This is a genomic window from Paenibacillus sp. FSL R7-0340 (assembly GCF_038002205.1).
Taxonomy (GTDB): Bacteria; Bacillota; Bacilli; order Paenibacillales; family Paenibacillaceae; genus Paenibacillus; species Paenibacillus polymyxa_B.
In genome coordinates, this window is the sequence record NZ_JBBOBY010000002.1 from 465,001 (window position 1) to 522,671 (window position 57,671).

The 57,671-nt window shown below is 47.8% G+C and carries 55 protein-coding genes, 2 rRNA genes and 1 riboswitch (1 of these 58 running past the window's edge); of the genes, 44 read left to right on the plus strand and 13 right to left on the minus strand.

What is annotated here, in order from left to right; translation table 11 throughout:
* Positions 1 to 291: 291 nt before the first annotated feature.
* From MKX59_RS24970 to MKX59_RS24990, 5 genes are all read left to right on the plus strand, one after another.
* Positions 292 to 3,217: ribosomal RNA gene (locus MKX59_RS24970) — 23S ribosomal RNA — on the plus strand.
* 144 nt (positions 3,218 to 3,361) lie between these two features.
* Positions 3,362 to 3,478, plus strand: a 5S ribosomal RNA gene (gene rrf, locus MKX59_RS24975).
* 214 nt (positions 3,479 to 3,692) lie between these two features.
* Positions 3,693 to 4,685: a ketoacyl-ACP synthase III gene (locus MKX59_RS24980; RefSeq protein WP_076295802.1), complete on the plus strand. Its 993-nt coding sequence runs from the start codon at positions 3,693 to 3,695 to the stop codon at positions 4,683 to 4,685.
* 129 nt (positions 4,686 to 4,814) lie between these two features.
* Positions 4,815 to 6,950 (plus strand): DNA topoisomerase III, encoded by a 2,136-nt coding sequence (locus tag MKX59_RS24985; protein ID WP_340859255.1) that lies wholly within the window; start codon positions 4,815 to 4,817, stop codon positions 6,948 to 6,950.
* 98 nt (positions 6,951 to 7,048) lie between these two features.
* Positions 7,049 to 7,186 carry a hypothetical protein gene (locus tag MKX59_RS24990; RefSeq protein ID WP_023987042.1) on the plus strand — a complete coding sequence of 46 codons (138 nt, stop codon included), beginning with the start codon at positions 7,049 to 7,051 and terminating at the stop codon, positions 7,184 to 7,186.
* Between the two features lie 183 nt (positions 7,187 to 7,369).
* Here the strand turns inward: MKX59_RS24990 and MKX59_RS24995 are convergent, their stop codons facing one another.
* Positions 7,370 to 8,530, minus strand: a complete 1,161-nt coding sequence (locus MKX59_RS24995; protein WP_340859259.1) for a type II asparaginase — start codon at positions 8,528 to 8,530, stop codon at positions 7,370 to 7,372.
* A 351-nt stretch (positions 8,531 to 8,881) separates the two neighbouring features.
* Positions 8,882 to 9,010 carry a DUF4023 family protein gene (locus MKX59_RS25000; RefSeq protein WP_023987044.1) on the minus strand — a complete coding sequence of 43 codons (129 nt, stop codon included), beginning with the start codon at positions 9,008 to 9,010 and terminating at the stop codon, positions 8,882 to 8,884.
* Positions 9,011 to 9,202: 192 nt separating this feature from the next.
* On the opposite strand from MKX59_RS25000, the gene MKX59_RS25005 reads away from it, so the two are divergent.
* From MKX59_RS25005 to purF, 10 genes are all read left to right on the plus strand, one after another.
* On the plus strand, positions 9,203 to 9,466 hold the full coding sequence (locus tag MKX59_RS25005) for a DUF1294 domain-containing protein (RefSeq protein WP_025719814.1): 264 nt from the start codon (positions 9,203 to 9,205) through the stop codon (positions 9,464 to 9,466).
* 147 nt (positions 9,467 to 9,613) lie between these two features.
* Positions 9,614 to 10,048: a universal stress protein gene (locus tag MKX59_RS25010; protein WP_023987046.1), complete on the plus strand. Its 435-nt coding sequence runs from the start codon at positions 9,614 to 9,616 to the stop codon at positions 10,046 to 10,048.
* A gap of 350 nt (positions 10,049 to 10,398) precedes the next feature.
* Positions 10,399 to 10,500: riboswitch (purine riboswitch) on the plus strand.
* 148 nt (positions 10,501 to 10,648) lie between these two features.
* The gene (gene purE, locus MKX59_RS25015) at positions 10,649 to 11,134 is read left to right on the plus strand and encodes a 5-(carboxyamino)imidazole ribonucleotide mutase (protein ID WP_160789755.1); all 486 of its coding nucleotides are present in this window, start codon (positions 10,649 to 10,651) and stop codon (positions 11,132 to 11,134) included.
* On the plus strand, positions 11,131 to 12,306 hold the full coding sequence (gene purK / locus MKX59_RS25020; protein WP_340859264.1) for a 5-(carboxyamino)imidazole ribonucleotide synthase: 1,176 nt from the start codon (positions 11,131 to 11,133) through the stop codon (positions 12,304 to 12,306). The genes purE and purK overlap by 4 nt, the downstream gene beginning before the upstream one ends.
* Before the next feature lie 2 nt (positions 12,307 to 12,308).
* Entirely contained in the window at positions 12,309 to 13,607 is a 1,299-nt protein-coding gene (gene purB / locus MKX59_RS25025; RefSeq protein ID WP_316243314.1) for an adenylosuccinate lyase, read from the plus strand.
* A gap of 821 nt (positions 13,608 to 14,428) precedes the next feature.
* Positions 14,429 to 15,310: a phosphoribosylaminoimidazolesuccinocarboxamide synthase gene (locus tag MKX59_RS25030; RefSeq protein ID WP_025719826.1), complete on the plus strand. Its 882-nt coding sequence runs from the start codon at positions 14,429 to 14,431 to the stop codon at positions 15,308 to 15,310.
* Positions 15,311 to 15,368: 58 nt separating this feature from the next.
* The gene (gene purS / locus MKX59_RS25035) at positions 15,369 to 15,614 is read left to right on the plus strand and encodes a phosphoribosylformylglycinamidine synthase subunit PurS (protein WP_013308797.1); all 246 of its coding nucleotides are present in this window, start codon (positions 15,369 to 15,371) and stop codon (positions 15,612 to 15,614) included.
* 4 nt (positions 15,615 to 15,618) lie between these two features.
* Positions 15,619 to 16,308 carry a phosphoribosylformylglycinamidine synthase subunit PurQ gene (purQ, locus tag MKX59_RS25040; protein WP_023987050.1) on the plus strand — a complete coding sequence of 230 codons (690 nt, stop codon included), beginning with the start codon at positions 15,619 to 15,621 and terminating at the stop codon, positions 16,306 to 16,308.
* Positions 16,286 to 18,529, plus strand: a complete 2,244-nt coding sequence (gene purL, locus MKX59_RS25045; protein WP_023987051.1) for a phosphoribosylformylglycinamidine synthase subunit PurL — start codon at positions 16,286 to 16,288, stop codon at positions 18,527 to 18,529. The genes purQ and purL overlap by 23 nt, the downstream gene beginning before the upstream one ends.
* Positions 18,514 to 19,995 (plus strand): amidophosphoribosyltransferase, encoded by a 1,482-nt coding sequence (gene purF, locus MKX59_RS25050; RefSeq protein WP_023987052.1) that lies wholly within the window; start codon positions 18,514 to 18,516, stop codon positions 19,993 to 19,995. The genes purL and purF overlap by 16 nt, the downstream gene beginning before the upstream one ends.
* 407 nt (positions 19,996 to 20,402) lie before the next feature.
* Here purF and MKX59_RS25055 read toward each other — a convergent pair whose 3' ends face one another.
* Positions 20,403 to 20,588, minus strand: coding sequence for a hypothetical protein (locus tag MKX59_RS25055; RefSeq protein WP_143757184.1), 186 nt, complete (start codon positions 20,586 to 20,588; stop codon positions 20,403 to 20,405).
* A 138-nt stretch (positions 20,589 to 20,726) separates the two neighbouring features.
* On the opposite strand from MKX59_RS25055, the gene purM reads away from it, so the two are divergent.
* The 10 genes from purM (at position 20,727) to MKX59_RS25105 (ending at position 30,569) form a co-directional block, all read left to right on the plus strand.
* A complete protein-coding gene (purM, locus tag MKX59_RS25060) occupies positions 20,727 to 21,767 on the plus strand; it encodes a phosphoribosylformylglycinamidine cyclo-ligase (RefSeq protein WP_340859272.1) in 1,041 nt (346 codons plus the stop codon).
* Positions 21,767 to 22,381, plus strand: coding sequence for a phosphoribosylglycinamide formyltransferase (purN, locus tag MKX59_RS25065; RefSeq protein WP_023987054.1), 615 nt, complete (start codon positions 21,767 to 21,769; stop codon positions 22,379 to 22,381). The genes purM and purN overlap by 1 nt, the downstream gene beginning before the upstream one ends.
* A gap of 130 nt (positions 22,382 to 22,511) precedes the next feature.
* On the plus strand, positions 22,512 to 24,059 hold the full coding sequence (gene purH, locus MKX59_RS25070; RefSeq protein ID WP_013308804.1) for a bifunctional phosphoribosylaminoimidazolecarboxamide formyltransferase/IMP cyclohydrolase: 1,548 nt from the start codon (positions 22,512 to 22,514) through the stop codon (positions 24,057 to 24,059).
* Positions 24,060 to 24,129: 70 nt separating this feature from the next.
* Complete coding sequence (purD, locus tag MKX59_RS25075; protein WP_023987055.1) at positions 24,130 to 25,395, plus strand: phosphoribosylamine--glycine ligase; 1,266 nt, start codon at positions 24,130 to 24,132, stop codon at positions 25,393 to 25,395.
* A gap of 125 nt (positions 25,396 to 25,520) precedes the next feature.
* Positions 25,521 to 26,198 carry a TetR/AcrR family transcriptional regulator gene (locus tag MKX59_RS25080; protein ID WP_069080224.1) on the plus strand — a complete coding sequence of 226 codons (678 nt, stop codon included), beginning with the start codon at positions 25,521 to 25,523 and terminating at the stop codon, positions 26,196 to 26,198.
* A 99-nt stretch (positions 26,199 to 26,297) separates the two neighbouring features.
* Positions 26,298 to 27,155, plus strand: a complete 858-nt coding sequence (locus MKX59_RS25085; protein ID WP_023987057.1) for a substrate-binding periplasmic protein — start codon at positions 26,298 to 26,300, stop codon at positions 27,153 to 27,155.
* Positions 27,156 to 27,240: 85 nt separating this feature from the next.
* Entirely contained in the window at positions 27,241 to 27,888 is a 648-nt protein-coding gene (locus MKX59_RS25090) for an amino acid ABC transporter permease (protein WP_023987058.1), read from the plus strand.
* A gap of 14 nt (positions 27,889 to 27,902) precedes the next feature.
* Entirely contained in the window at positions 27,903 to 28,652 is a 750-nt protein-coding gene (locus MKX59_RS25095) for an amino acid ABC transporter ATP-binding protein (RefSeq protein WP_080751596.1), read from the plus strand.
* 54 nt (positions 28,653 to 28,706) lie between these two features.
* On the plus strand, positions 28,707 to 29,132 hold the full coding sequence (locus MKX59_RS25100; protein ID WP_023987060.1) for an OsmC family protein: 426 nt from the start codon (positions 28,707 to 28,709) through the stop codon (positions 29,130 to 29,132).
* 183 nt (positions 29,133 to 29,315) lie between these two features.
* On the plus strand, positions 29,316 to 30,569 hold the full coding sequence (locus tag MKX59_RS25105; RefSeq protein ID WP_023987061.1) for a serine hydrolase: 1,254 nt from the start codon (positions 29,316 to 29,318) through the stop codon (positions 30,567 to 30,569).
* A gap of 40 nt (positions 30,570 to 30,609) precedes the next feature.
* Here the strand turns inward: MKX59_RS25105 and MKX59_RS25110 are convergent, their stop codons facing one another.
* The 5 genes from MKX59_RS25110 to MKX59_RS25130 all read right to left on the minus strand — a co-directional run bounded on the left by MKX59_RS25110 (position 30,610) and on the right by MKX59_RS25130 (position 36,161).
* Positions 30,610 to 31,587, minus strand: a complete 978-nt coding sequence (locus tag MKX59_RS25110) for a FecCD family ABC transporter permease (protein ID WP_053324655.1) — start codon at positions 31,585 to 31,587, stop codon at positions 30,610 to 30,612.
* Positions 31,584 to 32,588, minus strand: coding sequence for a FecCD family ABC transporter permease (locus MKX59_RS25115; protein ID WP_339201458.1), 1,005 nt, complete (start codon positions 32,586 to 32,588; stop codon positions 31,584 to 31,586). Before MKX59_RS25115 ends, MKX59_RS25110 begins: the two co-directional genes overlap by 4 nt.
* Positions 32,585 to 33,565, minus strand: coding sequence for an ABC transporter substrate-binding protein (locus tag MKX59_RS25120; protein WP_076295793.1), 981 nt, complete (start codon positions 33,563 to 33,565; stop codon positions 32,585 to 32,587). The genes MKX59_RS25115 and MKX59_RS25120 overlap by 4 nt, the downstream gene beginning before the upstream one ends.
* A 201-nt stretch (positions 33,566 to 33,766) precedes the next feature.
* Positions 33,767 to 34,495, minus strand: coding sequence for a response regulator (locus tag MKX59_RS25125; protein ID WP_023987065.1), 729 nt, complete (start codon positions 34,493 to 34,495; stop codon positions 33,767 to 33,769).
* Positions 34,488 to 36,161, minus strand: coding sequence for an ATP-binding protein (locus tag MKX59_RS25130; protein ID WP_076295792.1), 1,674 nt, complete (start codon positions 36,159 to 36,161; stop codon positions 34,488 to 34,490). Before MKX59_RS25130 ends, MKX59_RS25125 begins: the two co-directional genes overlap by 8 nt.
* Positions 36,162 to 36,322: 161 nt before the next feature.
* Between MKX59_RS25130 and MKX59_RS25135 the strand changes: the two genes are divergently transcribed.
* Together MKX59_RS25135 and MKX59_RS25140 are read left to right on the plus strand one after the other, a co-directional pair.
* Positions 36,323 to 36,616 (plus strand): putative quinol monooxygenase, encoded by a 294-nt coding sequence (locus tag MKX59_RS25135; protein WP_013308817.1) that lies wholly within the window; start codon positions 36,323 to 36,325, stop codon positions 36,614 to 36,616.
* A gap of 44 nt (positions 36,617 to 36,660) precedes the next feature.
* Positions 36,661 to 37,485 (plus strand): aldo/keto reductase, encoded by an 825-nt coding sequence (locus MKX59_RS25140; RefSeq protein ID WP_023987067.1) that lies wholly within the window; start codon positions 36,661 to 36,663, stop codon positions 37,483 to 37,485.
* Positions 37,486 to 37,576: 91 nt separating this feature from the next.
* Here MKX59_RS25140 and MKX59_RS25145 read toward each other — a convergent pair whose 3' ends face one another.
* Together MKX59_RS25145 and MKX59_RS25150 are read right to left on the minus strand one after the other, a co-directional pair.
* Positions 37,577 to 38,230: an SdpI family protein gene (locus MKX59_RS25145; RefSeq protein WP_053324658.1), complete on the minus strand. Its 654-nt coding sequence runs from the start codon at positions 38,228 to 38,230 to the stop codon at positions 37,577 to 37,579.
* Positions 38,227 to 38,538, minus strand: coding sequence for an autorepressor SdpR family transcription factor (locus MKX59_RS25150; RefSeq protein WP_013308820.1), 312 nt, complete (start codon positions 38,536 to 38,538; stop codon positions 38,227 to 38,229). The genes MKX59_RS25145 and MKX59_RS25150 overlap by 4 nt, the downstream gene beginning before the upstream one ends.
* A 217-nt stretch (positions 38,539 to 38,755) precedes the next feature.
* Between MKX59_RS25150 and MKX59_RS25155 the strand changes: the two genes are divergently transcribed.
* The 10 genes from MKX59_RS25155 to MKX59_RS25200 all read left to right on the plus strand — a co-directional run bounded on the left by MKX59_RS25155 (position 38,756) and on the right by MKX59_RS25200 (position 49,228).
* Positions 38,756 to 39,367 (plus strand): alpha/beta hydrolase, encoded by a 612-nt coding sequence (locus MKX59_RS25155; protein WP_053324659.1) that lies wholly within the window; start codon positions 38,756 to 38,758, stop codon positions 39,365 to 39,367.
* A 73-nt stretch (positions 39,368 to 39,440) separates the two neighbouring features.
* Complete coding sequence (tlp, locus tag MKX59_RS25160; RefSeq protein ID WP_013308822.1) at positions 39,441 to 39,665, plus strand: small acid-soluble spore protein Tlp; 225 nt, start codon at positions 39,441 to 39,443, stop codon at positions 39,663 to 39,665.
* A 240-nt stretch (positions 39,666 to 39,905) separates the two neighbouring features.
* A complete protein-coding gene (locus MKX59_RS25165; RefSeq protein ID WP_023987070.1) occupies positions 39,906 to 41,198 on the plus strand; it encodes an ABC transporter substrate-binding protein in 1,293 nt (430 codons plus the stop codon).
* Positions 41,199 to 41,225: 27 nt separating this feature from the next.
* The gene (locus tag MKX59_RS25170; protein ID WP_023987071.1) at positions 41,226 to 42,188 is read left to right on the plus strand and encodes a carbohydrate ABC transporter permease; all 963 of its coding nucleotides are present in this window, start codon (positions 41,226 to 41,228) and stop codon (positions 42,186 to 42,188) included.
* A 3-nt stretch (positions 42,189 to 42,191) separates the two neighbouring features.
* The gene (locus MKX59_RS25175) at positions 42,192 to 43,031 is read left to right on the plus strand and encodes a carbohydrate ABC transporter permease (protein ID WP_023987072.1); all 840 of its coding nucleotides are present in this window, start codon (positions 42,192 to 42,194) and stop codon (positions 43,029 to 43,031) included.
* 334 nt (positions 43,032 to 43,365) lie between these two features.
* A complete protein-coding gene (ilvA, locus tag MKX59_RS25180; protein ID WP_069080226.1) occupies positions 43,366 to 44,652 on the plus strand; it encodes a threonine ammonia-lyase IlvA in 1,287 nt (428 codons plus the stop codon).
* 220 nt (positions 44,653 to 44,872) lie between these two features.
* Complete coding sequence (locus tag MKX59_RS25185; RefSeq protein ID WP_013308827.1) at positions 44,873 to 45,847, plus strand: glycoside hydrolase family 43 protein; 975 nt, start codon at positions 44,873 to 44,875, stop codon at positions 45,845 to 45,847.
* Positions 45,848 to 46,058: 211 nt separating this feature from the next.
* Positions 46,059 to 47,126, plus strand: a complete 1,068-nt coding sequence (locus tag MKX59_RS25190; protein WP_370671136.1) for a FecCD family ABC transporter permease — start codon at positions 46,059 to 46,061, stop codon at positions 47,124 to 47,126.
* Positions 47,126 to 48,151, plus strand: coding sequence for a FecCD family ABC transporter permease (locus MKX59_RS25195; protein WP_053324661.1), 1,026 nt, complete (start codon positions 47,126 to 47,128; stop codon positions 48,149 to 48,151). The genes MKX59_RS25190 and MKX59_RS25195 overlap by 1 nt, the downstream gene beginning before the upstream one ends.
* Positions 48,152 to 48,280: 129 nt before the next feature.
* The gene (locus MKX59_RS25200) at positions 48,281 to 49,228 is read left to right on the plus strand and encodes an ABC transporter substrate-binding protein (RefSeq protein ID WP_069080218.1); all 948 of its coding nucleotides are present in this window, start codon (positions 48,281 to 48,283) and stop codon (positions 49,226 to 49,228) included.
* A 161-nt stretch (positions 49,229 to 49,389) separates the two neighbouring features.
* Here the strand turns inward: MKX59_RS25200 and MKX59_RS25205 are convergent, their stop codons facing one another.
* Positions 49,390 to 49,821, minus strand: a complete 432-nt coding sequence (locus tag MKX59_RS25205) for a hypothetical protein (protein WP_013308831.1) — start codon at positions 49,819 to 49,821, stop codon at positions 49,390 to 49,392.
* A 197-nt stretch (positions 49,822 to 50,018) separates the two neighbouring features.
* Between MKX59_RS25205 and MKX59_RS25210 the strand changes: the two genes are divergently transcribed.
* From MKX59_RS25210 to MKX59_RS25220, 3 genes are all read left to right on the plus strand, one after another.
* Positions 50,019 to 50,318: a hypothetical protein gene (locus tag MKX59_RS25210; RefSeq protein ID WP_023987079.1), complete on the plus strand. Its 300-nt coding sequence runs from the start codon at positions 50,019 to 50,021 to the stop codon at positions 50,316 to 50,318.
* A gap of 271 nt (positions 50,319 to 50,589) precedes the next feature.
* Complete coding sequence (locus MKX59_RS25215) at positions 50,590 to 51,414, plus strand: alpha/beta hydrolase (RefSeq protein ID WP_340859290.1); 825 nt, start codon at positions 50,590 to 50,592, stop codon at positions 51,412 to 51,414.
* A gap of 92 nt (positions 51,415 to 51,506) precedes the next feature.
* The gene (locus MKX59_RS25220) at positions 51,507 to 52,298 is read left to right on the plus strand and encodes a dioxygenase family protein (RefSeq protein WP_340859292.1); all 792 of its coding nucleotides are present in this window, start codon (positions 51,507 to 51,509) and stop codon (positions 52,296 to 52,298) included.
* 73 nt (positions 52,299 to 52,371) lie between these two features.
* Here the strand turns inward: MKX59_RS25220 and MKX59_RS25225 are convergent, their stop codons facing one another.
* Together MKX59_RS25225 and MKX59_RS25230 are read right to left on the minus strand one after the other, a co-directional pair.
* Positions 52,372 to 53,295 (minus strand): hypothetical protein, encoded by a 924-nt coding sequence (locus tag MKX59_RS25225; RefSeq protein ID WP_071559278.1) that lies wholly within the window; start codon positions 53,293 to 53,295, stop codon positions 52,372 to 52,374.
* A 215-nt stretch (positions 53,296 to 53,510) separates the two neighbouring features.
* Positions 53,511 to 54,029, minus strand: coding sequence for a DoxX family membrane protein (locus MKX59_RS25230; RefSeq protein WP_053324664.1), 519 nt, complete (start codon positions 54,027 to 54,029; stop codon positions 53,511 to 53,513).
* Between the two features lie 248 nt (positions 54,030 to 54,277).
* On the opposite strand from MKX59_RS25230, the gene MKX59_RS25235 reads away from it, so the two are divergent.
* The 4 genes from MKX59_RS25235 to MKX59_RS25250 all read left to right on the plus strand — a co-directional run.
* Positions 54,278 to 55,372, plus strand: coding sequence for a DUF3048 domain-containing protein (locus MKX59_RS25235; RefSeq protein WP_340859294.1), 1,095 nt, complete (start codon positions 54,278 to 54,280; stop codon positions 55,370 to 55,372).
* Positions 55,373 to 55,560: 188 nt separating this feature from the next.
* Positions 55,561 to 56,175 carry a DUF47 domain-containing protein gene (locus tag MKX59_RS25240; RefSeq protein WP_007428879.1) on the plus strand — a complete coding sequence of 205 codons (615 nt, stop codon included), beginning with the start codon at positions 55,561 to 55,563 and terminating at the stop codon, positions 56,173 to 56,175.
* 14 nt (positions 56,176 to 56,189) lie between these two features.
* Entirely contained in the window at positions 56,190 to 57,179 is a 990-nt protein-coding gene (locus tag MKX59_RS25245; RefSeq protein ID WP_023987085.1) for an inorganic phosphate transporter, read from the plus strand.
* Between the two features lie 240 nt (positions 57,180 to 57,419).
* Positions 57,420 to 57,671: the 5' end (the start) of an amino acid ABC transporter substrate-binding protein/permease gene (locus MKX59_RS25250; protein WP_023987086.1), read on the plus strand. The gene runs 1,197 nt beyond the window's last position; only the first 252 of its 1,449 coding nucleotides appear in the window; it begins with the start codon at positions 57,420 to 57,422; its stop codon lies beyond the right edge, outside the window.

Genomic DNA, 57,671 nt, shown 5'->3' on the forward strand with positions numbered 1-57,671 from the left:
AATATCCTTAACTTACTCACTCGTTGCTCAGTTTTGAGAGCTCAAACTCTCAAGCTTCGACGAATGTTTCATTCACACATCCGTGTGGAACCGAAATATTCATCGGGTTTCGCTTCGAAGAAGCGAATTGCACCTTGAAAACTGGATACCGAAACGAAATTGCGTTTTAGAATATTCCTTTAAGCTGATCTTGTGTAAACAAGTGAAATAAAGGTAGCTGCCTTGAGTTTCATTCACACGTAGGTGTTGAACCGAAATTCAAAGCGAATCGTATTTACCATGTAAATACTAGGTTAAGCTACAAAGAGCACACGGAGGATGCCTAGGCGCCAGGAGCCGACGAAGGACGTGGCGAACAACGATAAAGCCTCGGGGAGCTGTAAGCAAGCTTTGATCCGGGGATGTCCGAATGGGGAAACCCGGCTGTCTTCATCGACAGTCACTTTCTGCTGAATACATAGGCAGAATAGAGGCAGACCAGGGGAACTGAAACATCTAAGTACCCTGAGGAAGAGAAAACAATAGTGATTCCGTCAGTAGCGGCGAGCGAACGCGGATTAGCCCAAACCAAGGAGCTTGCTCCTTGGGGTTGTGGGACGTCTCACATGGAGTTACAAAGGAACCGGTTAGATGAAGAGGTCTGGAAAGGCCCGCCAGAGAAGGTAAAAGCCCTGTAGTTCAAAACTTGTTCTCTCCGAGACGGATCCCGAGTAGTGCGGGGCACGTGAAACCCCGTATGAATCCGGCAGGACCATCTGCCAAGGCTAAATACTCCCTGGCGACCGATAGTGAAGCAGTACCGTGAGGGAAAGGTGAAAAGCACCCCGGAAGGGGAGTGAAATAGATCCTGAAACCGTGTGCTTACAAGAAGTCAGAGCCCGATCTATGGGTGATGGCGTGCCTTTTGTAGAATGAACCGGCGAGTTACGTTCCCGTGCAAGGTTAAGGTGAAGAGCTGAAGCCGCAGCGAAAGCGAGTCTGAATAGGGCGACTTGAGTACGTGGACGTAGACCCGAAACCGGGTGATCTACCCCTGTCCAGGGTGAAGGTGCGGTAACACGCACTGGAGGCCCGAACCCACGCATGTTGAAAAATGCGGGGATGAGGTGGGGGTAGCGGAGAAATTCCAATCGAACCCGGAGATAGCTGGTTCTCCCCGAAATAGCTTTAGGGCTAGCCTCGGAAAAAAGAATCGTGGAGGTAGAGCACTGATTGGGTGCGGGGCCCGCAAGGGTTACCAAGCTCAGTCAAACTCCGAATGCCATAGATTTAGTTCCGGGAGTCAGACAGTGAGTGCTAAGATCCATTGTCGAAAGGGAAACAGCCCAGACCATCAGCTAAGGTCCCCAAGTGTGTGTTAAGTGGGAAAGGATGTGGAGTTGCACAGACAACCAGGATGTTGGCTTAGAAGCAGCCACCATTGAAAGAGTGCGTAATAGCTCACTGGTCGAGTGACTCTGCGCCGAAAATGTAACGGGGCTAAACACACCACCGAAGCTATGGCTTGATGCTTGCATCAGGGGTAGGGGAGCGTTGAATGCGGGTTGAAGGTGTACCGTAAGGAGCGCTGGACTGCATTCAAGTGAGAATGCCGGTATGAGTAACGAAAAGATCTGTGAGAATCAGATCCGCCGAAAGCCTAAGGGTTCCTGAGGAAGGTTCGTCCGCTCAGGGTAAGTCGGGACCTAAGGCGAGGCCGATAGGCGTAGTCGAAGGACAACAGGTCGAAATTCCTGTACCACCGTAATCCGTTATGAGCGATGGGGTGACGCAGTAGGGTAGTGACGCGGACTGATGGATGTCCGTCTAAGCAGTGAGGCTGGTGTGTAGGCAAATCCGCACATCGTAAGGCTGGGCTGTGATGGGGAGCGAAAATTATAGTAGCGAAGGTCATGATCTCAGACTGCCAAGAAAAGCCTCTAGCCAGGAGAAGGTGCCCGTACCGCAAACCGACACAGGTAGGCGAGAAGAGAATTCTAAGGCGCGCGGAAGAACTCTCGTTAAGGAACTCGGCAAAATGACCCCGTAACTTCGGGAGAAGGGGTGCCTCGGTAGGGTGAATAGCCCGAGGGGGCCGCAGTGAAAAGGCCCAAGCGACTGTTTAGCAAAAACACAGGTCTGTGCGAAGCCGCAAGGCGAAGTATACGGGCTGACGCCTGCCCGGTGCTGGAAGGTTAAGGGGAGTGGTAAGCCTTCGGGCGAAGCTATGAACCGAAGCCCCAGTAAACGGCGGCCGTAACTATAACGGTCCTAAGGTAGCGAAATTCCTTGTCAGGTAAATTCTGACCCGCACGAATGGCGTAACGACTTGGGCGCTGTCTCAACGAGAGATCCGGTGAAATTTTAATACCTGTGAAGATGCAGGTTACCCGCGACAAGACGGAAAGACCCCATGGAGCTTTACTGCAGCTTGATATTGAATTTGGGTACGATCTGTACAGGATAGGTGGGAGCCGTTGAACTTTGAGCGCCAGCTTGAAGGGAGGCATCCTTGGGATACCACCCTGATCGTATCTAGGTTCTAACTTGGTACCGTGATCCGGTGCGAGGACAGTGTCAGGTGGGCAGTTTGACTGGGGCGGTCGCCTCCTAAAGAGTAACGGAGGCGCCCCAAGGTTCCCTCAGAATGGTTGGAAATCATTCGAAGAGTGCAAAGGCAGAAGGGAGCTTGACTGCGAGACCTACAAGTCGAGCAGGGACGAAAGTCGGGCTTAGTGATCCGGTGGTACCGCATGGAAGGGCCATCGCTCAACGGATAAAAGCTACCCTGGGGATAACAGGCTTATCTCCCCCAAGAGTCCACATCGACGGGGAGGTTTGGCACCTCGATGTCGGCTCATCGCATCCTGGGGCTGAAGTAGGTCCCAAGGGTTGGGCTGTTCGCCCATTAAAGCGGTACGCGAGCTGGGTTCAGAACGTCGTGAGACAGTTCGGTCCCTATCTGTCGTGGGCGTAGGAAATTTGAGAGGAGCTGTCCTTAGTACGAGAGGACCGGGATGGACGTACCGCTGGTGTACCAGTTGTTCCGCCAGGAGCACCGCTGGGTAGCTATGTACGGAAGGGATAAGCGCTGAAAGCATCTAAGCGTGAAGCCCCCCTCAAGATGAGATTTCCCAGTATGTAAGACCCCTTGAAGACGACGAGGTAGATAGGTTGGGGGTGGAAGTGCAGTAATGCATGGAGCTGACCAATACTAATCGGTCGAGGGCTTATCCTAAATAAAACGCAAATGAGTTTCGGATCCAGTTTTCAGGGTGTAATTTTTGTATTGTATAAGCTCAAGTAGCTTATATGAAACAAGCGAACACACAGCATTTGGCGATGCTGATTCCTGTTAAAGAATTTACGATGTAAATTCATGTTTGGTGGCGATAGCGGAGGGGTTCCACACGTACCCATCCCGAACACGACCGTTAAGCCCTCCAGCGCCAATGGTACTTGGACCGCAGGGTCCTGGGAGAGTAGGACGTCGCCAAGCAACAAACAAAAGAGACCATGATCTTCAGAAGATCATGGTCTCTTTTTTGCGTTAAAAGGCAGAGGGATTTTATTTAAAGTGAGTTTGTTATAAGTTCAACTGGATAAGTGGATATTAACTAGTAAATAAGAAGACGTTTTTAAAATAATTTAGTACCAGGTATTAGTATCTGGTGTTATAATGTGAATAAGGATTACAAAGGAGAGTGATCAAATTGTTGAATTCAAAAGCAAAGCTTACGGCCTTTGGCACTTATGTGCCTGAACGTATTTTGACAAACGCCGATTTGGAGAAGCTTGTGGACACTAGTGACGAGTGGATTGTACAAAGAACGGGTATGCGTGAAAGACGAATTGCGGCTGAAGATCAATATGTATCTGATTTATGTATACAAGCTATTACACGTATGATTAACCTATACGACGTAAATATAAACGATGTTGAGATGATCATTGTAGCGACTAGTACACCTGATTACTACTTTCCAAGCACGGCTTCACGTATTCAGGCTCATTTTGATATTCCGAATACGGGGTCAATGGATATTAGTGCAGCATGTGCAGGTTTTTCCTATGGACTTCATTTGGCAAATGGCCTTATTACGAGTGGTCTGCATCGTAAGGTGCTAGTAGTGGGAGCCGAAACGTTATCCAAAATTACAGATTATACGGATCGGACGACGTGTATACTTTTTGGAGACGGTGCAGGAGTTGCACTTGTTGAATATGACGAGGATGAAGGATCATTTTTAACTTCTGATATAGGTACTTATGGGCATGGGGGAGCACATCTTTACCGTGTGGGATTATCTGATCATTTGGATGGAGAGAAGCTGCAAGACCATGGATTTATTGCTCAAAATGGACGTGAGGTTTATAAATGGGCTGTTCGCTCTGTTCCAACGGGAATCGAACGATTATTGGATAAGGCAAATATGAAGAAGGAGGATCTTGACTGGTTTGTCCCTCATAGCGCTAATTTGAGAATGATCGAGTCCATATGTGAAAGAAGTACAGTACCTTTGGAAAAAACGCTGACCAGCGTAGAGTTGTATGGTAATACATCGGCGGCATCCATCCCGTTGGCTTTGCAGTGTGGTTTGGATGATGGACGTTTACGGTATGGACAACATGTGTTGTTATATGGATTTGGGGGAGGTCTCACCTATGCGGGTCTGCTATTAAAATGGAGTGTGCCTGATTTGTAAGTTATCCTAACCGATGTAGAAGCAATAGCAATAGTATGTACGATCATGTTAATAAGAGCCGTTGGCATTAGAATTTATCGTAAGATGGCAGGATGGTATAATTAACACTATGAGAGAAAGGAGCGTAACATGAAGGTATTGGTATTGGCAGAAAAACCGTCCGTGGCCAGAGAGATTGCACGTGTGATGGGTAGCCGCGAGAAGCATAAAAGTTATATAGAAGGACCCCAGTACGTGGTGACGTGGGCACTGGGACATTTGGTCGGCTTAGCAGAGCCGGAGGATTACGATTCTAAGTATGCGACCTGGAATTTGGAGGACCTGCCTATTCTTCCGAAGAGTTCAAAGTTAAAGGTGCTGCGCGAAAGTAACCATCAGTTCAAAGCTGTTCAGCAGCTCATGAAGCGGCAGGACATTGGAGAGCTTATCGTGGCAACAGATGCTGCTCGTGAAGGAGAATTGTTGGCACGCTGGATCATCCAAATGGCAAACTGGAAAAAGCCCTTCCGGCGCTTATGGATCTCCTCGCAGACGGACAAGGCGATTAAGGCAGGTTTCGCAAAGTTATTGCCTGGTCAGCAGTTTGATCGTTTATATGAATCGGCTCGCTGTAGAGCTGAGGCAGACTGGATGATTGGTCTCAATGTAACTCGCGCGTTGACTTGTCGTTATAACGCCCAACTTTCGGCTGGAAGAGTGCAGACGCCAACGCTGGGGATGATTATGGAGCGTGAGAAAGAAATTACTGAATTCCGTTCTCAGGAATATGATACTTTGACGGCGGATTTCGGCGATTTTCAGGCAACTTGGCGGGCAGAGAGCGGGGATTCACGCATGTTTGACCGCACTCAAGCAGAGGCTTTGCGCCGCAGGCTTGAGGGGGCCAAAGGCACAGTTGCGAGTGTTAAAAAGAGCGAAAAGAACGAGCCTCACCCGCTAGCGTATGATTTAACGGAGCTGCAAAGAGATGCTAATCAGCGCTATGGCTTTTCGGCTAAACAGACGTCTAATCTGCTTCAGCGTCTGTATGAGCAGCATAAGCTAGTGACGTATCCACGTACAGACAGCCGTTATCTGACATCCGATATGGTGGACACACTTAAGGAAAGGCTCAGTAGTGTAGCAGTAGGTCCGTATGCTTCCTTGGCACGTCCGCTATTGCGTAACAACCTACCAATCACAAAGCGAATTGTGGATGACAGTAAAGTCACGGATCATCATGCGATTATTCCTACTGAGCAGACATTATTGCTTAATCAATTGAGCCCAGAGGAACGTAAACTGTATGATCTGATTGCACGACGTTTTATCAGTCTATTCTATCCACCTGCACGTTATGATGCTGTAGCCGTATCAGTAACGGTGGAGCAGGAGACGTTTCAGGTAAAAGGCACAACGGTAAAAGATAGCGGATGGCGTGCTGTATATGACGCGAACCATTATGATTTGGATGATGAAGAAGCAGAGGATCGGGAAAACAATGGACAAGGCGTTATTTTACCTGAGCTGCAAAAAGGAGATTCAGTCCGGTTACAACGTTGTCTTGTACGAGCTGGGCGAACGATGCCGCCGAAGCGGTATACAGAAGCAGCCCTGCTCGCTCAGATGGAAAAGCATGGACTGGGTACTCCTGCTACCCGTGCCGATCTGATTGAGAAGCTTGTCAGCTCGGATACGATTGAGCGTCAGGGGAACGTGATGCATCCCACAGGGAAAGGTAAGCAACTGATTGAACTGGCGGCTCCACAGCTTAGAACGCCCGAACTGACGGCACGTTGGGAAGCGGAGCTGGAACGGATTGCTCGTGGTCAAGGACAACCGGAACCGTTTTTGAATTCTATTCGTGCTATGGCGAAAGAGTTGGTTTCCACTGTAAAAAATAGCAGTGCGGAGTACAAGCCCCACAACGTGACGAATAGTCATTGTCCTGATTGTGGTACAAAGCTGTTGGAGAAGAAGGGGAAGAAAGGAAAGTTCCTTGTATGTCCAAGTGCGGATTGCGGTTACCGTCGTTCAGGGGAAAAACGTTTGTCCAATCGACGTTGTCCGCAGTGTCATAAGAAAATGGAAATGAAAGAGGGCAAGGCAGGGCTATATGTAAGATGCCTGCCCTGCGGCATTACTGAGACGTTGGATAATGACAAGCAGCGGGTAAACAAACGGGAACAGCAAAAGCTAGTAAGACAATTTGAAAAGCAGGAATCTTTCGGCTCCAGTTTGGGTGATTTGCTAAAAGCAGCGATGGAACAAAAGCAGGGCAAATAACGGATGACCAAAAGTGCTGTAGTCAACATAATCAGCAGGTATACGTCGGTATAAAAACGATCACTCCTTGGCATGGTAATCCGAGGAGGTGAGTATTTATGCCCAAGCATAAGTCGCTTAAAATCAATAATCAGCAAAATAAATCAAGTATTCTGGAGGAAGAAATCGCTCCTCATCCAGAGAAGCAAGCGAAATATCCTCCAAGCTTGAATGGGATTCCCAAACAGCAGTCTTGATGCTACATGGGAGGAACAACGAATTACTGTTTAAGACCAAGAGGATTGGATATCAGATGAAATAGTTACTAATGCTAGAATTGTCTCGCAAAAAAAGAAGCAGCAGTTACGGTGGTTAACCGTAATCGCTGCTTCTTTTTCATAATAAAGATGATCTATTTATTTGATTTGGGATGACTGCTTTTAGTATTCATTAAAAAAGGATTGAATTTGGTTAACATCGTGAGTTTGGGTCAAAGCAAGCATGAGCAAAATCCGTGCTTTTTGCGGATTAAGCGAATCGGTCGACACAAAGTTCGATGCCGCGTCTTTTGTTGACGGGGACACAACTCCACTTCCCACGCGGCTGGAGCGGGCAATGATCACTCCTTTTTTACCTGCGGCCTCTGCGCCCTCTGAGGAGGTCTTGGACAAGGAACCATTACCGGAACCAGCTACGACAATACCCTTGGCACCAGCTGCTACGGCTGCATCATACAGATAGCGACCATTGTTTTGATACTCGTATAAAATATCTACTTGCGGCAGTTGAGTCAGGTTAGAGATGTCGAATACAGAAGAAGTCGTATGCTTGTGCGTGGATTTGTTGTAGTAGTACACTTGATCACCCACAACAGCTCCAAGGTATCCCTGCTCCACAGACTTGAACGTATCGACTGCTGTTGTGTTTGTTTTAGTAATATATCTTGCTGCACCGATACGGTCGTTCAGCAGGACGAGTACACCCTGACCTTTAGAGGCCGAAGCCCCGGCGACTTTCACTGCATTATACAGGTTGAAGGGACCATCGGCACTGATGGCAGTAGCTGGACGCATAGAGCCAACGACAACTACTGGCTTATCGCTTTTGATAACAAGATTGAGGAAATAAGCGGTTTCTTCTAATGTATCTGTGCCATGTGTAATGACAATGCCGTCTACATCGTCTCTGGCAAGCAGTTCATTGGTACGTTTGGCAAGTTTTAAGAGGATCTCATTATTAACGTCGGGGCTACCTACATTAACAACTTGCTCACCACTGACATTTGCAATACTTTTCATCTCAGGAACGGCATTGATCAGAGTTTCCACACCTAACGCTCCTGCTTTGTAGCCGGTCGTATCAGTATTGACGGAAGATGATCCTGCAATGGTCCCTCCCGTGGCAAGTATTTTAATATTGGGTAAATGATTGGTTTGAGGATTTTCGGATTGGTCCGACGTTGTAGTGGCAGAAGTAGGTGCAGTTGTGCTGGTTGTAGCTGCTGCCGCAGCATTGGCGGTAAATCCACCACTCCACAAGGTACTACCGAGAATAAAGCTAGCCAACAGGGGAATCATCGTCATTTTTTTCATGTTAGTCATATAAAGCTCCTCTCCAATCTTAAACCTCAAATATTAATGATAGATTAACTGACAAAAATTTTGTCGAATTACGTTAATATCACGAATTATAGGGTGTAAAATTGTTTTTAGTCAACACTTATGTTAGGAAATATGACTTTAGAACTTATTTATTATAAATGTAATCGATTTCAAAAAAAATATTTGCAAAACAAAACAACAAGCAGATATCTCATAATGAGTCTGCTTGCTGTTATTGTGGAAGCTAAACAACGGAGTTTACCTTGTACTCAATTCACATAAAAGGCTGCAAGGTTAAGTTGATATTTTACGTTAATTATGTGGTTCCACAGCTTAACACAGATTCCTTGATCAAGGATTGTTGGTATGCTGTTTTGTCGGCAAGCTGGCGCTGGGAGTTCCTTTTCCTCGTTTACGGTTGCGTTCTGCCTTTTTTGCATTTTCTCGCAGCTTTTCAACGTATTCATGGGTGCTTTCCATCGCAGTTCCTCCTTTAAGACGAAATAGATGCACTCGGGGATCGCCCTTATGCCACCTTACTATTTCCGCAAAAGCACTATCCAAGTCAGGGGAAGCGTTGTTTCTGTAAAAGGGGTGGGGTTATAATGAGGGGGGAGCGCTATATAAGGCCTAATCCTGAACTTGGTACGGTGTGCAAAAGGAGGAGAGACATTGCAGACAGGCTTGTTGGTATGGCTGCTGTTTATCAATGCAGTAGGCTATCTGGTAATGTCGGAAGATAAAAAGAGAGCACGTAAACATCGCGATCGTGTACCTGAACGGACGTTGTTTTTCCTGGCCCTGATCGGGGGAGCATTAGGCGTTCTAATTGCCATGTACCGTAAACGCCATAAAACACGGCATATGAGCTTCAGACTAGGTATTCCTGCGTTGCTATTCATGAACGCATTGCTGTATGGGTATTTTTTACGGTAAAGGGGAGGAGTTTAGGTTCTCATAGGGAAGTTTAATGATGAGTGAGAAGACTACTCCAGCCATCCAGTGATGACATGGCATGAACAACAACAGGAATACATATTTATGCTTTGAATCAACAAACTGAATGAGGAAGAGGTGCGTATTATGCTATTTTCAAAAATATTGCTTGCTTATGACGGTTCGGATGCATCCAACAAGGCTTTGTTGAAGGCGACTGAATTGGTCAAGGCATCACCGTCCTCGCAGCTTGAGGTGGTAACAGCATTTGATTTTCCACGGATTTTTATGGGCGAGGGTTTGGCTCCTATTCCAGCTTCGGTGAATAAAGAATATTATGATTTGGCCGAACAAACTACGGATGAAGTTAAAAAGCGGCTTGCTGAGCAAGGCGTAGATGCCAAGGTGGAGCTCATTCAAGGTTCGCCAGCCGAAGTCATTTTGGATTATGCCAATGAGAATGACTTCGATGTGATTGTGATTGGTAGCCGCGGTTTAGGTGGTATCCGTGAATTCGTATTGGGTAGCGTAAGCCACAATGTGGTGCAGCATGCGCGTATTCCTGTGCTGGTCGTAAAATAACTGAATAAAAAAGTAAAAGTCGGTTTACTGCCTGTATAGGGAGTGCCGACTTTTATTTTTGTCAGTGGAATGCAGTGCGCCCGCCGTTATCAGGATAGGTGAGAGATAGCTAAATGTAATACAATAGTCCTGACCTATGGGTATATAAGGGTGTTGATTTTGTTAAACACGAACATTCTATTGTATGATTATTCTAATGTTCGTTTTCAAGTTGACATAAGGTGTAGGGAATTGTTAAACTAGGAAGTGTATTGTCGATAAAAAATGAACTTAAGGTGCAATTTAATAAGGTACACATGTTTGAGCCGAAACTGACCACGATCATACTTGTAAAGAATATCGTTGGGTATGGAATAGGCACAATGCTAACTCGTATAATGCCGGGGATATGGCCCGGAAGTTTCTACCTGGAAACCTTAAATTTCCGGACTACGGGAGACATACGGCTGAAGCCGCATTGGATGCGGTGGAAGAGGCTTGCTTTTGGCATGCCTTTAAGAGGCTCTGTCGTTTGTTTTTTCGTAGTCCGGTGTCTTGAAAATAACGTTATTTTCGAGTGCCGGATTTTTGGCGCTTATTGATAAACAGGGAGTGAAGGACATGTCAGTGCAGGTCGCTGTCATTATGGGCAGCACATCAGACTGGGACACCATGCAGCATGCATGTGCTGTGCTGGACGAGCTTGAAATCGGATATGAGAAAAAAGTAGTTTCAGCCCATCGTACACCGGATTTAATGTTTCGTTTTGCAGAAGAGGCCGCCGGGCGTGGACTAAAGGTCATTATTGCTGGAGCGGGTGGGGCTGCGCATCTGCCAGGGATGGTGGCTGCGAAGACATCCTTGCCGGTCATTGGTGTGCCTGTTCAGTCGAAGGCTCTGAACGGTCTGGACTCCCTGCTCTCCATTGTGCAGATGCCGGGTGGTATTCCGGTTGCCACTGTGGCAATCGGTAAGGCAGGTGCTACGAATGCAGGGCTGCTGGCAACACAAATATTAGGCGCTTTTGACGAAAAGATAAGCCAGCGGGTTTTGGCGAGACGCGACCGTATCCGTGATGAGGTGCTGGAAGGCAGTGACTCGCTATGAATGGGGCATGTGAACCCACAGGCCGTATCAGACCTCCTGGTACAACGATTGGACTTTTGGGAGGCGGGCAATTAGGAAGAATGCTTGTACTGGCGGGAACCAGTCTAGGATATCGCTTTGTGACACTGGACCCTACACCGGATAGCCCATGTGGACAGGTGTCAGAACAAATCCGCGCTGCCTATGATGATGAGCATGCAGCCAGAGAGCTGGCTGCGCGGTGCGATGTGATCACGTATGAGTTTGAAAATGTGGACGCGGGTGTGGCTGCACTTTTGGAACAGGAATCCAGCGTTCCGCAAGGCAGCAGTCTTTTGTACACAACCCAGCATCGTCTGAGAGAGAAGCGTTCTATTGAAGCTGCTGGTGTCCCTGTCGCTCCGTATCGTGAAATCAGTAGTCCTGCGGATATGGTTCAAGCGGTAGCTGAACTGGGTGTACCGTGTGTGCTCAAGACAGCAGTCGGTGGTTATGATGGCAAGGGACAAGTGGTCATTCGCCAACCGGAGGAAGCCACGGCTGCCTACGAACAACTGGCAGGAGGCGGTGCAGAACTGGTATTGGAACAGTTCATCCGTTTTCGCTGCGAAATCTCGGTGATTGTAGCTCGCAGCACGAACGGTGAAGCCAAAGCCTTTCCACCTGCCGAAAACATTCACGTGAACAATATTTTGCACACGTCGATTGTGCCTGCGCGTGTGCCAGAACCTGTCCAGGAGGAAGCGCGAAAGTTAGCGCTGGCTGTGGCAGAGTCGCTGGGTGCGGTGGGACTGCTCGCTGTGGAGATGTTTGTCACCGAAGATGGACAATTGTACGTTAATGAGTTGGCACCACGACCGCATAACTCCGGCCATTACACGATGGAGGGATGCGCGACGTCGCAATTCGAGCAGCACATACGTGCGATTTGCGGTTTACCCTTGGGCAGCACGAAGCTGCTGACTTCCGTCGTGATGGTCAATGTGTTAGGTGAGCATTTGGAGGGCGTGGTTCGGCGGTTTGCGCAATCGGATGTTGAAGCTGAAAGATTGGATGTTGTACCCAAGCTGCATTTGTATGGAAAAAGTGAAGCCAAGCCAGGCCGAAAGATGGGACATATTAATCTATTGTGCCAGGATGCGGAACAAGCGCTGGAATGGATTGAACAAACCAATATTTGGGGGAATAAATAGTCATGATCGAACGCTATAGCAGACCGGAAATGAGAGCGATTTGGACGGAAGAAAATAAATTTAAAGCGTGGCTGGAAGTAGAGTTGTGTGCCTGTGAAGCTTGGGCGGAATTAGGAGTTATTCCCAAAGAGGATACTGTGGCTCTGCGTAAGAATGCAAGTTTTGATATTGAACGGATCTATGAAATTGAGCAGGAGACAAGACATGATGTCATTGCTTTTACCCGCACGGTGTCCGAAAGTCTTGGAGACGAGCGCAAATGGGTACATTATGGTTTGACTTCCACAGACGTAGTTGATACGGCACTGGGCTACCTGTTAAAGCAGGCGAATGAAATCCTGGAGCGCGATATCTTGAATTTTATTGAAATTTTGAAGGAAAAGGCATTGGCTTACAAGCATACACCGATGATGGGGCGAACACACGGAGTACATGCTGAGCCAACAACGTTTGGACTGAAGATGGGATTGTGGTACGAGGAAATGAAGCGCAATCTGGAACGTTTTCGTTTTGCGGCTGACCAAGTACAATACGGTAAAATGTCCGGTGCAGTGGGAACATATGCCAACATTGACCCGGCTGTAGAAGAATTTGTATGCCGCAAGCTGGGCACCAAGCCTGCACCGATTTCTACACAGACGCTACAGCGCGACCGTCATGCCGAATACATGGCAACATTGGCGTTGATCGCCACATCATTGGACAAATTTGCTACAGAAGTCCGTGCTCTGCAAAAGAGTGAGTTCCGCGAGGTGGAAGAAGCCTTTGCCAAGGGTCAAAAAGGATCTTCCGCGATGCCGCATAAACGCAATCCGATCGGAAGTGAAAACATCTCCGGTCTGGCACGCGTGATTCGTGGGCATATGGTATCGGCGTATGAGAACGTAACCCTGTGGCATGAACGCGACATTTCGCATTCTTCCGTAGAACGCATCATTCTGCCGGATGCAACGATGCTGTTGAACTACATGCTGAACCGTTTTGGTAATATCGTAAAAAATCTGACGGTCTTCTCTGAAAATATGAAGCGCAATATGGCCCGTACGTACGGCGTACCGTTCTCCGGTCGTATTATGACCAAGCTGATCGACAAAGGCTTTAGTCGTGAAAAAGCTTACGATACTGTGCAGCCGCGTGCTATGCAGGCGTGGGAAGAGCAACGCCAATTCCGCGAAATCGTCGAGACGACCCCGGAAATTACTGCCGTGCTCAGCGCAGACGAAATCGAGGACGCGTTCAACCCAGCCTGGCATCTGAAGAACGTGGATACGATCTTCAAAAAGCTGGGATTAGGGGAGTAGGAGGGAAGGTTGGTTGGCGCTTGGGAGGGTATAAAGAGCGTGGTGAGGCCGCTGCGCGAACGGATCATTCTTCCGATTGCTGTTGCCACTGGATTCCTGTGATTGTATAAGACCAGATATTGGTTGGAATCTAGAGGCAAAGGCAAGCGCTACGCTTCTCCAGAACGATTCCGTCCGCTCCGCTGCTTCCAGCACCAACCTTCATGAGGGAGCAGAACTAGGGGTGGTGCGGCACATAAGATGCCGCACCACCCCGAAGAACGATAGAAAAGCGTGTTCCACTGCTTTTCTATCGCAGGCAACGTTCTCGTGAGGGCTGCCGAATTTGCGTAGCAAACAGCCCGCGGTCCTCACGAGCACGCGCAGGCTCAAGAAGCGAAGCCTTGAGCCACCGTATCCGTGCGCATGCGTAGCATATGCGCACAACAGGCGAAGCCCAATGCTCGCTGCACGGCATGCCGAGCTACGGCCACGGGCAGAATGGTTTGGCGGTATGTAGACGCTGAACCACGATCGAGCTGTAAGCGGCATAAAACTTGTCGCTTAGAGTCGGAAGCGTTAATACATTGTTAATACGTAAAAACGTCGATCTGTACTAACGTAAAAGCGTTGCTGGATGAGGGCTTGTGCCAACAAGCCTTCATCCAGCGGAACGCGCTCACTCCACCGTAGCTCCAGTAACCCGCCATCCCCTGCTCACTAGCCAACCCTTGCGGGAGTCCCGAGGGTAGCAGCCCTGTGGGTCCTCCCTGAGGGGAGGATTTAGGAGGGGCAAGGTTGATTTAGGAGGGGTAATACTCTTTTGAAAGAGGTGTAATGAAATGTCATTGTCTACTGCCGAAGGTCTGATCCATGCGCCGCTCTTGTACAAAGGCAAGGTGCGTGAACTGTATGATCTCGGAGAGCATTTTCTGATTGTCGTGACGGACCGAATTTCGGCTTTTGATTATGTGTTAGAGCCGCCCGTGCCCGAAAAGGGGAACGTGCTGAATAAGCTCAGCGCTTTCTGGTTTGAGCAGACGAAAGACTTGTTGGAAAACCATGTCGTGCACACCGATGTGAACAAGCTCGGGCATGTGATCGACGAACAGAATAAAGAGTTGCTGAAGGACCGTATCATGGTCACGCTGAAGGCTGAACGCATCGACATTGAGTGTGTGGTGCGCGGATATATTACCGGAGGCGGCTGGCGTCAGTATGAGCAGAACGGTGAGGTGAACGGCATTCCATTGCCAGAGGGACTGCGTAAAAATGAGCGCTTTCCCAAGCCTTTATTTACACCGGCTGCAAAAAATGATGTTGGACACGACGAGGACATTTCTCTCCATCAGATGAAAGAGCTGGTCGGGGTTGAATTGACAGGCGAGCTTGAAGAAAAAAGCCTGGCGTTGTACGAATTTGCACGTGCTTTCTGTGAGAAGCGGGGGATTATTTTAGCCGATTGCAAGTTTGAGTTTGGTCTTGTTAACGGTAAGGTGATTTTGATTGACGAAATTTTCACTCCAGATTCATCCCGTTTTTGGGCTCAGGAAAAGTATGAGCTGGATGTTGAGATTGACAGCATGGACAAGGAGCCGGTACGAAGCTATTTGGCATCATCCGGTTGGGACAAGAATAGCAAGCCCGATCCGTTGCCTGCTGAGGTCGTAGAAGAAACAACTGCAAGATATACGGATATTTGGCGGCGTCTGACGGCACAGTAAATAGTAATCATAATTCAACCAAAAGGATTCACTCATTCGGAGGAGGAACTGAAGGAACATGATGAAAGCAACAGTCTATGTCACGATTAAGCAAAGCGTTTTGGACCCGCAGGGGGTTGCGGTGCAAGGCGCACTGCATTCTATGGGTTTCGGAGAAGTGGACAGCGTCAGAATTGGTAAGTATATGGAATTGAATCTGGATACAACAGACCGCGAGAGTGCTGAAAAGCGCATCATTGAGATGTGCGAAAAGCTGTTGGCCAACACGGTCATTGAAGACTACCGCTACGAACTGGAGGGCTGATTCCATGAAATTTGCAGTTCTGGTTTTTCCGGGCTCCAACTGTGATATTGACTGCTATAAGGCGGTAGAGGACACGGTCGGTGAACCTGTCGATTATGTTTGGCATACTGCGACGGATCTGTCGCCTTATGATTGTATTCTTGTTCCAGGAGGCTTCTCTTACGGGGATTACCTGCGTTGCGGCGCGATTTCCCGGTTTGCTCCGGTGATGAAGGAAGTAGCCAAAGCGGCTGCTGAGGGGAAATACATTTTAGGTATCTGTAACGGTTTTCAAATTCTGACTGAAGCTGGGCTGTTGCCAGGCGCTTTGCGCCGTAATCTGTCGATGAAATTCCGTTGCCATGATACGGTGTTGAAGGTTGCGAATAACCAAACACCTTTTACAAAAGATTACGCTGCTGGTGAAGAGATCGTCATTCCGATCGCCCACGGCGAAGGCAACTATTACTGTGATGATGAGACGCTGGCTCGCTTGCAGGCGAATAACCAGATCGTATTTACGTATAGAGATAATCCAAACGGTTCCGTGACGGATATCGCAGGGATTTGTAATGAACAAGGAAACGTGCTGGGCATGATGCCTCATCCGGAACGCGCGGTGGACGCATTGCTCGGAACGGATGACGGCAAACGTATGTTTACATCTATTTTGAATGCTTGGAGGGATCGACATGGCGCAGCAAGTGTCCGCTAAGGAACCGACGGCAGAGCAGGTTGCCGAACATAAACTGTATCAGCAGATGGGTGTATCGGACAGTGAATATGCGTTGATCTGTGAATTCATGGGACGTCAGCCGAATTATACGGAGATTGGCGTATTCAGTGTCATGTGGTCAGAGCATTGTGCTTACAAAAACTCTAAGCCGTTGCTGCGTCGTTTTCCAACGAGCGGTCCGCGAGTTCTGATGGGACCCGGCGAGGGCGCAGGCATTGTAGATATCGGTGACAACCAAGCGGTTGTATTTAAAATCGAAAGTCATAACCATCCGTCGGCTGTGGAGCCTTTTCAAGGGGCAGCGACTGGGGTAGGCGGTATCATCCGTGATATTTTCTCCATGGGTGCAAGACCTGTCGCGGTGTTGAACTCCCTGCGTTTTGGCAAACTGGAGAGCGACCGTGTGAAATATTTGTTCGAGCATGTGGTATCTGGTATTGCGGGATATGGGAACTGTATCGGTATTCCGACTGTAGGTGGCGAGGTTGTATTTGATGAAAGCTACGAAGGCAATCCGCTCGTTAATGCAATGTGTGTCGGACTGATTGACCATGATAAGATCCAGCGTGGTGTTGCTAAAGGGGTCGGTAACCCGGTGTTCTATGTGGGCCCGCCGACAGGTCGTGATGGGATTCACGGAGCGACATTCGCATCGGTTGAGTTGACAGAAGAATCTGAGGCGAACCGGACTGCGGTTCAAGTAGGCGATCCTTTTATGGAGAAGCTGGTTATGGAATCCTGTCTGGAACTGATCGACAGCGGTATTGTGCTGGGTATTCAGGATATGGGTGCCGCAGGACTTACCTGCTCCAGCGCGGAGATGGCGAGCAAGGCTGGCAACGGCCTGGAGCTGTATCTGGATCAGGTACCGCAGCGTGAAGAGGGTATGACACCTTATGAAATGATGCTGTCCGAATCACAGGAACGGATGCTGTTCGTAGTAGAGCCTAAGGATGAAGCACAGGCACTGGAAATTTTCGAGCGTTGGGGTGTTATTTGTGCCAAGGTCGGTAAAGTGACGGATGACGGTCGTTTGCGTTTGTTCCATCACAATGAAGTGGTCGGAGATATGCCAGTGACGGCGCTGGTTGACGAGTGTCCGATTTATGACAAGCCTTCCGAAGTCCCTGCTTATTATGAGCAAAATGCTGCTATTGACACACTTCGTTACGCTGAAGTGACGGATTTGAACGGTGCGTTGAAAAAGGTGCTGTCTTCACCAAGTGTAGCCAGTAAGAAATGGGTATACGAGCAGTATGACTACATGGTTCGCACGAGTACAGCCGTTCGTCCGGGATCGGATGCAGCTGTAGTGACTGTGCGCGGAACTCGTAAGGGACTCGCCATGACGACAGATTGTAACGGACGTTATGTATACCTTGATCCAGAGGTAGGTGGACGGATTGCAGTCAGCGAAGCAGCGCGTAACATTGTATGCTCCGGCGGCGAGCCGTTGGCGATTACGGATAACCTGAACTTCGGTAACCCTGAAAAGCCGGATATTTTCTGGCAAATGGAAAAAGCCGTGGACGGTATGGCAGAGGCTTGCCGTGTACTGGATACACCTGTTATCGGGGGCAATGTCAGCTTGTACAATGAAAATGCTAAAGGCTCCATCTATCCGACGCCTGTTGTCGGTATGGTAGGTCTGGTACATGATACAGATCACATTACGACACAAGGCTTCAAAGCCGAAGGTGATGTAATTTTCCTAGTGGGGGAAACGAAGGCCGAGCTGGGAGGCAGTGAGTTCCAAGCTGTCGTACACGGTGTATCCGAGGGACGCCCACCTGAGCTGGATTTGAACGTAGAGAAAAAACTGCTGACTGCGGTACTGGGAGCGATTCAGACCGGATTGGTACAATCTGCGCATGATTTGGCAGAGGGCGGATTGGCTGTAGCGCTTGCAGAATCCGGGATTAGCGGCGGATTGGGAGCACAGGTCAACGTAGAAACGAGCTTGCGTCCTGACCATGCGTTGTTTAGCGAAACTCAATCCCGTATTTTGTTATCTGCATCGCCGGATAAAGCGTCTGCTCTGGAAGCACATCTGCGTGGTTTGGAAGTGCCAGTTACCGTATTAGGAAAAGTTGAAGGATCACAATTGACAGTTGAGGTGAACGGACAACCCGCTTTGAACGAGGCAGTCGCCAGTTTGAAGCAAATCTGGGAGGATGTCATTCCATGTCTGATGAAATAACAGCACGGACGTTGTGGACTGGAGATTATTATAATGAAGGCTCTGGTAAAGAGGGGCTGTTTGATAAATTAAAAGAGGAATGCGGCGTGTTTGGAGTATATAGACACTCCGATGCCGCTTCCCTAGCATATTACGGATTGCATGCACTCCAGCATCGCGGGGAGGAAAGTGCGGGCATCTGTGTGAGCAGTGGCGACGAGTTCCATTATCATCGTGGAATGGGGCTTGTAAAAGAAGTATTCAATAAAGATTTGATGGCTTCGCTGACAGGCGATATTGCCATAGGACATGTGCGCTACTCGACAAGTGGAGACAGTAAGCTAACGAATGCACAGCCTTTGGTGTTTAAGTATCGTGATGGGGATCTAGCGGTAGCTACGAACGGGAATATCGTGAATGCTTTGCAAATCCGGCATGAGCTGGAGCAGGGCGGGTCTATTTTTCAAACGACCAGCGATACAGAAGTAGTGGCGCATTTGATCGCACGATCGTCCAAGGATTTGGTGGAGGCTGCCAAAGATGCATTGAAGCGTATTGTCGGCGGATTTGCTTTTCTCATTATGACCAACGATAAACTGCTGGTCGCTTCTGATCCCAATGGCTTGCGTCCGTTGACGATGGGCAGATTAGGTGATGCATATTTGTTTGCCTCCGAAACCTGTGCTTTGGAAACGATTGGAGCAGAGCTGTTGCGCGATATCGAGCCGGGTGAACTGTTGGTGTTGGACAAAAATGGTCTGCACGAAGACCGTTACAGTGAAGGCAAGCATCGTAAAGCACTGTGCGCGATGGAATATATTTATTTTGCCCGTCCTGACAGTGATTTGAATGGTTCTAATCTTCATGCTGCACGCAAAAGAATGGGGAGCCAGATGGCGCTGGAAGCTTTTGTCGATGCGGATCTGGTGACAGGAGTGCCGGATTCCAGTATTTCGGCTGCGATTGGTTATGCAGAGCAGACAGGTATTCCTTATGAGCTGGGTATGATTAAAAATAAATACACTGGACGTACCTTCATTCAGCCGAGTCAGGAGCTACGCGAGCAGGGTGTGAAAATGAAGCTGAGCGCTGTACGCCGTGTTGTTGAAGGTAAACGAGTCATTATGATCGACGATTCTATCGTACGGGGCACTACATCCCGTCGAATCGTGAATATGCTGCGGGATGCAGGGGCACTGGAGGTACATGTACGTATTACCTCACCGCCTTTCAAAAACCCGTGCTTCTATGGCATCGACACGCCGGATCGCCGGGAACTGATCGCTTCGTCCAAAACCGTCGAGGAAATTCGTGAGGAAATTAACGCCGATTCGCTCTACTTTATGAGCGCCGAGGGTTTGATTGCCGCTGTAGGAGGATATAACGAACAGGATTACAAAGGCGGCTTGTGCCTAGCCTGTTTCGATAATGATTACCCGACTCAGGTAGATTTCAAAGGTGAAGAAAAGTTCGGATGTAGTTGTTGAGAAAAGGGAACAAAAGAAGCACAGTGGTGCATGGCAGGAATGGGGATGTCGGTTTTGAGGGGGCCACTCCGCGTGTGGAAGGTTCTTCCGATCGCTGTTGCCGCTGGATTCCTGGATTGGAATAACCCATTACAGGGTTAGAATCCAGCGGCAAAGGCGAACGCTTTCGCTTCTCCAGAATCCTTCCACCCGCTCCGTTCCTCAGGTGTGCAGCATTTTGCAGCAGTGACTGTACCTCTTCTGTTCCCACGGGGAAGAGGATAGGTAAGGCAGTTAAAAACTCATGGCATAACTATTTCATGCCATGAGTTTTTAACGGAGCGGTGACTCACAAAAAGTCACCCTGCTCTTATAAGGTTGAGCCAGCGAAGCGAAGCTCAACAGCAGGCAAGGCGAAGCTGCCTGCCTCAATGGTCAAATAAGTAAGCCGCCCGTTGGCGCTGCTCACTTATTTGACCGGCACGTCCCCGCCTTTGCGAAGCAAACAGCCCGGGACGTGCCCCGCCGCCACTGCATAGGCGGCCTTGCACTAAAGCGTGTCCTTTGTATTCGCGGGTATAGCCCACGAATACAAAGGACAACACGCGACTCACAGCACGAACCAACCACCAAGCAGCACCCAACCTTACACATCTGACCGACTCTTGAGGGGTCCAGGGGGAGCAGCCCCATGGAATCCTCCCTGTTAGGGAGGACTTAGGAGGGTCAATCATTTGAAGGAGTGTTCATGAATGTCCGAAGCATACAAAAACGCAGGGGTAGATATCGCTGCCGGTAATGAAGCAGTAGAACGGATGAAAAAGCACGTTAAACGTACCTTCCGTCCCGAAGTGCTGACGGACTTGGGCGGATTCGGTGCGTTGTTCGGCCTGAATAAGGATAAGTACGATGAGCCTGTACTCGTTTCCGGTACCGATGGTGTCGGCACGAAGCTGAAGCTTGCTTTCGCAATGGATCGTCATGACACCATTGGTATTGACGCGGTTGCGATGTGTGTAAACGACATTATCGTCGGGGGCGCGGAGCCACTCTTTTTTCTGGATTACCTCGCTTGTGACAAGGTTGTACCCGAGAAAATTGAAGCTATAGTCGCTGGAATCGCAGAGGGTTGCCATCAATCGGGCTGTGCGCTGGTCGGCGGTGAAACCGCAGAAATGCCAGGGATGTACAGCGAGGGTGAATATGATATTGCCGGATTCACGGTAGGGATTGTAGATAAAAGCAAAATCATCAACGGTAGCTCGATTGCTCCCGGAGATACCGTTATTGGACTGGCTTCAAGTGGAGTTCACAGTAACGGCTTCTCACTGGTTCGCAAGCTGTTATTGGAACAGCAGGGCTATGATTTGCATGATGGAATCGAAGGCTTGAACGGCAAACTGGGCGATGTACTGCTGGAGCCGACGAAAATTTACGTGAAATCCGTTTTGGCATTGCTGGACAAGGTAAAAGTAAAAGGCATGGCGCATATCACAGGTGGCGGTTTTATTGAAAATATCCCTAGAGTGTTACCGGATCACGTCAATGTGGATATAGAATACGGCACTTGGCCGATTTTGCCAATCTTCCAGCTCATGCAGGAAAAAGGCGCAATCTCCAACAAAGACATGTTCACAACCTTTAATATGGGAATTGGAATGGTAATCGTTGTAGGCGAAGAGCATGCACAGACTGCACTGGAAGTTCTGAAGGAACAGGGCGAAGCTGCATATGTGATCGGAAAAGTAACGGAAGGCAGTTCTATCGTGACCTTTACGGGAGCCGAGGTGTAATGAACGAGTACCGGATTGCTGTTTTTGCATCAGGCGAGGGGACGAATTTTCAGTCATTGGTGGATGCGGCTGCACGAGAAGAACTGGGCGGCGCCTCGGTAGAATTGCTCATCTGTGACAAGCCTGCGGCTCCTGCCGTAGCTAGAGCACAGAAAGCTGGAATTGCGTGCCATACTTTTCGACCCAAGGAATATCTTTCTCGAGAAGACTATGAGCGTGAACTGGTGACTTTACTGGAGCAGAAATCGATTGATCTCATCGTGTTAGCTGGCTACATGCGTTTGCTATCCAGCGTCATGGTCGATGCCTACGCAGGAAAAATCATTAATATTCATCCGTCACTACTTCCGGCATTTCCAGGGAAAGATGCTGTTGGACAGGCATTGGCCTATGGGGTCAAGGTAAGTGGCGTCACCGTTCATTTTGTGGACGGGGGCATGGATACGGGTGCCATTATTGCCCAGCGTGTCGTGGAAGTTGACGACCATGATACAGCGGAATCCTTATCCGCAGCCATTCAATCCGTGGAACGTCAGCTATATCCAGAGGTAGTTGGCAAATTGGCCCAAGGCAAAATCCAATTAAATGGTCGCAAAGTGATTTCACTTCTCTAAGAATGATTGTAATTTGTCATATCATTGTCATATCAAGGATGCTGTACAGGCATTTTCCGATATTTCTCGGGAAATAAAATGATAAAAGAGAATTTTGCAAAATTCTGAAAGAGCTAAAGGAGGAGACAGGGTGAGTATTAAAAGAGCGCTCGTCAGCGTATCGGATAAGCGGGGGATCGTGGAATTTTGCCGCGAGTTGTCCAAATTGGGTGTGGAGATCGTTTCGACAGGGGGAACGAGCAGCTTGTTGTCGAAGGAGGGCATTCCCGTCATCGGCATTTCAGAGGTAACGGGTTTTCCTGAAATTATGGATGGACGTGTTAAAACACTCCACCCTGCGGTACACAGCGGCTTGCTGGCTGTTCGGGATAATGAAGAGCATCAGCGTCAGATGAAAGAACTTGGATTGGGTTATATAGATCTGGTCGTTGTGAATCTGTATCCTTTTGCGGAAACGATTGCCAAACCCGGTGTAACTTATGAGGACGCGATTGAAAATATCGACATCGGCGGTCCAACGATGCTGCGTTCTGCGGCAAAAAATCATGCTTTTGTCAGTGTGGTGGTCGATGCTGATGACTATAGCACAGTGCTGGAGGAAATCCGTAAGGATGGCGATACGGAACTGAATACCCGTAAGCGTCTGGCCGCAAAAGTTTTCCGTCATACGGCGTCATACGACGCTTTGATATCCGATTATTTGTCGAATGTGACAGGCGAGCCGTTGCCTGAGCGATACACCGTAACCTATGAAAAAATTCAGGATTTGCGTTATGGCGAAAATCCGCATCAGCAGGCGGCATTTTACCGTGAGCCATTGGCGGCAAAGGGTACACTGACAACAGCGAAACAACTTCACGGCAAAGAGCTGTCTTACAATAACATCAATGATGCTAATGCTGCTTTGCAAATCGTTAAAGAATTCAGCGAACCTACAGTAGTAGCAGTTAAGCATATGAATCCTTGCGGTGTGGGAATCGGCGGCAGTATTTATGAAGCGTACAGCAAGGCGTATGCAGCTGATCCAACCTCGATTTTTGGTGGCATCGTAGCGGCTAACCGGATTATTGATGGTGATACAGCGAATAAGCTGAGTGAGATCTTTTTGGAAATTGTACTGGCACCGGGATTTACGAAAGAAGCATTGGAGATTTTAACGAAAAAGAAAAATATTCGTTTGCTTGATCTGGGTGAGCTTTCCCGGTCTGAACAGGCAGAGAGCCGTTTCGTCGTGACTTCCATTGAAGGCGGCATGGTAGTTCAGCAAAATGACATTCACGCTGTAGACTCGGATGCACTTACAGTTGTAACGGAGCGGGCACCATCCGAGGAAGAACTGAAACAGCTTTTGTTTAGCTGGAAAGTGGTTAAGCATGTGAAATCCAACGCCATCGTACTGGCGGCAGATAATATGACCATTGGCGTAGGCGCAGGACAAATGAACCGTGTCGGTGCGGCCAAGATTGCTATCGAGCAGGCCGGTGACAAAGCAAAAGGTGCCGTACTGGCATCCGATGCATTTTTCCCGATGGGCGATACGTTGGAGCTGGCAGCTAAAGCAGGCATCACAGCAGTTATTCAGCCGGGCGGCTCCATCAAAGACGAAGAGTCCATCAAGGTTGCTAACGAATACGGCATTGCCATGGTCTTTACAGGCGTACGTCATTTCAAGCACTAACTTGTATGAGTTGAGGATGCAGCAGCATTTTCACCTGAACAATCTAATGGGAGCGGGAGGAAACACCTGAATGGATATTTTGGTTATCGGAGGGGGCGGCCGCGAACATGCAATTGTGTGGGCGCTGAAGAAGAGCCCCAAGGCCGGGCAAATCTATTGCGCACCAGGCAATGCTGGTATCGGACAGTTAGCGGAGTGCGTGCCGATTCCGGTGAGTGACTTTGACGCGCTGACAGAGCTGGCGGAATCCAAAAAGGTAGGACTTGTCGTGGTTGGTCCCGATGATCCGCTGGCAGATGGCATTGTGGATGCTTTTGAAGCGAAAGGCATTCCAGTATTCGGACCGCGTAAAAATGCAGCTGAAATTGAAGGCAGCAAAATCTTCATGAAGGATTTGCTCCATAAATATCATATTCCGACAGCAACCTATCGCAAGTTTTATACTTACGAGGAAGCACATGCATACTTGAAGGAGCAACCGATCCCAGTCGTCATCAAGGCAGACGGACTGGCGGCAGGAAAAGGGGTAACGGTCGCGTACTCGATGGAGGAAGCGGAAAAGGCTCTCTCTGACATTATGGTGGCCAAGGTGTTTGGTGAAGCCGGGGCACAAGTCGTGATCGAGGAGTTTCTGGCTGGTCAGGAAATGTCGATTCTCTCCTTTGTCGACGGTGAAACGGTTCGTCCGATGGCTGCGGCGCAAGACCACAAGCCAATTTTTGATGGTGACAAAGGGCCGAATACAGGTGGCATGGGTACGTATTCTCCGTTGCCTCACATAGCCAATTCCATTATTGAGGAAGCTATTGAGACGATTATTAAGCCGACGGCCAAGGCCATGGTTGCTGAAGGGCGTCCGTTCCGAGGTGTATTATTTGCTGGATTGATGATTTCGCCGGACGGCAAGCCAAAGACCATTGAGTTTAATGCACGTTTCGGTGATCCGGAAACTCAAGTGGTTCTGCCTCGTTTAAAATCCGATCTGCTCGATATATTTCTTGCTGCTGTAAATGGTACGCTGGATCAGGTGGAGATTGAGTGGAAGGATGAAGCGGCGGTGTGCGTGGTGCTGGCATCCGGAGGTTATCCTGCAGCTTACGCCAAAGGCGTACCTATCCACGGATTGGAACAGGTAGACGAAGCCATTGTGTTCCATGCTGGAACAGGCATCAACGAACAGGGTGAGTGGGTAACGAACGGCGGACGTGTATTAGGTGTGGTCGGCTTGGGACGTGATATTGCCGGAGCACGGAACAAAGCTTACGAACAGGCGGATCGTATTACCTTTGAAGGTAAACAAAACCGTACGGATATTGCGGCAAAAGCATTGCTGTAGCAGTAATATATAGGATAAAGAGGACCTCTGTGGAGGTTCTCTTTTTTCGTTTGACAAAAGTATACTTATCCTATAGGATTAAAAATACAAAACTGACTGACTGATCAATCGGGAGGAGGAAACCCATGCAGCCACGGAAGGCGAAGCAGTCCAAGACCGTCTCAAATGACCAACCTGCTGAGCACGCGGGAGAAGAAACAGACCGCAGAACACAGCTTCTTCACATTGCATTGAAGCGGTTCGCCGAGCAGGGTTACCATCAAACGAAGATTTCAGATATCGTGGTAGAGGCGGGAGTAGCCCAAGGCACGTTTTATTGGTATTTTAAAAGTAAAGAGGCACTGGCGCTGGAGATTATCGCTACTGGTCGTGAACAACTACTGTCAGCGATCGGACAGGGATATCGCCGTGACGCGGGAACGCTGGCTGATATGGTTAAGGCATCAGAGGCGCTGTTTGTTCGGTTATTTGATTTTGCATTGGAGAACCGCTATCTGATGGGTTTGCTGCTGATCGGCAGCGGTGTCGATGAACCGGTGCGCCAGAGTATCCGAGAGACAAGGGCCGCGATGGAGCAGGCATTCCGGCGCAATATGGAAAGAGCGATCGAGCTGAACATGTTGCCTGCTGAATTGGATGTCGAATTAAGGGCGGCACTACTCATGAGTATGATCGAAGGTGTCATTACACGCTGGCTATTCGGTTCAGAGGGAACACATGACCACATCACGCAGATAACTGCTAAAAGATTGGCAGCAGAGGCGGCTAATTTTGAGTTTTATGGACTATTAGGTCAAAGCTAGATGTGCAACATCGCATGAATGGGGCGTTGGCAACAAATAATATAGCCAAATCACATAGAAGAACTCAATCATTTACATCCAGACAGGAGAGAACGATACATGAAAACACGTAAAAAAGGGTTCTTGGTAACTACACTCATGGCTCTGGCATTGTTCAGCCTTGTGCTGAGCGCTTGCGGTACTAAGCCAGAAGCTTCTAATACTAGCAATGGAGCGGGTAGCAGTAATGTGGCAGCGAGTAACCAGCTCGAAGCAATCAAGAAGGCTGGTGTAATTAAGGTAGGCATGATGGGCACCTATCCGCCGTACAATTTTTTGAACGACAACAAGGAATTGGACGGATTTGATGTGGATATCGCCAAAGAATTGGCGAAGCGGATTGGAGTGAAACCGGAGTTCACGGCACAAGAATTCTCGGGACTGGTTCCAAGTTTGCAAAAGAAAAAATTCGATGCAGTGATTAGCCAGGTTACGATCACAGAGGATCGTAAGAAGGCCATTGACTTCACAGAGCCTTATATCACAAACAATGTAAACATTATCGTAAACAGCAAAACAAATGATATTACCAAGCTGGAGGACTTTAAAGGCAAAACCATTGGTGTCGGCTTGGGAACGAATGATGAATCTTATCTGCGGAATGAAGTACTACCGAAGGTAGGCGATTTTGAGATTAAAACGTATGATGATGTCATTACTTCCTTAAAGGATCTAAACTCTGGTCGTATTGACGCAACAATCAACAATCTGTATGCTCTCAAGCCGATTATCGATAAAAACGGGTTCCAAATTAAAGCCGTAGGCGAGCCGATTAAATCGGATCAAGCGGGTGTAGCCATTAACCAGAAAACTCCTGAGCTCAAAGAAGCCTTGAACAAGGCTTTGAACGAAATGAAGGAAGACGGCACTTACAAAACAATTTTCAAAAAATGGTTTGGCGAGGAGCCAAAAGAATAACGTAAGCCTGTTAGAGGCGTTTGGCTCCAGTCTTGGCTTTTATGCTGACATGGGGCCACTCGTCTGAAAGAAGGGAATATAACCGATGCTTGAATTAATGTGGGAGAACGTCCCTTTTTTATTAAAGGGTGCTTATTATACGCTTTATATCACGATTGTCTCTATGTTTTTTGGCCTAATCATTGGTTTGGTTGTTGCTGTGGCCCGGTTGAAGGGGAATCGACCCGCTCGATGGCTGGCGCGCATGTATGTATCGATCATTCGGGGGACGCCGGTTTTGGTGCAGATTGCGGTCATTTATTACGGACTGGATGATTATGGAATATCATTCGGATCGCTGACGGCTGCTTGTCTGGCACTCAGTATTAATACAGGGGCGTACTTATCGGAGACGTTCCGTGGAGCTATTTTAGCCGTACCCCAGGGACAGACCGAGGCAGCTTATGCGACGGGAATGTCGCCCGGTCAAACGATGTGGCGCATTATTCTTCCTCAGGCGGTACGCATTGCAATTGCACCGATGGGGAATACATTTGTAGGTATGCTTAAAGAAACGTCGCTGGTGTCGGTTATCGGGGTCAGTGAATTGATGCGACAGGCACAGCTTTTACAGGCACAGTATTTGCTCTACATGCCGTTTCTGCTCGAAATTGGCCTGATGTACTGGATTATGAGCATTGGATTCTCCGCTATACTGGAGCGGGTGGAAAAGCGTCTGGCTCGAGCTTATTAAGGTGGAGATGATAGATGATGATAACAACAAACGGATTAGGTAAACGATTCGGACAGGTAGAGGTTCTGAAAAGCATTGATTTTCAGGTTGCCGCTCGTGAAATCGTCGTATTACTCGGCCCGAGCGGCTCAGGTAAAAGTACCTTGCTGCGCTGCCTGAACGGTCTGGAAGAGCTGTCTTCCGGCAAGTTTGAGGTGAATGGGATTGAGGTAGATGCTACGGCTCCCGTTCGTGTCCGCCAAGCAGCCATTCGTGATATTCGCAAACAGACGGGGATGGTGTTTCAGCAATTCAATCTGTATCCGCACAAAACCGCAATCGGCAATGTCATTGAAGGACTGCTGACAGTAAAAAAAATGCCGCGCGACAAGGCTATGTCCATCGGACAACGGTTGTTGGAGCGGGTGGGGTTATCGGATAAGCAGGATGTACATCCTTCACGTCTGTCCGGTGGACAGCAGCAGCGGGTAGCCATTGCACGTGCGCTGGCGATGGACCCGGCGATTATGCTGTTCGACGAGCCGACATCGGCGCTTGATCCCGAGCTGGTAGGGGAGGTGCTGGGTGTTATGCGAGAGTTGGCTCAAGACGGAATGACGATGGTCGTCGTTACTCATGAGATGAAATTTGCTCGCGAGGTGGCAGACAAGGTTATATTTATGGCAGATGGTATCATTTTGGAGGAGGCAGCGCCACAGGAATTTTTTGACACTCCCCAGCATGAGAGAACACAGAAATTTTTACGCCAAATCAGCGAATTTTAAAGTAAGATCGAGGATAAATCATAGATTATTAAGATGGAAAGAAGGCCTTTGAACATGAAAGTATCTACAACTTGGCACGGCAAACGCGCGTTTACTTCGGAGGGACCATCCGGTTATTCTGTAGGGATGGATGCTACGGCGGCTTATGGCGGTGATGGTAAAGGGATGACTCCCATGGAACTGCTGTTGGCAGGTCTGGCAGGATGTATGGGGATCGATATCACAATGATTTTGGATCGTTTCTTGTCGGACATTACTCGTATTGATATTGACGCAGAAGGTACGCGCAAGGAAGAAATGCCGACAGGCTTTACAGCGATTGATCTGACATTCCACGTAGATGGAGATATTCCAGATTACCGCGTATGGAAAGCGATTCAGATGGGTAAGGAAAAATATTGTGCAGTATCCGACTCCTTAAAAGCGGAAATTCGGATGCACCTCATATTGAATGGAACCGAAGTACCCTATCCAGCATAAGTGTCGAAGGGTAATGAAAGAGAGTCAGCCTGTGTTATGTACAGGAGGCTCTCTTTTTTATGTTATTTGAAAATATGACACGTAATGAAACTTTTTGTACTGTGTTTTCGTTTAAAATAGAAATTGAAATATAAAAATGGGAAAATAAACCTGTGTATGAAGTGTATACAGGGGGAGGTTATAGTGAAACGAAAGCGCCTTATCATAGTAGCAACTATTTTGGCTACAGTGCTCATCGTTATGGGAGTGGCAACAGGATTACTAACTTTCATGCAGAATCAAGTGGCTAATCCCCCGAATACCGTCCGGCCCACAACTGCGATTGCAGCCGAGGTTGAGGGTGAAACAAAGGAACAGGATGCTGCCACGCGTTTACTTCATTTTGTGGAGGAGAATGCAGAAAAAGTTTCGATTACGATTCTGAGAGATGGAAAAAAGCTGGCAGGCCAAGAGGAAAACCGGATGATGCCTTTGGCGAGCACCGTCAAAACAATCATTGCGATCGAATATGCCAAGCAAGCGGCGGTGGATCAGATCAACCCGGATGACAGAGTGAAGCTGATTTCGCTGGAAAGGTTTTATTTGCCGGGTTTGGATGGTGGTGCTCATACGGCGTGGCTACAGAATATGGAGGCTAAAGGGCGGATACAGAATGAAACTGTATCTGTACGAGACGTCGCCAAGGGGATGATTCAATTTAGTTCCAACGCCAATGCGGAGTATTTAATGGACAAACTGGGGGTGGATGCGATCAATCGGACGAGAGCCAAAATGGGGCTGCAAAATCATGATCCCATTTATCCGTTTGTATCCTCCATTTTGATTCCTTACGAATGGATGAAGGAGAGACAAGGTGAGAATTGGAATAATACAAAGAATAAAATTTCTGCCAAAGAAGCCATTCAGGCGATGTCGGACACGGAGTTTCGCCGATATGCCCGCGTGATTCATAACAAGCTGCGCCGTGATGTGAGTGGTTCTTACAAGAAAAACGCAGATATTGAGACCTGGTATGATCAGGATTATGACCGTATTAATACGGATCGTTTTATAGCTTCAACGACGGCCGATTATGCCTCTTTAATGAGTAAGCTGAACCGCCGTCAAGGGTTCACAAAAGCTGAGCAAAAGTTATTGTCCGAGGTCATGGAGGAACCATTTATGGTTCTTCCTGAAAACCAGCAATTCCTGAAACATACTGGGCAAAAAGGAGGCTCCACGGCTTACGTTTTGACACTGGCAATGTATGCGACAGATAAGGAAGGGCATTCGACAGAGCTAGCTGTCTTTTTTAACGATTTGGACCCTAGCACAAATGCCAGCTTTCCTGAAATGATAAATGTTTTTAAAAAGAGGTTACTGCATGATGAATCGTTTAGAGAAGAAGTTAATCGGCGTATCGGTGTACAGGTAGCGCTGCTAAACGCTAGAGTATAGTACTGCGTTTAGCAGCGCTGCGCAACTTCTTATCCTAATCCTATCCGCTGCCTTTTTGTTTGCGTTCCCGCAGCAATAGATACAGAAAATATGGCGCGCCAATGACGGCTGTCACGATGCCAGCGGGAATTTCTAGCGGCGGCCTCAGCCCCCGTCCCAACGCATCGGCGAGGACGAGAATCAGGGCGCCGATCATCGCCGAGCCGGGCAATAGATAGCGGTGGCGATTCCCAAATAACCGCCGTGCCAGATGCGGTGCCAGCAGTCCGATAAAGCCGATGGAGCCGATGGCAGCAACACAGGAGGCAGCCAAGGCGACTGACACGGCTAGCAGTCCTGTACGCACGCGTTTCACGCTAAGTCCCAGCCCAGCAGAGCTTTCTTCATCTAGGCTCATAATGTCGAGCTTACGCTGTAGGGTATAGGCGAGAGGCAGCAACACGATTAACCACGGCAGTAGCCCATACACTTCGTCCCAGCCTTTTCCCCACAGACTTCCAGCTAGCCAAGTGAGCGTGTCGCTGGCTTCGAGTGGATACTTGACCAGTATATAATCGGTCGCAGCCTGAAAAATAGCGCCCACCGCCAGTCCGGTCAAGGCTAGCATATTGGGACGCATGCCTCCCTTCATCGAAAGCTGTACGAGCAACAGTGCAGCTAGTCCGGCACCGACAAAGGCCGCTACAGGCAACAGCGCCACTGGGGATGAGGGTAGCAGTACGATGACGAGAACCGCCGCAAAGCCGGCCCCCTTGGATACACCTACCACATCTGGCGAGGCTAGCGGGTTGCGGATCATGCCTTGTAGCAGAACACCGGCTACTGCCAGCCCAGCTCCGGCCATGATGGCCAGCAGACCACGTGGCAGCCGATAGTGGTGAACGATGAACCAGGAAGAGGCATTCTGGTCAGTCAGAGCTGTGATCAGCTCAGAGGGCGTAATGTAGGTGCTGCCCACGCCTATAGCTATAAAAGCAACACCCAGCATGAGCGCGAGTAAAATCCACAGTTTTTTCATCGTGAAGCCCTCCCGTTCTTATGCGCCAGATATAAAAAGAAGGGCGCACCCACCAGCGCCGTTACAATACCAACGGGCGACTCATAAGGAAATGCAATGAATCGTCCAAGCACGTCTGCATATGTCAGCAGCAGAGCTCCGCAGATTGCAGACAGGGGAATGACCCGCTTGTAATTGTCACCTGTAAACATCTTGATGATATTCGGCACCATCAGGCCCACAAAGCCGATGGACCCGGCTACCGCTATGGCAGAGCCTGCCAGCATAATCACTGAGGCCGAGGCCAGTAGACGGACAAGACGTACGTTTTGTCCCAATCCTTGTGCGACTTCCGTCCCGAGGCTCAGCACAGATAGCGAGGGGGCCAGCGCCAGCGCAAGGATCATACCCACGGCGAACCATGGCAGCACCAGACGCGTGTCGGCCCAAGTGGAACCATCGATGGCTCCGGCGAGCCAATACAGCACATCGGATATTTGCTCGTTGAACACGAGCAGTCCCTGGGTGATGGAGGCCAGCAACAGATGCACGGCCATCCCGGCAAGGGCCAGCTTAACCGGCGTCATGCCCGCCGTTCCGGCCAGCGCATATACGAAGGAGCCGCCTGCGATGGCCCCGGCAAAAGCAAAATAAATGCTGCCGGACGATCCGATATTCGGCAGCAGCACGACGGACAGCACGACAGCCAGCGAAGCGCCTGAGCTGACCCCGAATACCTGCGGCGAGGCCAGCGGGTTGCGTGTGATGGCCTGCATCAGGGCTCCAGCCCCGGCGAGCCCCGCCCCGACGATTAGGCCAATAACGGCACGCGGTAGGCGTACCGTCAAGACAATGAGCTGATCCTTGGACGGATGCTCGGTGAACAGCGCAGTCAGCATGGTGGGGATGTCCATCCTGACTGGGCCAATCGCCACGCTGAGCAGCAATCCAGCCAGCAACGCAGCGATAAGTGCAAAGAAGACCGGCTTATTCAGCCGGTCGCGTGAGACTTGTCCGATCAACGGGAGCCGTCTCCTTTACTTTGCGCGGGATACAGAAGCGAAATGGCTTGCTCCAGTATTTTCTCGGCTGAGCCGAGTCCACGGTACCGGGTCCATAGTGCCCGGTTCACTTCGTAAACTTCCCCTTTTTTGACGGCCGTAATGTTTTGCCAAAGCGGGTTTTGCTTCCATTCCGCAATCAGCTTCTCATCGGCTTCCACCAAAAAGATCACATCAGGATCCGCTTGTGCAATCTGTTCCAGCGTCAGCTTGACGGTAGGCTCGCTTGTATTTTGAAGGGCATTGTGAATACCCGCTTGCTCCAGCAGTTGTCCATCAAAGGATGAAGCACCGTGAGCCGATAGTGAATCAGAGCGGAATACCCCTAGCAATACGCTACGTGACTCGCCAGCTTTGATGCCTTCTTTTAACTTTTCCATGGTAGCTTTATGCGCAGTGAGAATTTGCTTCCCTTTTTCCTTCTCGCCCAACGCATCGGCGATGACACCGAAGGATGCCAGGTTTTGTTCATAGGAGGAATTGCGGCTCTTTAGAACAATGGTCGGAGCAATCTCGCTTAGTTCTTTGTATATGCTTTTATGACGATTCAGATCGGCAATAATCAAATCCGGCTTCAGGGAGCTGATCGTTTCCAGGTTTGGCTGTTTGCGCGTGCCTACTGGTGTGAAGTTGATTTTCTTACCGAGCAGCCCATCAATATCATCGTCATTTTCCTGAGCTATGCCGACAGGAGTAACGCCCAGTTGGGTTGTGGCATCGACAAAAGAGAATTCCAGGGTTACGATTCTTTTGGGTGTACCTGTAACCTTGGTTTCTCCCATCTCATGTTTAATCATTCGAGTGTCGCCTGTTGCTTGAGGTGCTACTGCGCTGTTATCTTGTGACTGGCGTCCACATCCCGCCATAATGACCGTCAGTAGTGCCAGGATCGCTGCAAGCAGCATGCCTGTGCGCAGTGGTTGTTTCGGTGTTGCCATACGTTATCCCCCGTTCCAGTATGATTATCAGAGAAACTGATAATCATTATCAATCAACTAACTGTTGATCATTCTAGCAATCGGGAAGGAGGACGTAAATAATGTGGTCATTTAAACCGTTTTGATCGATTAAGTGAATTAAATTCAATAAAATTATGAATAGGAAGAGGGGGAAGTAACAGGACATCAGAGTTGGGCGGTTTATGCATCCCTCCGCTGTCGCCGATAGATACGCTCCGGTCTGCCGACGGTTCCGTACACCTGATCGTGGTGCGCGTCGCCACTTTCCACTAAATACTCCAGATACCTTCTGGCTGTAGAACGGCTCATACCCAGCTCAATTCCCACTGTACCTGTAGTCACCTCACCCCGTCGATTCAGGAGATCTAGCACTTTGTCGCAAGTTACTTTATCGATGCCTTTGGCCCATAATTCTCCGACTCCGTTCCCCGCCATCCGACCGGTGCCCGCGCTTTGAAGCAAACTGTCAATTTCAGATTGTTCGACTGTGGATTGTTCCTCTTGCCATGTTGTGATTTGTCGCCGAAACCGGGCATATTCCTCCAAGGTCGCACGCAATCTCTCGAATATAAGCGGCTTTACGATAAAATCAAACACGCCTGCTCGAACGGCTTGTACCACTGTTTCAGCTTCTTTGGCGGCAGTCAGCATAATAACATCTGTACCCGGATAGTGTTGCTTGATGAACGATAGCAGGGTTAGACCATCTGTGTCGGGAAAATAAACATCCAGCACGACTAGAGGAGGACGGAGCACGTCCAGTTGAAGTTTTGCCTCAAATTCGTTCGTGGCGATTGCACATACGGTGAACCCGTCTACCTTTTCAATAAATCGACGGTTAATCTCCGCAATTCGCGGATCGTCTTCAATAATAAGAACCTCAATGTCCGATAAAACCCGCTCATTCATGGGCATAACCTCCTTTTGCATCATTATTCATATCTGTCCTATGTAAGGGAATGTATACCTCAAAAATACTTCCACCACCAGGCCGTTCATACACTTCAATAGAGCCGCCCATTCGTTCAGTGTACTCCAGCACGAGAGCAAGGCCATATCCATGTCCTGCTTCTGCTTTGGTCGAAGCTCCCCTGACAAACAGCTTTTCTTGGATATCGTCCGAAATTCCCGATCCGTTATCCGCAACTTCGACGATGATGGCTTCAGTCGTTTCTTCAAGCCGGAACCAGACCTGTCCGTCAGAGATGGAGGACATCGCAACAGCTTCCATGGCATTGTCCAGCAGGTTTCCGGCTATGGAAGCGAGAAAGGACCACTCCAACGTAGGAGACTGGGTTGAGAATGCTCCTTTAATATCAAAATGGAGTAAAACCCCTTTTTCCAGCGCCTGTTTCTTCTTACCGATCAGTAGGCTGGCGATGATTGAATCGGTTAGGAGAGCTGTGCCAATCGGCCTGTGTACACGATATTCCTCTGATTCCTGGGTGATAAAGTCCACCGCTTCGTCATAACACTCCAACTGAATCAGGCCGGATATGAGATACAGCCGATTGGCGTATTCGTGTGTTTGTGATCGAAGTACTTCCGCGTAATCTTTGACCTCTGTCAACTGTTGTGTCATGTGGAGCAGTTCGGTCTTGTCACGCAGACTGGCAACCGTGCCCATGATGCGACCGGAACGATCCTGGATCGGCACACGGCTGACGACTACAATTCGCTGCTGGACCTCAATTTCCTTATTCCATATGTCCTGTCCCTGATCTGGCCCCATCGTTGAATGCTCTACTGTGTAATCGGCAACAAGCATATCAACCAGTACATCTGGAACACCTGTCAAGTGACGAAGGTCGCATCCGTAGATAGAGGTTTCCGCGGGGAGTCCGATCAAGCGAGCTGCCTGTGGATTGGCAAGTGTGATTTGTCCGTTACTATTAACCGCGATAATTCCTTCGCCGATGGACTCAATAATGGCTTGCTTTTCCTGGTACAACCGTCCGATCTCCACTGGCTCCAGTCCATGCAGTGCGCGTCGAACCCGTTGCGCTATAACCAGGCTTCCCAATATGCCGATCATCAGCGCGCCCACCATAAACCAGAGCCATGCATATGTGTATGTACGAATATTTTGCTGCACATCTGTCATTAAAAAACCTACAGAGACGAGCCCGATGGCCTTACCTTGCGTATCATAAACGGCTGTTTTGGCGCGTATTGACGGTCCGAGAGAACCCGTCGATTCAGTGATAAAGGACTGCCCTTGCAGTACCTTATCATTCATGGGGTCTATCATAGGCGTGCCGATGCGCTCCGGGTTTACATGCCACTGTCGAATGAGATGACGATCAGCAATAGTAATAAAATCAGCGCCGCTGCTGGCTTGGACAGGCTTTATGACCTCGTTGATACGCGAACGCAATTGCGTCGTCTCAGTCTGCTCCAGAGCGTCTCTGACCTGCGCATCTACGGCGAGGGTATTGGCGACGGTGAGCGCCCTTTCTCCGATTTCATCATATAGAGCGGAGGTGATCATATATCGAAAGGATAATCCCAACAGCCCGGTAACTACCAGTACTAAAAGAGATATAAATACCATTAGTTTTGTCTGAAAACGCACATGCCTTCACCGCCGTTAAACAAAATATAGGAGGAACGGATCAGCTGATCTTCTCCCCCATACGATCTATTTTACTGTATTACAGAAACGCCCGCACTTTTATTCTGTCGAAAGAATGGTCTATAATAGAAATAGTTACATAATACGAGGAGGAACATAATATGATTATTATTCATGCCGATATGAAAGTTTTACCTGAAAAAAGAGAGACTTTTCTGCAACAAACCCAAGGGCTGATCAGCGCATCCCAAGCTGAAGAAGGCAATGTACGTTACACGTTAATGCAGGATCTGAATGATCCCAACGCATTTACGATGGTTGAAGAGTGGAAAGATGCTGCTGCTGTAGATTTCCATAATAATTCTGCCCATTTCCAGGCATTTGTTGCCGCGGCTAAAGAATTGTTGGCTGCTCCACTTCAAGTGAATGCTTTTCAGGATGCAACTAAACTGTAATCATCCCGTTGAATAATTCATAATCAGGAACAGGAGGAATAGACATGGGGAACATTGCGGATACAACTGTACTGAATAACGGAGTTCAGATGCCTTGGCTCGGTTTCGGTACTTACAAGGCGGAAGGCAATGAGGTCTACGAAGCGGTCAAAACAGCTATTGAGGTCGGTTACCGTCACATTGATACAGCGGCGATCTACGGCAACGAGGAACTGGTTGGACAAGCCATTCGTGATAGTGGAGCGGCTAGAGAAAACCTGTTTGTAACTACCAAGCTATGGAATCAGGATCAAGGCTACGATTCAACACTGCGTGCCTTTGAGGAAAGCCGTAAGCGGCTGGGTCTGGATATCATTGATCTGTATCTCATTCATTGGCCTGGCAAGGATAAGTACAAGGAAACCTGGAAGGCATTCGAACGACTGTATGAAGAAGGAAGCGTACGCGCTATCGGAGTTAGTAACTTCCAAGTTCACCATCTCGAAGACCTCCTCAAAGACAGCAACATGGTTCCTGTCATCAACCAAGTGGAGCTTCACCCTCGTCTGACTCAACAAGAGCTGCATCAATACTGCCGGGAGCACCAGATTCAGCTTGAATCGTGGAGTCCGCTGATGAAGGGGAAATTAACCGAGCAAGCGGACATCGTTGAGATTGCTGCCAAATACGGTAAAACCTCTTCGCAGGTTATTTTGCGTTGGCATCTGGATCGGGGGATTGTGACGATTCCCAAATCTGTAACCGCGCATCGTATTCGCGAAAATGCTGATTTATTCGACTTTGAATTGACGGCTGAGGATATTGAACGAATCAATGGTCTTCATCTTGATGAGCGTGTAGGCACGCATCCCGATAAGCTGCTGTTCTAATATTAAGATTAAATGTACAAAGAACCTCCTAATTCTACGTTTACGTGGATTGGGAGGTTCCTTTTTTAGGTTCAGGTTTGGCTTTGTCTGCTTACTGGTTTAGCTTACGATACAACAAGAGAGAATAGAGTATGGGAGAGATGACGGATATGATCAGCATGGATAGAAAAATGACCGTTCCCGCCACTCCATCGACCCATGCCGCCACCAAACCCGAAGCACCACCGAGCATCATCATAGGTCCACCGAAACGGTGCGTTTTACGCCATACCTCGGGGTTAGACAGAGTCCACGGAGTGCGGATACCGAAGGTATAGTTCGGCTGCACCTGAGTCATATAATTACCCATCACCAGCAGCAGCAGGCCTATTACCCCCAAAATTATAGTATTCATTTGCAGTCGTATGTTCAGGTTATACAGCAGCATCCCCCATCCAGCTACAGCCAGAACCAAAGAAATACCTGCACGCGTAACTTCATAGGCTTTTGAAAATTTCTCATAATTAGCTCTGTTGGGGTCCATGTAGCGTGCCAATCGAATGACCAGCGGTACTAGACCCAACAGCACGAGCATGATAATAGAACCACTTTTGCTCATATACCCGTCTGCTGTATTGTCAAAGCCAAAATGCGAGGCTAGAACATTGGGAAGTCGGTCGTACAGCAATATAGCTCCTATCGCAGGTGATAAGGCAATCAAAGTCGTCAAAACATCTGTAAAGCTCCAATGTATTCGAAATTTCATTCAGATCCCTCCGTATCCTTGATATGATTCACATTTTTCTGGGCAGGGGTATCGGAGTGGGCGATGCTGAACATCCAACCGATGACATCCGCCACAACCGTTGTATGCAGGGTGTAGATAATGTTTTGCCCCTGTCGTTCATCCAGCACCAGCCCAGCCTGCTTCAGGATATTGAGATGGTGGGAGATGCTGGGCTTACTAATTTGAAAATGTTCAGCCACTTCACCTGCGCTCATACTTTTCTCCTTTAAAAGCTGTAAGATTGTACGCCGGGTCGGATCAGCCAAAGCTTTGAAGGCATCGTTCAAAATACATTTCCTCCTTTAGATATTTAGATAATATTCTAAATATCTAACATCATAGTAAAATAGAGCTATACTGCATGTCAATGGAACAAGACATCATTTTAGAAAAAAGATGTAGATCAGGCTAATTAGGTTTGTAAAAGGCAGCGAAGTTGGCTATAATTAATTTATACTAAAAATAAGAATCTTAATTTAAAGAAAAAATGAGGAGGAAATATAAATGAAACACGTATTTCGTAAAGGAAATCATCCGCAAGCCCCGGTTATTTTGCTGTTGCATGGTACAGGCGGGAACGAACAAGACCTGATACCTTTGGCCGAGATGGTAGCACCGGGAGCTTCTGTGTTAGGCGTGAGAGGAAATGTGCTGGAAAATGGGATGCCACGTTTCTTTCGCCGTTTGGCAGAAGGAGTGTTCGACATTGAGGATCTCGTATTTCGCACCAAAGAACTGAGCGAATTTGTGGACACAGCTGCAGAGCAATACGATTTTGATCGTAATAACGTGGTGGCTCTTGGCTATTCCAATGGTGCAAACATAGCCGCCAGCATGCTCTTTCACGATGCAAAAGCGTTACGTGGAGCTATTTTGCACCATGCAATGGTGCCGTTGCGTGGCCTGGATTTGCCAGCTTTGAATGGTATCCCTGTATTTTTGTCTTCCGGTGAGAATGATCCCATTGTTCCGATTTCGGAATCTCAGGAGCTGCAAGCATTATTGGAAGGGGCCGGAGCGCAGGTGGAAGCATATTGGGAACGCAATGGTCATCAATTGACTCGGACTGAAGCCGAAGCCGCAGGAAAGTGGTTTGGGGAGCATTTTAATGCATAAAATGATCCGATAGCGATCAAGCTACGGATTAGCGCTCTACTGAGCGACCCCATAATTAGGAGGCGACAAACGAATGGCAAAACCAGATAATCGAGCCGATAATGTTGAACATTTGCAACAAAGTATTCAGAACACACAGCAGAACCTGCATGAAGCTGAAGGATATCTAAACGAATTTTCCTCTGAAATCAGCAACGAGGAGCGTAAGCAGATCGAAGAAAAAAATAATCGTCGTAAAGAAAGTATTAGATCATTTCGGGAAGAAGTGAAGGACGAAGCAGCCCATTCCCAAGAGTAGTTAAAATAGCGAGGCCCAACTTCGAGTTTCAATTCGAGTGGGGCCTCTTTTTTATGCAAAAATCATCATAGCCTCATTCAATTCATTTTCCCCCTATAATGCAAAGGAGACGCTAATCTGCGTTGAAAATAAATATTTTATAAATAATGTTGTTGTAAACTAATTTGTGTTGATGTTAAATAATAAAAGAAAGCGCAATCATTTACGAATTAGGATTTCATCATGCGAAGGGGGAAGGATATGCTGCTGCGAAGAAAACGCATGGCTTTGATGCTTATGGCGGTGGTTTTGATGGCTGGACTGCTGCAAGGCTGTTCTTTCAAGACCGATGAAAAGGATGGGCCGGGAACAGAACTTGTATTATGGACGTTCAATGAACTGCATGAGAAGTTTTTTCTGCAAATGGCTGACCAATGGAACCAACAGCACCCTGATGAATTGATTAATTTGAAAGCGAATACATTTCCTTATGATAACCATCACAGTAAGCTGTCGATTGCGCTGCAATCGGGGGTGGGAGCGCCGGATATCGCGGATATCGAGGTGAACAAGATCGGTAATTTCCTCAAAGGCATACCGCAGCTGGTCCCGCTCAATCCGGTGATTGACCCCGAGATCAATAACATTGTGCCTTCCAGAGTACAGATTTACGGCAAAGACGGTAAATATTACGGCATTGACTTCCACGTTGGGGCCGAAGTGATGTACTACAATAAAGAGATTATGGACCAGGCGGGGGTAAACCCGGATTCCATCGTCACCTGGGCAGACTATGCTGCTGCAGGCAAGCAAGTACTGGCGAAAACAGGCAAGCCCATGGCGACCTTAGAAACGAATGACCTATGGAGCTATTGGCCGATGATCTCCCAGCAAAATTCAGATTTTCTGGATGACAAGGGCGAGTTGACGTTGGATAACGAAACCAATATTAAAACACTCGAGTTTCTTCAACAGATGATAAAAGACAAAATCGCTATTCCCGCACCGGGCGGCGGGCATCACATGGAGGAATACTACGGATTTATGAACAAAGGTGGGGCCGCTTCGGTATGGATGCCGATGTGGTATATGGGACGTTTTACGGATTACATGCCTGACCTAAAAGGTAAAATTATCATCAGACCCATGCCAGCGTGGGAAAAAGGTGGTTTTCGCTCAGCGGGTATGGGTGGAACCGGAACAGTAGTCACGAACCAATCAGAGCACCAGGATCTGGCGATGCGCTTTCTGGCCTTTGCCAAGCTATCCAAGCAAGGGAATGTGGAGATCTGGAAGCAGCTTGGTTTTGATCCCATCCGTAGTGAAGTGTGGACCATGCCGGAAGCCAAAGCCAAGAATAAATTTACGGAGTATTTCGGAACGAATATTTTTGACACGCTCATCGAAGTCAAAGATGAAATCAATGCGGTGCATATCGGTCCGAAAACGCCTGATATCGCCAGTGCTGTGCGCAATAAAATACTTTATCGGACACTACAGAATGGCGAAGATCCAGCCACGGTGCTACATGAGCTGGCAGATGAACTGAGATAGACCCCAACAGGAAAGGGAGTGAGATTCATGGCAACGCCCGTTCATACGAACGCTAATGTACCGACAGGTCAGCCGCCACAGCCTCAGCGTCCGACCAGAAGCCGATGGAGTCGCTTTATTCATTCCAGCCGTACGGCACCGTATGTGTTTGTCCTTCCATTTTTACTGTCCTTTGCGCTATTTTTTGCCTATCCGGTCATATCGACGGTCATTATGAGCTTTCAGGAAGTCCTGCCAGGGATAACAACTTATGTTGGACTGGAAAATTATAAGGACTTAATCAATCCTACGTTTGGAAAGGCGATATTGAATAGCGTCCTGTACACGCTCCTTACCCTGGTCGTGCTGATTCCTCTGCCGCTGGTATTGGCGGTATTGCTGAATTCGCCTAAAATGCCGGGCAGAGGGTTGTTTCGCTCCGTGATGTTTATCCCTGCACTAACCTCAGTGGTGGTAGCAGGAACGATCTTCCGCCTCATGTTCGGGGAATTGGATGGTTCGCTGATGAACTCCCTGTTGGGGGTATTCGGTCTGGAGCCTTACAAATGGCTAATGAACGCGAACACCGGCTTTTTAGCGTTGATCGTGCTGGCCTTGTGGAGATGGTTAGGCGTGAACATGCTGTATTACATGTCGGGACTCCAGAACATTCCTCCCGAGTTGTATGAGGCTGCGCAGATTGATGGAGCCAGTCGTTTCGATTCATTTTGGCGGATTACGATTCCTATGCTGAAACCGGTGACGATCTACGTATTTACGATTAGCATTTATGCGGGGTTATCCATGTTCACGGAGAGCTACATGCTGTGGAACGGAAATAACTCCCCGAACGATATTGGTTTAACGATTGTTGGCTATCTCTATCGCCAAGGTCTGGAGCAGAACAGTATGGGCTTTGGAGCTGCGGTAGGCATTGTATTGCTTGTATTTACACTCGTGCTGAACCTGATCCAGCTCAAATTTTTCGGCATGTTCCGGAAGGAGGATTAAGCGATGGCTCAGAAACAAAAAGGCTCGTTATCCGCATTGCTCGTTGTCCTGTTCATTCTGTTTGCCGGGTTTGCCCTGTTTCCGCTATTTGCCGTGACGCTTGCCTCGTTCAAGCCATCGACGGAGCTGCTGCGCTACGGCTTGAATCTTAAGCTGGAGTGGGGCATCATGTCCTTGAAAAACTATGCGTTCATCTTTCAGGGGACGACGGATTATTTTCAATGGTACTGGAACAGTATTGTTATTACCGTCTTGTTTACGGTGTTATGTCTGATATTGTCCGCGATGGTAGGCTACGGTCTGGAGATGTACCGTTTTAGATTGAAAAATGTGATTTTCACACTGGTGCTGGTCGTGATGATGATCCCGGTAGAAATTATCATGCTGCCGCTCTACAAGCTAATGATTGGCATGAAGCTGATTAATACAGTATGGGGCGTAATTCTACCCTTCGTCGTCGCGCCGATCCCGATCTTTTTCTTCCGTCAATATTTGAGTGGTGTTCCCAAGGACTTCATGGATGCTGCGCGGGTTGACGGCTGTTCAGAATATGGCATTTTCGTACGGATTATGATGCCTCTGATGGCGCCAGCATTTGCGGCAATGGCTATTTTGCAGGCGATGAACAGTTGGAATAACTTCCTGTGGCCGATGATTGTATTGCGTACCAATGACATGCTGACACTACCGATTGGTTTGTCCAGTCTGCTGACGCCGTATGGCAACAATTATGATGTGCTGATCGCGGGATCCGTTTTGGCTATTTTACCGATTCTCGTCGTGTTCCTGTTCTTCCAGCGTTATTTTATTGAAGGAATGACGGCAGGTGGAGTAAAAGGGTAATCGGAAAGGTATTAAATAGAGCAATGGAATACAAGAAATGTGCAACGTCAGAAAAGGCTGATCGGGCATTGTCCCGGTCTGCCTTTTTTTAGATTCGATTGATTTTCATTCTCATTTTCATGACTATCATCTGCACAAGCTATGGGTAAACGTGGTATGATATTTGAAAGATTTCAAATACAGTACTTTGCATAATTCGATTCCTAACGCTCAATAGTACAATATATAGACGAACTAAACCGTTTCGATCTGTATATTGCTGATTTGAAATCGCTCTTGGGATTTATGCAAAATGCTCAAATACAGAAATATTCAGGCGGAGCGTGGAGAACCTATGGAACCAACAGAAACCCAGAAAACTGACCCGACCATGGCGTCAACCGTTGGCATGGAGGATATTGTACGGGCGCATCATATGCTGCGTGAGGTGATTGTACGTACACCTTTACAGAGGGATGCCGTCCTATCGGCCAAATATAACTGTAATGTGTATCTGAAAAGAGAGGATCTCCAAGTCGTGCGGTCCTTTAAAATCCGTGGAGCTTACAACATGATCCGTAGCTTGACCCCTGAGCAAATGGAAAAAGGAATCGTGTGTGCGAGTGCAGGGAATCATGCGCAAGGTGTGGCTTTTTCATGTAATGCTCTTGGTATCCACGGTAAAATATTTATGCCGAGTACAACGCCCAATCAGAAGGTCAAGCAGGTTCGTCGCTTTGGCGGTAACAGTGTAGAGGTCATTCTGACCGGAGACACGTTTGATGATGCCTATGACGAGGCCATGAAGGTGTGCAGCGAGCAGGCAATGACCTTCATCCATCCGTTCGATCAGCCGAAAATTATTGCGGGCAATGGTACGATTGCGATGGAAGTGATGGAGAGCCTAGATACACCTATGGACTATGTGTTCGTAACGATTGGCGGCGGCGGTTTGGCGGCAGGCGTAGGTACGTATGTTAAAACCGTGAGTCCGTCCACCAAGGTAATTGGCGTGGAACCCCTCGGCGCGGCGTCGATGACGGAAGCGATGCGTGTGCACAAGGTGGTTACACTGGATCAAATAGACAAATTTGTTGACGGAGCTGCAGTGAAGCGTGTGGGTCAGCTGACATACGATATTTGTAAGCATACCTTGGACGATATTGTGAAGGTACCGGAAGGCAAAGCATGTACCGCGATTCTGGAGCTGTATAATGAAAATGCGATTGTTGTGGAGCCTGCGGGCTCACTGCCTGTTGCAGCACTTGATCTGTATCGCGAGCAGATTCAAGGCAAAACGGTTGTCTGTATCGTCAGCGGTGGTAACAACGATATAGATCGTATGCAGGAGATTAAGGAACGGTCCCTCATTTACGAAGGACTGAAGCATTATTTTATGGTGAATTTCCCGCAAAGAGCTGGGGCACTGCGTGAGTTTCTACAGGATGTGCTTGGACCAGACGACGATATTACTAGGTTTGAATATACGAAAAAGAATGATAAGGAAAATGGACCAGCTCTGGTCGGCATTGAGCTGTTCCACAAGGAAGACTATCTTCCTTTAATTGAACGAATGAACCGCAAGGGGCTTAAATACACGGAACTGAACAAAAACGAAAATCTATTTAATATGTTAATTTGAAAAGGAGCCTATGGGCTCCTTTTTTGTATCAGAATTTTGCAAAATCCTCGTATGTATATTGTTATGCGTAGTTTACGAATTTCTTTTTATTTGAAATAAAGCGTTTACAAAACTGAATGTGATAGGTTAATATATGGGTAACTTCATAAGTATAAACACTAATGTAATAGGTGTGTCACCTGAATTTTATTATAAGATACTCATTCGGAGGTGCGAAAGAATGTTGAAGGCATGGAAAAAATCAGTACAGAGTAAATTGACCCGAACGGCGTTTGCTGCCGTAACCTCGGCTGCTTTAATGCTGTCAGTGATGCCATCTGCATCCGCAGAGCATTGGGCGTTAACTGGCGATGTGGCAGTGCATGATCCGTCCATTACGAAGGAAGGCAACGCATGGTATATTTTCTCCACAGGGCAGGGGATACAGGTTCAAAGATCGGACGACGGACGCAATTTTTACAGATTGCCGCAAATATTTCTGTCGCCGCCATCATGGTGGAAAACGTATGTACCTAAGCAAAAGACTAACGATGTATGGGCACCGGATGCTCAAAAGTACAATGGACGGGTATGGCTGTACTATTCCATTTCTACTTTTGGTGCCCGGACCTCGGCTATCGGACTAGCTTCCGCAACGAGCATTGGCGCGGGGAGCTGGAGAGATGATGGACTAGTGCTGCGTACGACGGATGCTAACGATTATAATGCTATTGACCCGAATCTCGTCATTGACGCTTCCGGTAACCCGTGGCTTTCCTTTGGTTCATGGAATTCAGGCTTGAAAGTGACTCGACTGGATAAAAATACGATGAAGCCTACGGGCCAGATCTATTCTATCGCCAAGCGTACGGCTGGTGGTTTGGAAGCGCCACATGTTACATACCGCGACGGCTATTATTATCTGTTTGCTTCCATTGATAACTGCTGCAAAGGCGTAGACAGTAATTATAAGATTATTTACGGTCGCTCTACTAGTATTACCGGACCGTATGTGGACAAGAGCGGCAAAAGCCTGATGGATGGCGGTGGAACGATACTGGATGCAGGGAATGACCGTTGGAAGGGACCGGGTGGACAATCTGTCTATAACAACAGTGTGATTGCACGTCATGCCTATGATGCCACTGATGGTGGAAATCCAAAGCTTCTGATTAGTGATTTGAAATGGGATTCGGCAGGCTGGCCTACGTACTAAAGAGAGGACCGTTTGGAGTCATTTGTGCAGTAAAATCATATAGATATATTCAAAAACTGTTCCTCCTAAGGGGAACAGTTTTTGGCTTGCAATGTCATAGAAACATGCTATTATGTATCAAGTTGATAATAATTATCATTATCGTTATAAGAGACGTGATGATTTTCAGGTATGGAGGGAGTGACCTCACCAAATGCAGTCCAAAGACAGCATGGACAAACATACAGCTCTGACAGAGAGGGCAGTTCCTGAAGTAGACATAACAGCACGTCCAGTGCTTCGAGCGGGTAGGGTTCGGCAGGCGTTGTTGTTCACAGCTTCGGCTGTATTGTTGGCTTTGGCCATATTCGCCGCCATTTCTCTCGGAGCCAAGGATTTGACCGTAAGCACCGTGTGGTCGGCAGTATTTCACTATGATCGTTCGCTAATGACCCATCAGATCATTCACGAGCTGAGATTACCGCGTGTACTCGGTGCAGCTGTTATTGGAGCTGCGCTGGCGGTGGCAGGCTCTCTGATTCAGGGTATTACACGAAACCCGCTGGGAGATACAGGTGTGCTGGGCATTAACGCAGGAGCGATGTTTGTAGTTGCAGTGAGTTTTGCCTTTTTCCCCAATCTACCTTATGGGACGTTAATAGTATTGTCGTTCCTGGGGGCGCTGATGAGTACCTTACTAGTATTTGGTCTGGGAGCATCTGCACCGGGAGGATTGACACCTATGAGATTGACGGTGTCTGGAGCTGTGACGGCTGCCTTGTTAGGTTCCATGACTTCGGGGATTGCGATTTATTTTGATCTAAGTCAGGATTTAGCCTTCTGGTATGCGGGTGGCGTAGCCGGGATTAAATGGTCGCAGCTTGAGATTCTTGCACCGATTTTGCTTATTGTGATCGCCTGGTCTATGGGGCTGGCACGTTCCATTTCGCTGATTTCGATGGGCGATGAGGTGGCGTTAAACCTTGGGTTGAATCTCAGGCGTATCCGGCTTTTGGGTCTGCTGACTGTAGTGGTACTGGCCGGCCTATCTGTATCGGCTGCCGGAGCCATCGGCTTTGTAGGTTTGGTTATCCCACATATCGCTCGCAAGCTAATCGGTGTGGATTATCGCCAGATCGTGCCGTTGTCTGCGTTATTGGGAGCCGTATTACTGGTGCTGGCAGATTTGGGAGCGAGAATGGCAAATCCGCCAGAGGAGCTAGCTATTGGGATTATGGTGTCTTTTATCGGAGTACCCTTTTTCCTCTTTCTCGCCCGTAAGGAAAGGAGGGATTTATAGTGAGTCGCTCTTTAGGGATTGGGGACACAAGAACGAAAAAGGCTTGGCTCGTTTGTTTGGTATTGGCGGGGATCAGCTTTGCTGTCCTTGTTTTGGGTTTGAATACCGGAACGATTCGTATTCCACCGCTACGTGTGCTGGATACGTTGTTTGGCGGTGGCAACGGACGTGATCATATCGTTCTGTTCGAATATCGTCTGCCACGTATTGCTGTAACGGTGCTAGCTGGAGCGGGACTAGGCGCAGCCGGGGCGGTCATGCAAGGCTTGTCACGGAACGCACTTGCTGATCCGGGAGTGCTCGGTCTTCATGCGGGGGCTGCGTTGGGACTGGTGATGTTCGTTAGCTTTTTTCGCGACCTGGACGGATCGGCCGCCGTTCTGATCCCCTTGTTTACCTTTGCAGGAGGTGTCATTGCGGCGGTGCTAATTGTTTTGTTGTCCTATAACCGCAGCAGAGGAATCGTGCCGGTGCGTCTGATTTTGTCCGGCATCGGTGTAGCCTCGGGTCTTAGCGCCATAACGCTGTATTGGTCGTTGCGGCTGGATGAGGATACGTACGCATTTACTGCACGTTGGTTGGCTGGCAGCGTTTGGGGCCGGGATTGGATACACGCAGCGGCTTTGTTGCCTTGGATAGTCATTGTATTACCCTACGTTCTGTCGCAGACGCGCAGTCTGAACAATCTGTCGTTGGGCGACGAGACCGCAGCTGGAATCGGCACAAATGTGAAGCGCCAGCGTCTATTACTGCTGGGCGCAGCCGTGGCTCTATCCAGTGCCAGCGTATCCATGGCTGGAGGCATCGGTTTTATTGGGCTGATTGCGCCTCATCTGGCTCGCCGTCTGGTTGGGCCGATGTACCAGCATTTGCTGCCAGTAGCCTGTTTGGTCGGGGTCGTTATTCTGGTCACCGCAGACACGATTGGGCGTTCGGTGTTTCAGCCGAATGCGATTCCCGCAGGTGTGGTGGTTGCTGTGGTAGGAGCTCCATACTTTTTATTCCTGTTGTCCCGAACAAAATGACAGAAGGAATAGGTACATATGAAATCATATGATGCAAATGATGCAACCCGTTGAAATTAATAACTAAGCAGAAGCCTTCTATATTGATCATTATAATGTAGAGTTTCTGTAGCATAGGAGAGAGTAAACATGAGAAAGCACAAATTTGAGGGTTCAGATTTTAAACGTTCATGGGTAGTCACAACTCTTGTTGTATGCATGATCATGCTGTCCGCTTGCGGACAAGCAGCCGACAAACAGGCTACCGATACGAAAGCGGCTGGCAGTGCGCAGACAACCATTAGTGCGGATTCGCGCATTGCTTCGATGTCTATTCATTTGACGAACAACCTGCTGGCATTGGGCATTACTCCGGCTGGTTCGGTCATTGGTGGAGATGTGAAGGATTTTCTGCCCCATGTAAAAGATCGTCTTCAAAGTACCCGTAAGCTAGGTGTTGTCACAGACCCGGATATGGAAGCGGTATTGGAACTTCAACCTGATCATATTTTTTTGGACAAAAAATATTCGGGAACCGATGTGGCCAAGTTTGAAAAAATTGCGCCGACCGAAGTTTTTGATCTGGATGAAGGCACATGGAAGGATCAATTGAAAAAAATAGCCGTTATGGTCAAACATGAAGCACAGGCAGACGCATTTCTAAAAGATTATGATACACAGAAGGAACGAGTCAAAAAGCTGATTCATTCAAAAATTGGGGACGGAACGGTTATGGCTGTACGTGTGACGGCGAAAGAGGTTCGTGTTATGGGGATGAAGCGTCCCGTAGGACCGCTGTTGTATCAGGACTTGGGCTTGAAGCCAGCCAAAGGTGTAGAAAAGATCAACAAGGCTTATCAAGTTGTTTCCCAAGAGGTTTTACCGGATTATGATGCCGATGCGATCCTTGTTATCATCAGTAAAGGCGCGGATGCCCAAAAGGTATACAAACAGCTAGAAGGAAATACAGTATGGCAAGGTCTCAAAGCGGTGAAGCAAGGGCATGTCTACATGTTGGACGGACAGCCTTGGCTGGACTATTCCGCGATGGGACATAAAATTGCTCTGGATAATGCAGAACAACTATTTTCCAAATAAGTTCTAAAGTATATCAAGCCGTATTCCCCCATGCAGCTTCTTACAGGCCAGGAATACGGCTTTTTGGCGCACGCTCAAGCTGTAAGTCGGTTGCCTGATCGAAATGAAAAGGAGCTGCTATGATCCAAAATGAGGCAGCTCCATATAATGAGAATTGCGGGCTATGAACGTTTTTTACGCAGAAAAATCGGTTTGAGTCCAATAAAGCCGATGGCGGCGAGAATTAAATTTACCCAAGGTGAGATCCTGAATACCGGCAGTACACTGCGCAGCGCTAGTCCGGCGACAAGAATCACGACAACTAACACAACATACATCAAGATGGATTTAAGATTCATCTGGGGCTTTACAGGGGCATGGTCTGGCTGTTGTGTCTCCTCGCCTTCTTCGGGACGGTCCATAAAATTCATCAGGGCTTCAACGAGTAGAATGGCTCCTGCGGCGATGATGATAAGGGTGGATAGGCTGATTTTTTCAAAGGGTTTGATATCCCCACCTGTAAAGGTGACAAACCATCCGATAATTGCCTGTGTCAAAAAAAACATAGACAAGGCAATCCATGCAATAAGCGTATAATTTTTTGCTTTATTCATTTCTTCCTCCTGCTTTATGAGCGTATCCCGAGCTGATGGAACCGCCATTTCGTAACAAAGACAGTATACGTGAGGAAGCGTCGGATGGCAAAAGACTTTATCTATAAAATGTATATTACCGCTGCATTCTCCTCAAACTGGATACAGGGTGAGCACATAGAGCAACCTGAATATAAACGTTAAGAGGGTGTGGCATCATGAAACTGGAGAACCAGGCAGATTATTCAGTCCAAAAACGATTAGCAAACGCTTCGAACAGGAATAGCGGGGTGGCCTCGTCTACAAATGTGAGTCACCGGAGTGTTCAAGGAACTTCTCCAACCTACCGTATACTGGACGATATTGAAGTGGCTGAGGATACAGAATTTGCAGGTGAACTAGGTGCACAGAACTACCGCAGCCTGTGGCATGAGGATGAACATAACGGCGCCTCTTGTAAGCTGGAGTGGGAGGGACGAACGGAGACCCACCAAATGTTTAGGAACAGCTACGAATAACGAATGTCTACTTTAATGTAGTGGATTCACTCTAATAAGTGTAGTATAGCGTTCTCCGGAATCGCATCGGGGAGCGCTATTTGTTTACTTTTTTAACGATGTGAACTGACAGGTTGACAAGGAAGCAGGGCGATGATAGACTGACTTTACTATAAAACTTATTAAACTTATCGGAATTAAAGTGAATGAATATCCTGGATGGATATTCCACGTTACTATATGAGTTTGAATTCATAAATGTGTAGTGAAGCTTGAAACAGGGGGAATCAGGATGGAACGGCAAATTGGAATTCGCTTTGAACATGAAGAACTGGCCGCAACAATTCATTATCCAAACCGTACAAATGAGGGAGATCGTCAGAGACGAGTTCCTCTCGTTGTTATATGTCACGGTTTTGTGGGCAATCGTATCGGAGTAGATCGATTATTCGTCAAGACTGCGCGTGAACTGGCCGAAGGGGGATACTTTGTCCTGCGCTTTGATTTTGCCGGTTGTGGGGAAAGCACAGGTGAATACGGCAAGCAGGGGCTCGAGTCCATGATTAATCAGACACGTACCGTATTGGATTACGCCGTCAATTGCGCGGACATTGACCCGACCAAGGTGACGCTGATCGGTCACAGTCTGGGGGGCGCGGTTGCCCTTCTCACAGCCGTACGGGATAAGAGAGTACAAAATCTGGTTCTTTGGTCAGCAGTGGGCTATCCATTCAACGACATCGTCAAAATTACGGAGCGAAGCGTGTACGATGAGTCTGTTAAAACCGGTCATGCCGACTATTTGGGCTATAAATTTACGCCTGCTTATTTTGAGTCGTTAGCTCTATTTCAGCCGTTTCAGGAGGCCGTTAAATTTAACGGAGATGTGCTCGTTGTTCATGGCACCTCGGATGATATTATTCCTGTGGATTATGCATTTCTGTTTCAAAAGATATTCTGGATGCGTCCAGAGGGGCGCTGTGATAAAGAGATTATTTTCCAGGGGGATCACACTTTCTCGTCAGGTAAAGAGCGGCAACGGCTCATTGATCGGACACTTGAATGGCTGGATGAACAGGAAAATATTCAACGGGATTGGCAGCACTGGATGATCTGATTTCAGTGTGTAACGGATTGTATTGGAAATTGCGCCTCCGCCGGAGTAAAATGGAAGAGTAACACTATACTGGCGTGTGGAGGTTGGCAGCGATGACATTACCCTCAATTTTTGTTGCGCATGGTTCACCGACACTGGCTGTAGAAAATAACGCATATACCAGCTTTCTTGCAAAGCTGGGCGCGAGCCTGCCCCGACCCAAAGGAATTGTCATTTTTTCCGCGCATTGGGATAGCCCCGATCAATGTATTGGCGCGGATGATCAGCATGCAGCGTTGCACGATTTCTATGGCTTTCCCGAAGAAATGTACTCAATCGATTACCCTGCACCAGGCGATCCGAAGCTGTATGAGGAGATAGAGCATCTGTTCAGTCAGCATAACCTGTTCCACCAGCCGGTTCGGAACCGAGGACTGGATCATGGAGCATGGGTGGTTTTGCGGCATATATATCCTGATGCGGACATACCGGTCGTACCCTTATCCATTGATTCTCGGCGCGCTCCCCAGGAGCAATACGAGATTGGACGGATGCTGGCGCCGTTGCGAGAACAAGGGATTTTGGTTATCGGTAGCGGCGGATTGGTCCACAACTTGCGGACACTCAAGCAGACGAGTGAGCCAGCCGATTGGGCCGTTCAATATGATGACTGGATTGCACAGCAGCTTCAAGACTGGAATTTGCGCCACCTATTCCAATATGACAAAAAGGCTCCATATGCCAAACAGGCGGTACCTTCTTATGGAATAGAGCATTTTTCACCTTTGTTTTATGCGATGGGGGCTGCGGATCATGAGCGCTCTGCGCATAAGCTTTTTCAATCGTATGTCCTTGGCTCGTTGAGTCTCAATTGTTGGGCTTTTGGTCAAGAAAGTGATACGTAAATGTAAAAAAAGAACTTCCGAATCCACATGGTGTGTGGGAATGGAAGTTCTTTTGTGTATTTTGCGTCTTTGATTAATTAGAAGGCACGTTCTTTTTTAGCCAAGTGGATACCTGCGTAGTACGCTGATCTCCATTTTGATCCAATAGTGTCATAAATGCTTTCAGCTTTTGAATGTAGGTACTCTTCGAATCCATATTACGTTGAACGACGAATTGATACCCTTTTTTCGCATTCGGATGAATCTTCCCGGTATCATAATCGAATAATGGCGTATTGTTCGTGCCATAGAAAGTATAGAAGAAGTACAGATCGTGCAATTTTTTTATAGCTTGTGTACGGTTGGAATGAGGATATTGGTTTAAAAATGCCTCCTGTGCCAGCACTCGTCCGGCTAACTGTTGATAGCCGATACGGAGCGCGGCATCCTTGGTAGCCGCCTGTCCGGATTCCATCGCCATGATGTCAATATAGCTGCGGATATCTGTCGTGGTGTGCTTCCCGAAGACTTTATATTTTTCATAGTTGATGACTGGGTAGTACATGCCTTCTGCAGTTTCAAGTTTGTAGCCGGCATCTCTTGTTTGAGTTAGCAACTTTTTCAGGTTCACATCGCTTGAACGGCTGATTACATTTGTGAACGAATCACCGGGTTTATAGATTTGATTTATTTTGGTTTGAACAGAGGCCGGGTATAAGGTCTTTGCATAGGAATCCAATTGCTGGTTCTGTGCATTTTCCAGATGAAGCACCATGATGGTAGCTTGAGAGGCTGGAATGGTTTGAATATGCTTTTGCAAATAAGTGAATGCCTGAGGTAGCTTGCCGGGTTGGCGTAGTAGCTGCTCGAAGGTCTTGGAGATATGTTGTACACTTTCTGCCTGAGATGTCATAGTAGACGTCGCTGCTTTGGCTGATGTCGTATATCCCAATCCCATAGTTTGCACTGTGAAAGTTACGGCTGCGAGCATGAGATAGGCTTTGGTAATTTTTTTCATGATATAACCCTCCATTACGTTCTTTGATGTAACTGTAGTGTATAGGGTAAATGTATCGTGAGCATTCCATGTTGTATCCAACTTGTAAACGTTTGGAGGGGATGATGAATCCGATAAAAGAGTCCGAGTTAGAAGGAGCTGAAAGACCTCTTGTGAGCATAACAGCACAAAAAAAATAACCATTACCCCGGAGGATAACGGTTATTTTGGGATGTTTAAGCTATTTTTCGACTAGGGTCCGCTGGAAAGGTATCTTTATTTTTACGAAACAGTCCACGCAGGAAGGGCAGTACCCAATGGTCAAAGCCAATTCTTCCGGCATTTGCACCAGCAACTACAAGGAAGATTTCAAACAGCAGGTAGATTGCATTGGTGCTTACTGTACCCGAGAACAGGAACGAGAAGTTCATAACCATAGCCATCAAAGCAGCCAGTGTAGTCAATGTACCGAGAAGCAGGCCAACTCCTACCAAGAACTCACCCAATGGGATCAGGACGTTGAACAAACCTACATTCGGCAGGGCAAAGGCTTCCAGGAACGATCCCCACCAGCCTTGTACAGCGGGATGGTCTCCACCTGTTTTAGCAATGGCCCCCGAGATAAACCCGCCTGCATCAAATCCACCTGTCAGCTTTTCAAGTCCGTGGGTCATCCATTCATACCCTAGATAAACCCGTACTACAGTCAGCAACCACATTGCGACTTTGTTCTCACGTAACCAGCTGTTAAACATTCAAACCACTCCTCTTTCTTAATCTATAATGTTGGTTGTATTTCATTTTGTTGGGATGATCATCTTTGCTACACCTTTATTGTAGTAGGTTCAGTTACAGTTATTTGTGATAAAAATCACAAAGTCTAAATATTTTTTAAATTTTAATGTCTTCAGATAAGTATTCTATAGATTGGTCATGCTTCAATCAAGACAAAAACAGGAAATAAAGCTTATAATGAGAAAAATAACTAAGTGGAGGGATGAACTTGTCCGGGCCCATTTCCCAACGAAATCATTGGTTGCGTGTGATGGCCTCAGCTCTGTTATGCATGACGCTGATGTCTTGTTCTGCTATGTCCAATACGGGTGAATCTGAATCCGTTCCCCAACTGACCAAGCAAGAAACAGAGAAGGAGGCACTTGAACCGTCGAAGGAGCAGTCTATTCCGGCATTTACAGCTCCGCTCACCGGTCTTCCGGTGGAGCAGCCAGTTTTGGAGCGACCGCTCGCTGTCATGATCAACAATGCTCCGGCTGCACGTCCACAGGCAGGACTTAGCCAGGCAGACATGGTATATGAAGTTCTTGCAGAAGGTGGGATTACCCGTCTGGTCGCTTTTTTCCAAAGTCATGGCGGAGATGTAAAGATCGGACCGGTCCGTAGCATTCGGCCGTATTTGATTGAGCTGGGCGAAACCTATGGTGCGTTGCCGATACACGCAGGGGGAAGCACAGATGCCTATGCAATTTTACAGCAGCAGCGGAAGGAACATCTGGATGAGATTTCAAATGGAGGGGCTTACTTCTGGCGAAGCAAAGATCGTCGTCCTCCACATAATTTATACACAGACGTGAACAGACTGCGCAAAGGAAGCGATAGTAAAGGGTATGCCAAGCAGACGGACGTTCCAGTATATTCTTACCTCAAATCCGGTGAAACCCCAGTTATGGTGGACGAGACTGCAGCATCTTTACAAATCCGGTTTTTGCTTAAAAGCTATCGGGTATCTTATACCTATGATCCAGCGGATCAACAATATAAGCGTTTTGTGAACGAAAAGTCACATGTGGATCAAAATAATAACCAACAGCTCTCAGCAGCCAATGTCATTGTGATGAGCGCTAGACATCGAACGTTGGATGATGTAGGCAGATTAAGTGTTGAGTTGGACGGTAGCGGAGAGGCCATGGTGTTTCAACAAGGACGGTTAATACAGGCTGAGTGGCAACATACACCAGGCGATGCGATTCGTTTTATGAAAAATGGGGTTGAAATCCCGTTAACACCAGGTACATCCTATATACATGTGGTACCTGCAGATACTTCACTAAAGGAACATGTAACCATAGAAGCAAATTAGAAAACGAAATACACCTTTTTAGGGAAAAAATGTCGGATAATGACCTTCCATGTCGGGCAATGTATACGTATATCATGAAATTTGCTTTTACAAACATTACAAAAACATTGATGAGTGTGATAAGATAGCAAAGGTTGTCTATTGCAGTCGAAACAGGTTGCGGATATTTTCGTAAAGGGGTAATCGTTATGAGATTGAAGAAAAAGGATATATTCTTCGAGACGTTGGAAAATATGGCAGATACGATCGTGCAAGCAGCTGATTATTTTGCCCAACATACTTCAAATCTTCAGGATGTAACTTTGTTTACAAATGAAATGAAGAAGTATGAAAATAAGTGTGATGATTACACACACACGATTATTACTGAGCTGAACAAGACCTTCATTACGCCGTTGGAACGCGACGACATCATGGAACTGACAACAACCATGGATGATGTGTTGGACGGTCTTGAAGCGACGGCTTCTCGTTTTTATATGTACAATATTACGGAGCCGGACGAGTATATTGTGCAGTTCGCTGATATTTTGCGTCAATCAGCTTACGAAATTCAGAAAGCTGTGCATTTGCTTTCACAGAAAAAATTGCTGGCCATTCGTGAATACACTATTCGCCTGAATGATTTGGAAAATCAGGGGGATGAATTGTTGCGTATTTGCATTAAAAACCTGTTTGCAACTGTAACTGACCCTATTGAACTGATTAAACGCAAAGAATTGTACGAACGCCTTGAAACGACAACGGATTCATGCGAGGATGTTGCAAATATGCTGGAATCCATCATTATGCGTAACTCGTAAGGGAGTCCTTTTACATGGATACAAGTTTATTGGTATTAGGTATTGTTATTTTTCTTGCTCTGGCATTTGATTTTATTAATGGTTTTCATGATACGGCGAACGCGATTGCAACTTCGGTATCGACCCGTGCATTGACCCCGCGACGTGCGATTATTATGGCTGCGGTCATGAACTTTCTCGGGGCAATATTGTTTACAGGGGTTGCGAAGACCATTGGTGGAAGTGTCGCTGATCCAACCAAGCTTACGAATGGAATTGATATCGTCATTGCGACGCTGATCGCTGCGATTATCTGGAACCTCTTAACCTGGTGGTTCGGTATTCCTTCATCCTCTTCTCATGCATTGATTGGTGCATTGGCTGGAGCGGTGTATGTAGGTGCAGGATCGGATAAATTAAACTGGAGCGGCTTCATCGGGATTGTCGAAGGACTTATTTTCTCCCCGTTGATTGCTTTTGTTGTCGGTTACATCGTGATGATGATTTTAAAATATATCTTCGCTCATCGTAGTCCGCATACGGTGAACAAAGGGTTTCGTACAATGCAGGTCATTACAGCAGCGCTTCAGTCGTTCACGCATGGTACGAATGATGCTCAAAAGGCGATGGGGATTATTACATTCGCACTCGTTTCGGCGGGGTATCAGGACCATTTGGAAGTACCCATGTGGGTAAAAATTTCAGCCGCAACAGCGATGGCGCTGGGTACGTCTATCGGGGGCTGGAAAATCATCAAGACGATGGGAACCAAGATTTTTAAAATCGAGCCAATTAACGGATTCGCAGCTGACATTTCGGGAGCCTCTGTTATTTTCACAGCTACATTGCTTCATTTGCCCGTAAGTACTACTCATGCCATTACTTCGGCTATTTTGGGTGTGGGTTCTGCGAAGCGCTTTTCCGCTGTGCGCTGGTCGCTGGCCGGTCGAATTATTATTACTTGGGTGATAACCATACCGATTGCTGCACTGTTATCTGGATTGATTTTCAAAATTCTTTTTTAGTTCATTATTATTTCTTGAAAAAAAGGTACACACTATAGAATACACAATAAGCTTCCGTCCGCTTTTTGCGGCAGGGGCTTATTGGCATTCTGGGATAAAACTGCTTCTTCAAAGTTCACACATCCAGATAGTTCCATGAAACGTTTTTCAAAAAATACCTGACATCAAAGTAGTCAATTTTTAATAACTCCTGTAGAATAAACAGAAAACTTTGAACCGTTCAACTGACTGGAGGAAATTATGCAAAAATCTAGAAAACTAATAGCACTCATGATTTGTTTGTTTTTTGTGGTTGCCCTGGCCGGTAATTTCGGTGTAGTGGCACATGCAGAAAATAAAACAAAGTATGATATCGGCACGGATACAACGTTCGCGCCTTTTGAGTTTGAAGATGTAGATGGTAAATTTGTCGGTATCGACATGGATTTGCTGGCAGCTATTGCCAAGGATCAGAATTTTGAATATACCATTAAGCCCCTTGGCTTTAACGCG

Coding starts and splice junctions, on each gene's coding strand:
- MKX59_RS24985 (WP_340859255.1), top strand. CDS start 4,815: ATGAAGGTATTGGTATTGGCAGAAAAACCGTCCGTGGCCAGAGAGATT.
- MKX59_RS24990 (WP_023987042.1), top strand. CDS start 7,049: ATGCCCAAGCATAAGTCGCTTAAAATCAATAATCAGCAAAATAAATCA.
- MKX59_RS24995 (WP_340859259.1), bottom strand. CDS start 8,530: ATGACTAACATGAAAAAAATGACGATGATTCCCCTGTTGGCTAGCTTT.
- MKX59_RS25000 (WP_023987044.1), bottom strand. CDS start 9,010: ATGGAAAGCACCCATGAATACGTTGAAAAGCTGCGAGAAAATGCAAAA.
- MKX59_RS25010 (WP_023987046.1), top strand. CDS start 9,614: ATGCTATTTTCAAAAATATTGCTTGCTTATGACGGTTCGGATGCATCC.
- purE (WP_160789755.1), top strand. CDS start 10,649: ATGTCAGTGCAGGTCGCTGTCATTATGGGCAGCACATCAGACTGGGAC.
- purK (WP_340859264.1), top strand. CDS start 11,131: ATGAATGGGGCATGTGAACCCACAGGCCGTATCAGACCTCCTGGTACA.
- purB (WP_316243314.1), top strand. CDS start 12,309: ATGATCGAACGCTATAGCAGACCGGAAATGAGAGCGATTTGGACGGAA.
- MKX59_RS25030 (WP_025719826.1), top strand. CDS start 14,429: ATGTCATTGTCTACTGCCGAAGGTCTGATCCATGCGCCGCTCTTGTAC.
- purS (WP_013308797.1), top strand. CDS start 15,369: ATGATGAAAGCAACAGTCTATGTCACGATTAAGCAAAGCGTTTTGGAC.
- purQ (WP_023987050.1), top strand. CDS start 15,619: ATGAAATTTGCAGTTCTGGTTTTTCCGGGCTCCAACTGTGATATTGAC.
- purL (WP_023987051.1), top strand. CDS start 16,286: ATGGCGCAGCAAGTGTCCGCTAAGGAACCGACGGCAGAGCAGGTTGCC.
- purF (WP_023987052.1), top strand. CDS start 18,514: ATGTCTGATGAAATAACAGCACGGACGTTGTGGACTGGAGATTATTAT.
- purM (WP_340859272.1), top strand. CDS start 20,727: ATGTCCGAAGCATACAAAAACGCAGGGGTAGATATCGCTGCCGGTAAT.
- purN (WP_023987054.1), top strand. CDS start 21,767: ATGAACGAGTACCGGATTGCTGTTTTTGCATCAGGCGAGGGGACGAAT.
- purD (WP_023987055.1), top strand. CDS start 24,130: ATGGATATTTTGGTTATCGGAGGGGGCGGCCGCGAACATGCAATTGTG.
- MKX59_RS25080 (WP_069080224.1), top strand. CDS start 25,521: ATGCAGCCACGGAAGGCGAAGCAGTCCAAGACCGTCTCAAATGACCAA.
- MKX59_RS25085 (WP_023987057.1), top strand. CDS start 26,298: ATGAAAACACGTAAAAAAGGGTTCTTGGTAACTACACTCATGGCTCTG.
- MKX59_RS25090 (WP_023987058.1), top strand. CDS start 27,241: ATGCTTGAATTAATGTGGGAGAACGTCCCTTTTTTATTAAAGGGTGCT.
- MKX59_RS25095 (WP_080751596.1), top strand. CDS start 27,903: ATGATGATAACAACAAACGGATTAGGTAAACGATTCGGACAGGTAGAG.
- MKX59_RS25100 (WP_023987060.1), top strand. CDS start 28,707: ATGAAAGTATCTACAACTTGGCACGGCAAACGCGCGTTTACTTCGGAG.
- MKX59_RS25110 (WP_053324655.1), bottom strand. CDS start 31,587: ATGAAAAAACTGTGGATTTTACTCGCGCTCATGCTGGGTGTTGCTTTT.
- MKX59_RS25120 (WP_076295793.1), bottom strand. CDS start 33,565: ATGGCAACACCGAAACAACCACTGCGCACAGGCATGCTGCTTGCAGCG.
- MKX59_RS25125 (WP_023987065.1), bottom strand. CDS start 34,495: ATGAATGAGCGGGTTTTATCGGACATTGAGGTTCTTATTATTGAAGAC.
- MKX59_RS25135 (WP_013308817.1), top strand. CDS start 36,323: ATGATTATTATTCATGCCGATATGAAAGTTTTACCTGAAAAAAGAGAG.
- MKX59_RS25140 (WP_023987067.1), top strand. CDS start 36,661: ATGGGGAACATTGCGGATACAACTGTACTGAATAACGGAGTTCAGATG.
- MKX59_RS25145 (WP_053324658.1), bottom strand. CDS start 38,230: ATGAAATTTCGAATACATTGGAGCTTTACAGATGTTTTGACGACTTTG.
- MKX59_RS25155 (WP_053324659.1), top strand. CDS start 38,756: ATGAAACACGTATTTCGTAAAGGAAATCATCCGCAAGCCCCGGTTATT.
- tlp (WP_013308822.1), top strand. CDS start 39,441: ATGGCAAAACCAGATAATCGAGCCGATAATGTTGAACATTTGCAACAA.
- MKX59_RS25165 (WP_023987070.1), top strand. CDS start 39,906: ATGCTGCTGCGAAGAAAACGCATGGCTTTGATGCTTATGGCGGTGGTT.
- MKX59_RS25170 (WP_023987071.1), top strand. CDS start 41,226: ATGGCAACGCCCGTTCATACGAACGCTAATGTACCGACAGGTCAGCCG.
- MKX59_RS25175 (WP_023987072.1), top strand. CDS start 42,192: ATGGCTCAGAAACAAAAAGGCTCGTTATCCGCATTGCTCGTTGTCCTG.
- ilvA (WP_069080226.1), top strand. CDS start 43,366: ATGGAACCAACAGAAACCCAGAAAACTGACCCGACCATGGCGTCAACC.
- MKX59_RS25185 (WP_013308827.1), top strand. CDS start 44,873: ATGTTGAAGGCATGGAAAAAATCAGTACAGAGTAAATTGACCCGAACG.
- MKX59_RS25190 (WP_370671136.1), top strand. CDS start 46,059: ATGGACAAACATACAGCTCTGACAGAGAGGGCAGTTCCTGAAGTAGAC.
- MKX59_RS25200 (WP_069080218.1), top strand. CDS start 48,281: ATGAGAAAGCACAAATTTGAGGGTTCAGATTTTAAACGTTCATGGGTA.
- MKX59_RS25205 (WP_013308831.1), bottom strand. CDS start 49,821: ATGAATAAAGCAAAAAATTATACGCTTATTGCATGGATTGCCTTGTCT.
- MKX59_RS25210 (WP_023987079.1), top strand. CDS start 50,019: ATGAAACTGGAGAACCAGGCAGATTATTCAGTCCAAAAACGATTAGCA.
- MKX59_RS25215 (WP_340859290.1), top strand. CDS start 50,590: ATGGAACGGCAAATTGGAATTCGCTTTGAACATGAAGAACTGGCCGCA.
- MKX59_RS25220 (WP_340859292.1), top strand. CDS start 51,507: ATGACATTACCCTCAATTTTTGTTGCGCATGGTTCACCGACACTGGCT.
- MKX59_RS25225 (WP_071559278.1), bottom strand. CDS start 53,295: ATGAAAAAAATTACCAAAGCCTATCTCATGCTCGCAGCCGTAACTTTC.
- MKX59_RS25230 (WP_053324664.1), bottom strand. CDS start 54,029: ATGTTTAACAGCTGGTTACGTGAGAACAAAGTCGCAATGTGGTTGCTG.
- MKX59_RS25240 (WP_007428879.1), top strand. CDS start 55,561: ATGAGATTGAAGAAAAAGGATATATTCTTCGAGACGTTGGAAAATATG.
- MKX59_RS25245 (WP_023987085.1), top strand. CDS start 56,190: ATGGATACAAGTTTATTGGTATTAGGTATTGTTATTTTTCTTGCTCTG.